Raw genomic sequence first — 57,056 nt, 5'->3', positions numbered from 1 at the left:
TTGCCATACCATCACCATTTGTTTTGGCTTGTATCGAAACGATCTTTTCACTTTCCATTGCTGTTGTATAAATTTCATTCTCTTCCTGTTGAATCGAAGTACCTGCAGGAAGTGACTGAATCGAATTTTGTCCTTCAAAAATCGTTACAGATTCAGGCAGTTTCACATAATCACGCACAGGAGACAAAAAACCGATTCCCACTAAACTTCCAAGGAGAATAACGCCGATCATTCGCCGAAGTAAATCCTTAAACATCTTTCACTCTCCTCGCTCCAAGCTCACACCCTCACCATGGCTGTACCTTTAATTTAGCCTATGGACCTTAAGATTATAACCAGCAAAAAAGAAAAAGCTATTCCTTAAATGGATAGCTTTTTCATGCATAATTGTTTTAAGATGATTTTTTTATTGTCTCTGCAAGCTGAAGCAGTTCTTGTGCATGTTGTTTGGTCAAATCAGTAATTTCAACACCAGAAATCATCCTGCCGATTTCATGAACTTTTTCATCAGTTTTTAAAGAAAGCACTTTTGTCACAGTTCTGCCTTGGAGAGTTGATTTTGAAATATGCAGATGTGTATCAGCCATAGCAGCAACTTGAGGAAGATGGCTGATGCATAGCACTTGTGAACCGACTGATACGCGGTATATTTTTTCAGCAATAGCCTGAGCAACTCGTCCTGATACTCCTGTATCCACTTCATCAAATATAATAGCTGTAATACCTTGATTTTCAGAAAAAATGGTTTTTAATGCCAGGATTACCCTAGATAATTCTCCTCCAGAAGCAACTTTTGATAAAGGCTTCAAAGGCTCCCCTTGATTGGGAGAGATAAAAAACTCTACTGAATCCATACCTGTCTTTAAGAACTGATTTTCTTCAGTTCTCTCCATTACAACCTCAAATTCTGTTTTTTCCATATAAAGCTCTTTAAGCTGCTGCTGAATTGCTTTCTTTAAGGTTTTCGCTGTTTCTGAGCGCTTTTTTGTTAGCTTATTGCCAGAGGTCTCCAATTTTGTGATAACCTTCGACTGCTTCGCTTTTAGCTCTTCTATATGGTTATCTTTGTTCTGGATGAGTTCAAGTTCCTTTTTAATCTTTTCTCCATAATTTAAGATTTCTTTTACAGAAGAACCGTACTTGCGTTTCAGTTTACTGATTTCATCAAGACGAAGTTCAATACTGTTTAATCTTTCCGGATTATATTCCAGTGAATCAAACATATCTCGAATTTTGTATGTTAGTTCTTCGAGCACGTAGAAACTGCTGCCAAACTGCTCTTCGTCAGCCTTAAGTGATTCATCCAGTGCTGCTACCTGTGAAAAATCAGCCATGGCACTTGAAATAAGTTCAAGACCTTTACCTTCTCCATACAAACTGTGATATGCGTCCTGAAGGTGTCCATGAATTTTTTCAAAGTTGCCGAGCATTCTCTTTTCTTCTTCGAGCTTGATATCCTCATCCTCTAGCAGATTAGCCCCAGAAATCTCTTCGTATTGATACTCTAATAGATCTATTCGCTGAGCGATCTCTTGCTCATTTCTTGAGAGTTCGGAAAGCTGTTTGCTAATATCTTTATATTCTTTATAGGCTTCTTCATACGTAATAAGCTCTTTTTTAAAACTTTTGTCGCCAAAGCTGTCTAGTAAAAATAAGTGTTTATCTGGCTGCATTAAATATTGTGTTTCATGCTGTCCGTGAATATCGACTAGAGCTTGACCGATTTCTTTTAATACAGAAAGTGTGACGAGCTTTCCGTTTACACGGCATATGCTTTTACCGCTATCCGTGATGTCACGTTTAAGTACAACCATTTCATCCGTTATGGATATCCCGACTTCTTCACATTTCTCATAAACACGATGCCCTTCATGAATATGGAACAAACCTTCAATTTCTGCTTTCTGTGTTCCATAACGAACAAACTCGGTTGAACCGCGTCCTCCGATTAAAAGACCTATAGCATCAATGATAATCGATTTCCCTGCACCGGTTTCTCCAGTTAAAACGGTTAGCCCTTTTTTAAAAGAAACACTTAAAGAATCGATAATAGCAAAATTACGAATACTTAATTCTGCTAACAAGTACATCACACCTTATTAAAAGATTTACAGCATATCTAAAAAACGCTGCGAAATATCAGAACTTACATCTTTTGAACGGCAAATGATTAAGATTGTGTCATCACCGCATATCGTACCCATTAAATCTTCCCAATCCAGCTTATCGATCAATGCGCCAATGGCATTTGCATTACCTGGCAGAGTCTTCATAATAATTAAATGATCTGCATGATCTATGCTTATAAAGCTGTCGGTCAGGGTTCTTCGAAGCTTTTGAAGAGGATTAAACCTCTGGTCAGCCGGAAGACTGTATTTATAACGTCCGTCATTCATTGGAACTTTTACAAGGTGAAGCTCTTTAATATCACGCGAAACCGTTGCTTGTGTAACATTAAAGTTTGCTTTCTTTAAAAGTTCAACAAGATCATCTTGGGTTTCAATATCATGATTGCTGATCATTTCTCGGATTTTAATATGTCGCTGTCCTTTATTCACTAGTAAATACACCTCAATTTTTACACTGTCACATTCTGCCTTTATCTTATACTATTGTGCATAGGATGTAAATTTTTCATTAATGGAATAAAAAGAAAAGGCTTTTTACGTATTCTTTTTGCTTTAAAAGATGTTGATTTCCGCTCCACTAATTAACGATGAAGAGAATACAACTAAATGAACAACTAAAAAAGAGCAGGACTTTAGCTATTCCCGCTCTTTTTTAAAAGTATTATGTGCTTCAATAACCACTTCTTTAATTCTTACGTCAGAGATCGCTGATCTTTCCTCTTTATTTACTTCACCATGAAGAAGAAATTCAATATTGCCGTCTCCACCTGTTATTGGAGAATAAGATAAATCTATAGGATTGATGCCTGTTTTTTTCGCGAATTCAACGATTTCAAAAATAACTCTTTCGTGAACTTTCGGATCTCTGACAATTCCTTTTTTACCTACTTCTTCTCTGCCAGCTTCAAATTGAGGTTTAATCAGAGCTATTACTTCTCCTTCTTTCATTAGCTGAGCGAGAACTGGAAGTATGATTCTCAGTGAGATAAAGGAAACATCAATTGTAGCGAACTCCGGAATGCCATCTTCAAGCTGATCAGGAGTTACATAACGGAAATTAGTTCTTTCCATTACTGCAACACGAGGATCATTACGCAGTTTCCAGGCTAACTGGTTGTAGCCCACATCGATGGCATAGATAAATTTAGCTCCATTCTGCAAGGCACAATCCGTAAAGCCGCCAGTGGAAGCACCGATATCCATACCTGTTTTATCGTTAACATCAAAAGAAAAGACTTTTAATGCTTTCTCTAACTTTAAACCGCCTCTTCCCACATAAGGAATTAAATCGCCTTTAACATTTAAAGGGGCATCTGTTTCAATTTTTTCTCCAGGCTTGTCCATCCGTGTAGTGCCAGAATAAACAAGGCCTGCCATTACAGACCTTTTAGCTTTTTCTCTTGTTTCGCACAAACCGCGGCTGACAAGCAATATATCTACACGTTCTTTCTTCATGTAAAAAGACCCTTTTCCGCTTTTCTCTTAACCAGCTTTTTAACACGTTCAACCAGATCCGGAGTTGTTAAACCAATCTCTTCAAGAAGTTTCGTTACACTTCCGTGTTCGATAAAGCAGTCAGGGATGCCCATGCGGTCTATTAATACATTCGCTTGATTGTCAGCAGCATGCTCAAGTACAGCACTTCCAAACCCGCCTTGCAAAATTGCTTCTTCCACAGTAAGAATCGGCAAGTTTTGAGCATACAATTCGTTCAGCATTTTAAAATCAAGCGGCTTAATGAACCGTGCGTTAATAACCCGGGCAGATACTCCAGATTTCGCGAGAATTTCCCAAGCCTCAAGCGCCATTGGTATCGTTGTTCCAAAAGTAAGAATGGCAACATCATCGCCTTCTTTTAAGACTTCCCATGATCCAATTGGAATATTTTCAAACTCTTCGTCCATTTGAACACCAGTTCCATTGCCTCTCGGGAAACGGATAGCGATTGGACCATCTTCATATTTTAGCGCTGAATATACCATATGCTGAAGTTCGTTTTCATCTTTACCCATCATTAGCACCATGTTTGGTATATGGCGCAAAAATGCAATATCAAAAACACCCTGGTGTGTTTCACCATCAGCACCAACTAAACCTGAACGGTCAATAGTAAATAGTACATTCAAGTTTTGCCGCGCAACATCATGAACAACCTGGTCGTATCCCCGCTGCAAGAAAGTTGAGTAGATAGAAAGCACCGGTTTCATGTTTTGGGTGGCAAGTCCTGCGGCCATAGTAGTTGCATGCTGTTCAGCAATCCCTACATCAAACAGGCGGTCTGGAAAAACTTTTCCATAGTCCACAAGTTTAGAACCGATTGTCATCGCCGGTGTAATAACTGCTATTCTCTGATCTTTATGTGAGAGCGTTTCTAATGTTTTACTTACAACACCACTGTAAGAAGGACCTGTCTGTTGTGGTTTTATTTGTTCACCGGACTCGATCTTATATGGTCCAACACCATGCCAGCTGTCCTTTTTATCACTTTCAGCAGGCTCATATCCTTTACCTTTCTTTGTAAGGACATGAATGATAACTGGACCTTTTGTTTTCTTTGCATATGAAAGGTTTTCAATCAAGTCGTCCAAGTCGTGCCCGTCTACAGGACCTAAGTACGTATATCCAAGCTCTTCAAAGAACATGCCTGACACTAATAGATATTTTAAGCTGTCTTTAACACGTTCCGCAGTAGCGGCAAGCTTGCCTCCAAACGCAGGGATCTTACGGATTAATGCTTCAAGTTCATCCTTGGCTTTATTGTACTTTCTCGCTGTCCGCATGCGTCCAAGAACGTTGTGCAGAGCACCGACATTTGGTGCAATGGACATTTCGTTATCGTTTAAGATGACAATCAGGTCTTTCTTTTCATGGCCAATATGATTCAATGCTTCCAGAGCCATCCCGCCTGTTAACGCACCGTCTCCGATTACTGCAATCACTTTGTCATCCGTCTTTTTAAGATCACGTGCAATTGCCATTCCCATTGCAGCAGAAAGAGATGTTGAACTATGTCCTGTTTCCCATACGTCATGTTCACTTTCAATTCTCTTAGGAAATCCGCACAAGCCTTTATACTGGCGCAGCGTATCGAACTGAGATGCTCTTCCTGTCAGAATTTTATGAACATACGCCTGATGCCCGACATCCCAAATGAATTTATCTTTCGGGCTCTCGAATACCTTATGCATAGCAAGTGTCAATTCAACAACTCCGAGGTTAGGACCTAAGTGACCACCTCTTACAGAAAGTTTCTCGATTAGAAAAGAACGGATATCACCGGCTAATTTATTTAATTGTTCAGTCTCATATGATTTTAAAAAATGAGGATTCTGAATGTCTTCCAGGTTCATGGAATATGCCTCTCTTTCCATTAACGCCTTTTTTTCTCTTTCTTAGCAGGCGATAGCAGTTTAATTCTTAATTTTTCCTCTATAAAATATAATAAACGCCCAACCTGAAAAATAATAAAGGTTGAGTGATTGATCGCATAAGATTTACCCAGTGCTTTACCGCCGACTGTCAGTGCAGCAACAACACTTGTGAAGATAATTGTAATCAAGTATTCGAGCTTTGAACCATTATTCTGCCCCATTGAAAGCGTTAGCTCTACCACCACGGCAGCAGATGCTGTACCACTAACTATACCAGATATATCCCCAATTACGTCATTACAAAAGTTCGCTACACGGTCAGCGTTCCTTGTTATTAGAATAGCATGCCTAGCACCTGGCACTTTTTCTGAAGCCATGGCGTGAAATGGAACTTCTTGAGCTGCTGTGGATGCTACTCCGATAATATCAAAGATTACACCTGTTAACACGATTAGAAAGACGATTCCCATCCCGATGCCCCACGAAACACCGTTAAGGAGGGCAGAAGAGACAACTGTAAAAATAGCCGCTAACACAAGAGTGATAACGGCAATGCTTGTACTCCATTTAAGTGTTTTAGAAAAGGAATGCTTCATGCATAACTCCTTCTTTTTTGGTAACTTTATGTAATAAGGAGTGGTCACCTTATTAAGTAAAGACTGCGGCTTAGGTCCAGTAGGTTTTCCCAGAAGAGTACGAAATGTCGCCATATTCGCGGTTTCCCTTTACTCTCTTCTTAACGCTGTCACCAAACGTTAGACTAGATTACCACTTAGTCCGCACTATAATCCCTAACAGGTGTCTAGATAGCAGAACAGTCTAGGAGTTTTCCTCAACAGCCCTTCGCACATTCCCTAGCCTCTTTTGCAGAGTAGATTTCATATGGTATAAAGCTCAAAATCAGCGGCCAACCGATACAGGCTTTTCACACCATAATCCCCTCTAGCACCACTCAAGGCAGGCTACGCTGCTCGCCTTTTCTTTTCCTGAAGATCAAGAAAAGCGGCAAAGCAGGTTCAAACCCCATTTCGCAGTAAGGTCTTTTGAACACAAACCGCAAATATGGGGGCCTCCGCGGAAGAAGGGTCATCGCCCACATGCCATTGTGGATCGCCCTTCAACCTTAACTCCCAGCGTTAACCCAAGGCTGGGCGCCTCAAGCCAACACAAGGAACTTCATCGATGTGCCCTTTGGCGGATTTTTAGGCCCGCCTTCAGGAACGGGGGGCTGACTAGAATACTGCACCACTCCAAAGCAAATAATATCATATCATACTTCCAATTGCTCAACAATCTCTTAGTGATTTCTTTTTATAATGTAGTCCGCAATCGAAGCTAATATGCCTGTATTTCTATTGATTTTACCTAAATGTTCCAAAGAAACCCGAATATGATTTTTCATTTCTTTTTGTGCGCCATCAAGACCCAGTAATTTCGGATATGTCGTCTTCAAGTTTGCTTCATCACTGCCGACCGGCTTGCCAAGTTCATCCTGATTACCTGTAATATCCAATATATCATCTTGAATCTGAAATGCGATTCCTATATGCCGAGCATATAACTGTAAAGCTAAAAGCTCCCCTTCAGTCGCATCAGCCGCAATTCCTCCAGTTAATACAGAGCACTCCAGCATTTTACCTGTTTTCTTTTCATGAATGCTCTCAAGTTCTTTGAGGGTAAGTTCTTTATTTTCCCCTTCAAGATCTTCTACCTGTCCGCCAACCATGCCTTCTGCACCAGCTGCACGAGAAAGAACGGAAAGCAATTTCACCTTTTGGTCTGCATTAAGGAATACATTGTCCGTAACCATTGAGAAACTCTCTGTTAATAGGGCATCTCCTGCTAAAATGGCCTGCGCTTCACCAAACACTTTATGGGAAGTAAGCTTTCCCCTTCTAAAATCATCATTATCCATAGATGGCAGGTCATCATGTATAAGAGAATACGTATGTACAAACTCAATGGCGCAAGCTGCATCTAAAACAAATTCCGGGTCTTTTTGAAAGGATTCCATGACTGCAAGAGCTAATATCGGGCGCAATCTTTTTCCTCCTGCAGAAATGGAATAAAGCATAGAATCTTTTAAAGTAGCCGGAGCATTAAGTCCATTAAGATAACCAAGCATCCGATCTTCTACTAACTGTTTCTTATCCTGCAGATATTGTTCAAAATCAATCAATGATCTTCCTCCTGGATGACGAATGGTTCTTCCTTCCCATCTTCATGCATGATCGTATCCATTTTCTTTTCAACATTTTTAAGCTTTGTATGACATAGCTTTGAAAGCTTCATTCCCTGCTGATAAAGATCAATACTTTCTTCTAGTGGAACATCACCTTGTTCAAGTTTCTCAACAATTTCTTCAAGCTGTACCATTGCATCTTCAAATGTTAACTTTTTTTCCGTTTTTTCAGCCATTGGTTAAAGAACCTCCGTTCCAGTGATGTGACAATCAATCTGCCCGTCTTTAAGTTTTATCGTTAACGACTCACCAGAGTTAACTTGTTTTACTGATTTGACGAGTTCGTTTTTTCCTTTTTTATAAGTAAGACTGTATCCTCTATCCATTACAGCTAACGGATTTAATGCAGACAGTCTTGAAATTTTATTGGAAAAGTTCGTTTGGTGCTGTCTTATATGCCTGTTTGTTTCTTTCATTAAGTTCTTATGAAGCACATTTACTTTTTCATTTGCTTTTTGCAGCTGGCCAGCTGGCGAGAACAGTGCTAGCTGACGCTGTATTTGAGTTAATCCCCTCTGATGCTCTCCAAGGAAGGTTTCTGCCGTTCTTTTGAGCTTATCGATATGCCTGTCCAGTTCCTGTTCCTTTTGCTTTACAAGCTGAGTCGGATATTTAAAAGCATATGATTTCTGAAGACGGCTTAAGTGGTGCTGATGGCCAGCTAAAAAATCTCCCACAACTCTTTTCAGTCTTACACTTCTTTGGTGCAACCGGTCTCTGAGTTCATCCAAATGTGGAACAGCTAACTCAGCTGCTGCGGTTGGAGTCGGCGCTCTAAGATCAGCTACAAAATCAGCAATCGTAAAATCTGTTTCATGCCCAACTGCAGAAATAACAGGTAATCGTGAAAAAGAAATTGCACGTGCAACGATTTCTTCGTTGAATGCCCACAACTCTTCGATCGAACCTCCGCCACGGCCAACGATCAATACATCTGCTTCACTTGTTTCGTTCGCTTGTTCAATAGCGCGAACAATGGATGGAGCAGCACCCGGTCCTTGTACGAGAACTGGAAACAGCGTAACGATCGCTAAAGGAAAACGGCGTTTTATCGTAGTGATGATATCCCTGACCGCAGCTCCTGTTGGGGAGGTGATAACTCCGATTCTTTTTGGAAACTTTGGCAGCATCTTTTTGCGGGAAGCATCAAAAAGCCCTTCATGCTCAAGCTTGTTCTTCAATGCTTCATATGCTAAAAACAGATTGCCAACACCATCCTGCTGCATCGTTCTTGCATAAAGCTGATATTGTCCTTGGGGTTCATATACGGAAAAAGAACCTTGAATCAAAACATTCATGCCTTCTTCAGGCTTAAAGTTTAAATATTTGTTATTCCCAGCAAACATAACTGCGCTTACTCTGCTATTTGCATCTTTTAAAGTGAAATACAGATGACCTCTGCTATGCAGCTTTACATTTGATAACTCGCCTTTAACCCATACATCCTGCAGGTTGCCGTCATTTTCAAATAACCGTTTAATATATCTGGTTACAGCAGATATTGGTACATACCGATCGTTTTGCATTAGTGAACTTCCTTTGTCTTCTTTCTCCATTTTGAAGCAAGCACAGTGTTATTCATCAGCATCGTGATTGTCATTGGACCTACTCCCCCTGGAACAGGAGTAATATGTTTTGCTTTTGGCTTAATAGCTTCAAAATCTACATCCCCGCATAATTTACCGTTCTCAAGACGGTTTACACCTACGTCAATAACAACTGCACCAGGCTTAACCATATCTTCGGTAATAATATTTGGTTTTCCTACCGCGGCAATTAAAATATCAGCTTGCTGTGTCTGTGCTGCCAGATTTTTTGTTCTTGAATGGCAAAACGTTACAGTTGCGTTCTCTTGCAAAAATAGCTGCCCTGCAGGTTTCCCTACTAAGTTGCTTCTACCAACCACAACTACATGCTTTCCAGAAATCTCTTCACCTGTCTGTTTAACCATCTCTAATATTCCAAGTGGTGTACATGGAATAAACGCATGCTCGTCACCAGCATGCATTCTTCCGATATTTATTGGATGAAAGCCATCAACATCTTTTTCAGGCAGGATTGTTTCAATAACTTTTGATTCACTTATATGTGAGGGTAAGGGGAGCTGAACAAGAATTCCGTCGATCTGTTCATCATTGTTAAAGGATTGAATGCAGTCTAACAAATCATTTTCAGAAATGGACTCTGGCAATTCAGTTAATACTGAATGCATCCCTAATTCTTTACATGTTCTTTCTTTTGCAAGAACATATGAACGTGATGCAGGGTGATCGCCTACTAGAATAACAGCCAGTCCAGGAACATTTCCTTCCAGCTTCAGTTCCTGTATCTCTCTAGCCAGCTGCTCTCTTATCTCTTTTGCAATTTGCTTTCCATCTAATACAGTCATTCTAGTTCCCCCTCAAAAATTATTATTTTTTTCGGATATCTGAGATTATCTTTCCTAATACACCATTGACGAAGCGTCCTGCTTCCTCACCGCCAAATATTTTAGCAGTTTCTATCGCCTCGTTCAGCGTTACATTTTTCGGAACTTCATCCATGTAGAGCCATTCATATGCTGCCATTTGAAGAACTACACGTTCTACATTGGCAAGTCTTGAAAAACTCCATTTTTCTAAATAAGGAGTTAAAAATTTCTCTATCTCTGTTTTATTTTCAACGGTTCCATTCACGATCTCATTTAGAAAATCATCTGATGGTTCTCCTTCTAATACGTGCTCCATTGCTTCTTCAACACTAATGTCACTCACTTCAATTTGAAAAAGCGATTGAAAGGCTTTTTCTCTAGCAAGTCTACGTTTCATGATTCGACTTCCTTTCTATATGCGAACAATTTCTAACTAGCATAATACCATATTCAGAGGAGAGGTTACAATCCGAACATTTAATACTAAAACCCTTCAAAACATTCAGTTTTTTATCTAGAAAAAAGCTGTTTCGGCATACAATGTTGCTTTTGAATGTAGTTGATCTCCGCTCCAGGCTAATCGCTTTCCACGGGGCGTGCGGTGAGCCTCCTGCCGCTTCGCGCCATTAGGAGTCTCCACCTGACCGCTCGTCCCGTAGGACAAGGAAGGCTACAGCAGCGACACATCGCACGAAGAAAATTTGAAGTTCAATTTTCGAGGAGTCTCGCATCCTCCGCTACAATCAACTTTCAAATGATGATCCAAGAGAAAACTGCCTTTAATAACAAAGCCTAGAAAAAGGCTAAGAAAGAAAAAAATCAAAGGAGGAATCCCCCTTTGATTTCTGTATCAATCTACTTCTGGTGCTTCATACTGTTTTTCTTTAGAGTCGAATTGAACGCCTACTACGAAAACATTAATGTCCGTTGCTTCAAGAGCTGTCATGTCCAATAATGCCTGTCTGACATAATCTTGGATTTTTTGAGCTACGTCCGGAATCGCAACGCCATATTTCATAGATACATAAATATCAATTGAAATACCTGACTCGGACAGCTCTACTTTAACGCCTTTACCATGGGTTTTCTTTCCAAGCCGCTCTACGACACCACTTGCAAAGCTCCCTCTCATGGATGCTACACCTTCAACATCTGAAGCTGCAATACTTGCAATAACTTCAATCACTTCAGGTGAGATTTCAACTTTACCTAACTCTGATGAATAGCTCTCCATCTCAAATGACAGTTCATTCATTTTATGCACCTCCACTGTTATTCACTTTTTGAAGTTAAATCATGATTTTCTAAAAATTTAGTATTAAAGTCGCCATTCACAAATGTTTCATGGTTTAGAAGACGCAGATGGAAAGGAATGGTCGTGTGGACTCCTTCAATCACAAATTCACTTAATGCGCGCTTCATACGATTGATCGCTTCTTGCCTAGTGTTTCCATAAGTGATTACCTTAGCAATCATAGAATCGTAGAATGGCGGTATTGTATATCCAGGATACACGGCTGAATCAACGCGGACGCCAAGTCCACCAGGAGGCAGATACATGTCAATCTTTCCAGCAGAAGGCATGAAATTCTTTTCTGGATTCTCTGCATTGATTCTGCATTCGATCGACCATCCATTAAACTCAATATCTTCCTGTTTATATCTTAATTTTTCACCTGATGCCACTTTGATCTGTTCTTTTATAAGATCGATTCCCGTAACCATTTCTGTTACAGGATGCTCAACTTGAATACGTGTGTTCATTTCCATGAAATAAAATTCACCCGTATTATGATCAAAAATAAACTCAACGGTACCTGCACCGGAATATTGAACGGCTTCAGCAGCCTTAACAGCTGCTTCTCCCATTTCTTGGCGTTTTTCCGGACTGATCGCAGGAGATGGCGTTTCTTCTAGGAGCTTCTGTAAGCGTCTTTGAATACTGCAGTCCCTTTCTCCGAGATGAATAACATGTCCGTAATTATCCGCAAGAACTTGTATTTCCACATGACGGAAATCTTCAATGTATTTTTCGATATATACACCTGGATTTCCGAAAGCAGTTGCAGCTTCCTGCTGAGTGATAGCGATACCCTTCAACAGCTCAGCTTCATTTTTAGCTACACGAATACCTTTTCCCCCGCCGCCGGCAGTTGCTTTAATAATGACGGGGTACCCAATTTTATTGCTGAGTTCAATGGCATCTTCCTTGTCCCTGATAATCCCCTCAGAACCGGGAACGATTGGTACACCTGCATCTGCCATTGTTGCTCTGGCAACATCTTTAATTCCCATCTTGTTGATGGCTTCCGCACTAGGTCCTACGAATGTTACATTGCATTCTCTGCAAAGTTCAGCAAAATCGGCATTTTCAGCTAAAAATCCATATCCAGGATGAATGGCATCTGAACCTGTCAATGTAGCGACACTCATAATATTTGTGAAATTCAAATAACTGTCTTTTGATGCAGTAGGTCCGATACAATAAGCCTCATCTGCCAAACGGACATGCAATGCATCCTTGTCAGCTTCTGAATAAACGGCTACTGTTTCAACACCTAGTTCTTTGCATGCTCGAATAATCCGTACTGCAATTTCACCACGGTTTGCTACTAATAGCTTATTAATCATCGACATCCCCTCCTATTCTGCTTTCACTAGGAACAGAGGTTGTCCATATTCTACTAATTGTCCGTTCTCCACCAATACCTTTACAATTTCACCGTTCACTTCGGATTCGATCTCATTAAACAATTTCATAGCTTCAATGATACAGACGACGCTGTCTTTAGATACTTGGTCTCCAGGCTTAACAAAAGGATCATCTTCTGGAGATGATGCCGCATAGAAAGTACCAACCATAGGTGAAACTACTTTATGTAATGATGAGTCTTCTTCTGAAGCCTTTGTCTCTTGCTGTACTTCCGGGCTAGCCTTAACCGGCTCTGCAGCAGGAGCTGACTCTCTTGCAGGTGGTGCTTGATTAACTACTGGCTGTACAGGCACTTCTTCTGTCTGGTATGAAACAGCAGTTCCAGCATTCTTTTTAAGAACGATTTTTGAACCGTCATTTTCATATTTGAATTCATTAATACTTGATTTGTCGATAAGTTTAATTAGTTCTCGGATTTCTTGTATTTTCAGCATAAAATCTCGACTCCTTTAAACATTCCTATCCAGGGTTATTTTGGTTTAGCACCTTCTATTGTGACTAGGTCTTAACAAAAGTAATATACCATATTTCTTTTTTCATGGATACATTAGTTTCATGTTCAAATCTAATAGTACACGATTCAGAAAGAGATTGTAAGCGATTACCGCTATGAATACTTTATTATTCTATTTTTACCTATAAAAAATAAATACAAACCGGAAATACATATCATTCTTCTAAAAATATAACACGAAATGACACAAAATAAAAAAAGCCGGAATCACTCCGGCTTTAATCTACTTTGCGGCATGGTATTCAACTGCTACAGTTTTGCTGCTACCCAGGTGTTCGTTTGCTAAATTCATAATCTCAACCACTTCTTTTTTGGATAGTTTATCTGCTTTTACAATAACTTTGATCTCATTATTCATCGTGCTGACAAGTGCATCTTTAAAGCCCATTGATTTGATCAGTGTTTCGAGAGTAGCTTCTTTCATTGTAAGTGACTGAAGTTCTGTCATTTTAGCCCACGCTTCCGCTTGCACTTCAGCTGACGCATCTTCTGAACCTGCTACAGCTACGTAATCAGCACTCATCTCGTCACGTACTTCATCACGCTCTAAACGAAGAGCTGTGAACATATCATCGTTGGCAACCCCTGAAACTGTGGCATCCTTACCAGATTTTTTACCTGCCTCCAAGTACGCAAGATCATCAGTTCCACCTGGCGCAGTAATGTAATACACTGACAATACAATAATCAGACTAAGCATTGTTAAAAGCCAAACTGTTTGTTTTTTAAGTAACATTCTTTTAATCCCCCTCGTATTTTTTTGGGACCACAGATACATTGTGGCTGCCGATATCAAATACTTTTGTTATCACATCGATGATCATTGCTTTTGTTTGCAGGTTTTCCGCTCCTTGAGCTACAACCGCTATACCCCTTATTTTCGGTTTTTCAGTTGTTATTACAATAGGTTCTTCTCTTCCATCGTTTTGAACGATCACAATCTTTTCTTCTGTCTTTTGATCTTCAATCGTCCGTTTCCCTCCACTTTTATCTGTCTCTGAAGTTGTTTGTCTTTGAATGTTTTCGTCTGTTGCAACTTCTTTTCTCTCCGTTGTTTCGAGTTCTACATAAACGGAAGCACTCTCCACTCCTTGGATCTGCTCTAACAGATCTTTTAGCTGATTCGCATATCTGTCTTCATAAGATCGAATGTTCTTGTTGGTGACTTCTTTTGTATCCTTGAATACGGCTTCTGATTCATTCGACTGTTTGTTGATAGAAAGTGTTTGCATGGAAACATTTTTAGCAGGGGAGTCAATCATTTTACTTATAAACATAAGAGCGATTCCCAAAAGAAGCAGTACAAGTAAGTATTTTTGTTTATTCCCTGCTTTATCACTCAGCTGCAGCCATTTTTTTATCTGTTCCCAAAATGAATGTTTCATTGGGATGACTCCTCTCCCCCTTCCATTTCCACCTCAAGCTGCTTTGCATCTAGCTGCCATTGGCTGGCCAAGAACTCTACGATTTCTTCAGGAATTTCACCTTTATCTGCTTGATCTCTTTTATCAGAGATACTCACTTCCACTTCTGATACTTCTGAGATACCAGCGGATTCATGATGTTTAGCTAGTACAACTTTTACACCTGTTATATCTTCAGGCTTTAAAGACTCCGTACCGCTATTCGTGTGGATTTGAAGATCGACTATTTCTAATTCATACGTCTTATTCAACTCCTCCTGAACTTTCTCTTTCATTGGGACAGCCATTTGCTCTAATATATATGCACGTTGTGCGCCTTGTATTTCACTTTTATTTTTTTCTATCGAATTTTTTATTTCATCTTCTTTCGCAGCAGCTGGCAGATCCATCGCTTGAAACACTTGATCCATGTCAGAATTTAATAGTTTAAATAGAGGAGACAGCATGGCTAGCAAAATGAGAAGACCGATCACCATCTTGATATAACTCTGAAATTGGTTACCCGGCAATAAGAGCTCGATTACTCCTGCGAGAAGAACGAGTACTATGATGTTTGTGATCCATTCTGTTAAGAATCCCATTATTAACGCCCCCCTACCGAACCATCAATGTGACATTGCCAGCAGCTATTATGATGGTAATCGCAAGGAAAAACATAATAGACACCGTCATTAGAGCTGCAAAGATAAACATGACACTCTTTCCGATAATTCCTAAACACTCTACGATCGGTCCTCCGCCAAGAGGCTGAAGCAAGGCTGACGCCATACTATAAATGAAAGCTAAGATTAATACTTTAATAGCTGGGAAAATAGCAATCATCAATAAGAGTGCCGCCCCAATAATTCCGATAGAATTCTTGAGAAGAATAGAGGCACTCATGACTGTGTCGGTTGCATCAGTAAACATTCTCCCGACTACCGGAATAAAATTGCCAGTAATAAATTTTGCAGTCTTTATTGTAATTCCATCAGCTACCGCTGCTGTTGCCCCCTGAACACTCATGACTCCTAAAAAAATGGTAAAGAAGAATGCCAGTGAGCCTATGCTGATGTTTCTCAGCAGCTTTGCTAACTGAGTAACTTTGTGATGTTCCGACATTGTTGAGACGATACTTAATAAAGCAGATAAAAAAAGCAGAGGTAGTACAAAGTTTTTAATCAGCAGACCACTGGTGTTAACTAAAAATAAGATGACTGGATGAAAAAAAGCGACTGAAGCTATACTTCCTACAGTCGCCATCAACGCAAGAAGGAGGGGGATAAGTGCAATCATAAAACTAAGCATCGTATCTATCGCGTCAACAGCATACGAGATGGCGACATGAAAACTATTTAGTGCCAATATGATCAGAACCATATAGATAATCGCATATGCTACCTTTGATATTGCTGATTTATCAAATGCATTTTGTATAGATTGCAAAAGCATACTGAACACCGTCAATAAGATCAGTGTACCGAGAAGTTTTCCGTGAACAGCCATTTCATGAAACATAAATTTCAATAGACCCATAAAGTACGCTTTTATAGAGAATTCTTTATCCCCTTTTACAAATTCAAAAAAAGTGCCTTTCTGGCTCTCTGGCAGGAAGCCTCCGTATTCATTAGAGACGCTGTCCCAAAAATCCTTAATTTCATCAAGCTGCATAGATGAGATCTGATGCTCTACTATTTCAGAAGTAATGGATTCTGCAGAAACAGATGCAGGACTGCCGAGAATTATCATTATCACAAATATGAGTACAAAAAAGCTTGTCCGCATCATACTTCTCCTCATCATTACGACCCGCTTTCTTATTTGGGAATAAGCGTCAGCACGGTTTCAATAATTACCGTTAAAATTGGAATGGCCATGACTAAAATGAGTATCTTTCCTCCAAGCTCGATCTTTGAAGCGATTGCACCTTGACCAGCGTCTCTCGTAATCTGAGCCCCAAATTCTGCAATATAAGCAATTCCAATAATTTTCAACAGTGTTTCAACATAAACCATATTTACATTGGCGTTAACTGCCAGCCTTTGAAGCATCGTAATAACCTGTCCGATTTTATCAATCAGGAATAAAAATATTCCCGCGCCTACCATTAGGGTGATCAAAAAAGCAAAATTTGCTTTCTGCTCTTTCAGGACTAAGGCTAAGAAAGCTGCGACCAGTCCAAAACCAACGATTTGGATAATTTCCAATTGGTCCCCCTCCTTAGTTCTGGAACAAAAAGACTCCTTTTACTTTCTGGAAAAGATCATCAAGCAAAGTGATCACCATGAATAAAGCCACCACAAACCCCAATAACGTTACCCAGTGTGCATAATCTTCTTTCCCAATCATTTTTAAGACGGTATGCAGCATAGCCACGATTATGCCTAGACCAGCGATTTGAAACACCGCGTTAACATCAAGTCCCATGTAAAGTTCCCCCTGTTACATTAAAAGGATTACGATTAAAAGTCCCATCAGTACGCCGAGACTCTTGCACATTTTTTCATAACGCTCCTGTATATCTCTTGCTTCTTTTTCTTCACGATTCAGATGGGCTAGAGTAAGTTGAATCTGCTTCTGCTGATGTTCTTTATCATGTCTGCCAAGCGTAGATCCAAACTGGCGAAGCACTTCGATTTCCCCGCTTTTGAATGATGTTTCTTTTGCCAAAATCTCCAATTGGCATTCCCAAGCTTCTTGAACAGTATGTTCTCCACCGTTTAACAAGTCAGAAATGGTAAGAAAAAAAGAAGCTAACGGCTCTTTTAAAGGTTTTCCTATATGCTGGAATGCTTCACTAAGCGGAGTTGAACCATACATGATCTCAGCTTCAAGTGCTTGCAGGGTAACCTTTAGTTCGCGCAGCCGTTTTGGTCTTTCTCTAACACGCTTAGCCCATTCAAAACCAAAAATCGTTGTAGCTGACAATATAGCTATAGCACCGAACCAGCTCAACATGCTGCACCGCCTGACGACCTGTAAATCTCATTAAATGAACCGTCATAAATACGCTGAATCGTACCTGGGCCTTTTTCGCGGCTTAAGATAACATATCTTTGGAATAATGAAAGACCAGATAAAGGTTTCATCGCCGGTCTTTTAAGAGCATCTTCCAAACTGCTGCCATGAGCGGTGAAAATCATCTGTACACCTGCATGCATAGCTTCCTGGATTGCTTCACCATCTTCTTTTCTTCCTATTTCATCCACAATTAAGACTTGGGGACTCATCGAGCGTATGAGCATCATCATTCCTTCTGCTTTTGGACAAGCATCGAGCACATCAACTCGTTTACCAAGTGAATGCTGAGGAATTCCTTTAATAGATCCTGCTATTTCAGAACGCTCGTCCACGATCCCTACTTTATATGATGGAATGTTTTTTTGTTTTATCCCGCTGCTGACGATTCTGGCGATATCTCTTAAAAGTGTTGTTTTTCCTGTTTGCGGAGGTCCGATTAACAACGTATTGTGCCATTTTTTTTGAAAAAGATAGGGAATAAGCGGCTCGGCAATACCTATTTTTTCTCTGGCAATCCTGATATTAAAAGAACTTATCTCTTTAATTGCTTTTACGAATCCCTGTTCCGTTATTACTTTTCCTGCAAGTCCAACACGATGACCACCAGAAATCGTAATATATCCGCGTTTCAATTCTTCTTCCAATGCATATAGAGAGTGCTGACTCAATCGATTTAATACAATTTGTGCTTCTTCTGGAGAAACTGGCTTATCTGATGGATAGATCGGATTGCTTGAACATACAATTTCTAGTGGCTGTTCGATCCTAATTCTTATTTCTTCCATAGATTGAGTAACCGCTGCAGGAAGATTACGCAGCAAACACTGAATTTCATCTGGAAACAATCTGAATATTTTTTCCATACCAGGGGTCTCCTTTTAAAGGCTCGTACTATAAACGTATGGCTTATCCTTAAGCTTTATGCCAATAAAGAGGGGGTTAAATTAAGTAGGGGAAAGAATTGCAGAGTATTTTAATTAGGTCTGATTTAAGATAATTAAGTCTAAGTGAAAAAGAATTAGGTCTGATAGCATGAACATTAAGTCTAAAAGTGAATAATTAGGTCTTTCGTCAAACTTCGACATCTATTTCAATAAAAAAAGCCTTATTCCGTAACGGAATAAGACTTTCAAATCTAATTTTTTATGCGCGTGAAACGTAAGCTCCATTTCTAGTATCGATCACAAGTTTGTCTCCTTGGTTAACGAAGAAAGGAACTTGTACAATCAAACCAGTTTCAAGAGTAGCTGGCTTTGTACCGCCTGAAGCCGTATCACCTTTAATTCCAGGCTCTGTTTCAGCTACTACTAATTCAACCGTGTTCGGAAGCTCAACACCGATTGTTTCACCTTGGTAAGTCATGATATGAACAGTCATGTTCTCTAGCAAGTATTTTAGTTCGTATTCAATCTGGGATGAAAGAAGTTCGATCTGTTCGTAAGATTCATTGTCCATGAATGTGTGAGTGTCACCTGAAGCATACAGGTATTGCATTTTACGATTTTCAATGTGTGCTTTAGATACTTTCTCTCCGCCACGGAACGTTTTTTCCTGTATTCCGCCAGTACGCAAGTTGCGCAATTTTGAACGTACGAAAGCTGCACCTTTTCCTGGTTTTACGTGCTGGAATTCTAGTACCTGCCAAATTCCTCCGTCAACTTCAATGGTTAAGCCTGTTTTAAAATCGTTTACTGAAATCATGTTTTTTCCTCCTGAATAATTAACTTATCGTTATAAGAGACTTTGGAGAGTGGGTAAGTGATTCATTACCATCTTTTGTTATGAGGGCATCGTCTTCAATTCGCACTCCACCAAGACCTGAAATGTAGATGCCAGGTTCCACTGTTACAAGCATGCCTGGTTCTAAGAGTGTATCAGATTTAACTGACAGAGCAGGGCCTTCGTGAACATCTAACCCGATTCCATGGCCTGTCGAATGTCCAAAATAATCTCCATAACCTTTAGAAGCTATATAATCTCTTGTTAACGCGTCTGCTTCTTTACCAGTCATTCCTGGTTTAATACCTTTCATGCCTAGCATTTGTGCATCATATACAACTTGATAAATTTCTTTTAGTTCATCTGAGACATTGCCGATGGCCACTGTACGTGTAATATCAGAACAATAACCTTTGTAGTATGCACCAAAATCCAAAGTTACTAATTCACCAGTCTCGATCGTTTTATCTGATGCTACACCATGAGGCAGAGCTGAACGATAACCCGAAGCGACTATAATATCAAATGATGAAGAGATCGCTCCGTTTTTTCTCATGAAAAACTCGAGTTCATTTGAAACTTCCCTTTCAGTCAAACCAGGGCGTATAAACTCGATAATATGTGAAAAAGCGGCATCTGCAATAGACGCGGCATCCTTTACTATCTTAATCTCTGATTCATCCTTTATCAAGCGCAACTTTTCCACTAGACCTGTAACAGGCACGAGCTTTGTTTCCGCTTCATTTAACTGGCTATCATATGTACGATATGTAGAGAAAGTAACATCATCTTGTTCAAATCCTAGTTTTTTAATAGATAAATCTTTTGCTAATTTAGCAACCTCTTCAGGAATAGGTGCAGTGTGCATAACTACGCGGTAACCTTTTGCTTGTTCTGCGGCCTGTGTCTTATATCTAAAGTCCGTTACCAAAACAGCGGCGTTTTTTGTAATAAGAAGAACTCCTGAACTTCCTTTAAATCCGCTTAAATAGAATCGATTTGAAGAAGAAGTCACGAGTAATGCATCAATATCGAAGTTCTCAAATAATTGTCTTGCTCTTTCTACACGATCCATTTTCATTCCCCCAATTTAACATGATTGCTAAAAGCCTGAAGCGCAAGTTTATAACTATCGAATCCAAAGCCTGAGATTTGTCCTATCGTAACAGGAGCAATTACAGATTCACGGCGAAATTCCTCCCTGGCATGAACGTTTGATAAATGAACTTCAATTACAGGGACATCCACACTGGCAATTGCATCTCTAATCGCATAACTATAATGAGTATAAGCCCCTGCGTTTAAAACGATTCCCTCATGCTTACCGGATGATTCATGAATGCAGTCAATAATTTCTCCCTCTGAATTACTTTGATAAAATGAGACATGAAAGGAAAGCTCTGATGCTGTTCTTTCCAGTTCTGATTGAAGGTCTTCTAATGTTTTCGCACCATAGATTCCTGGTTCCCGTTTTCCTAAGCGATTTAAGTTAGGACCGTTAATAACAAGAATAGACTTTTTATAGTCCACAAACGCCACCTCGCCTTTACACCAAAAAAAATAGAATGTTCTTACAACATTCTATCATAGCGTTTGATCTTTTGGATAGTTAGGAACTTTGTGCAGGCTGTTTCTTTTCCTGGGCCTCACCATATCGTTCTCTATATTCAAATGAAATAGAATACCCTATAAAAACACCATATAATATATATATACAGAGTGTTGTTGTGATTGTATTCTTACCGATTGTATTCATTGGCTCCAATCCGGGAAAGATCGGATGGAGCAAATAAAACACGATGCCCCATAATGCAGCTCCAAAGACAATTCCACCCCACATGGATTTAATTTTCGCAAATGCGTAACGATACCCGATCGCCACTAAAATAGAGAGCAACGCAATAATTACTATACTGATCAGCTGTCCGATCCATTGAGATTTCCATTTTCCTAATGCCCATGGTGCTAATACTAGAGCAGGACCTACCTTAGAAAAATTTAAATAATATGCAATGAATCCAAAAATAGCCCAAATCAATCCTCCAAAAAAACCTACTCCCACAACTCGGCTCATAAAAGAAGATTGAGATTCTTGTTTGTTCTGCTCTAATTGTTTTTCGTCCATAAACGAACACCTCCAACACACTATAGTATGTCCATAAAATAACACGTCAAACTCTATTGAGCTTATTCATTCATAAACCGTGTAAAATATGTATAAAATGGGAAAAATACAAATAAATCATACCTTCTGGAGGAATATCCAGCTTTACTGTAGAATAGAAAGTACCTACAAAATTTTAGGCTGGGGGTCCAACATGACAAAAGAGAAAAAGCCCGTGTACGGCGGTCAAGCTGTACTAGAAGGGGTTATGTTTGCCGGAAGACACACATATGTCACGGCAATTAGAAGAAACGATGATTCTATTGAGTATTTTGAACTTAAAAAGAAACCCGCACCTGTATTAGCAATGCTTAAAAAGATTCCTTTTGTAAGAGGCTTTATCGCTATTATAGAAGCAAGTATGAACGGCACTCAGCATCTGAATTTTTCCGCTGAACGATTCGGGGTTAATCCTGGTGAAGAACAGGCAGATGAAGAAGAGGAAAAACCTTCGAAGTTAACTTTTTTCTTTAGTCTGGCGATAATTGGTGTCCTATCATTTCTGTTCGGAAAATTTGTATTTACACTTGTTCCTGTGTTCCTGGCAGAAGCATTTCGGTTCATTGTGCCAGGACATCTTGGGCAAAATCTTTTAGAAGGTTTGTTTAAATTTATCTTCTTATTAAGCTACATTTATTTTGTTTCATTGACCCCCGCTATTAAGAGGGTGTTTATGTATCACGGGGCCGAGCACAAAGTAATTAATGCATTTGAAGCTGGAGATGAACTGACTGTTGAAAATGTTAAACGGCATTCACGGCTTCATTACCGCTGCGGCAGCAGTTTTATCCTATTTACAGTACTTGTTGGAATGGTGATCTATTATTTTGTACCTTCTAACGTACTTTGGCAAAGAATTTTATCCAGACTTGCGCTTATTCCTGTCGTTTTAGGGGTATCTTTTGAAGTATTACAGCTGACCAACAAATTAAGAGACGTTCCTGTACTTCGTTATTTAGGATATCCGGGACTTTGGCTGCAATTACTGACAACAAAAGAACCTGACGAAAAACAATTAGAAGTTTCTATACTATCTTTTAATGAAATGCTTAAACGTGACGCATCCTATGAGAGTGAGAAACAACAAAATCAAATCGTTTAATTTTAAGGAGGTGAACCTGTTGCAACAGAATAGCAGAAGATTGCATCCTATCATTTGGTTTGTCATTTCACTGGCTGTTGTAGGAATCCTATATCAACTGATCACTTCACCTCGCCAACTATTTACAACCCTTCTGATCGGAGCAGCAGTGGTCGCCGTTTTTTACTTTATATTTCGCAGAACTTCATCAGGAGTAAACGGCAAATATAGAAAAGCAGTAAAACAATCAAAAAAACGGTATGGTTCCAACCAGAAGCCTTCAAAAGCCTCACCGTTATTTTCAAACAAGAAAGTTAAGAGTACAGCTCAGAAAAAACGGTCAAGAGAGCATCACTTAACTGTTATTGAAGGGAAAAAGAACAAGAAAAAAAATCGAGCCTCCTTTTAAGGATCAGGCTCGATTTTTGTATGCTGGATGCGGATATGATTTACCTGCGATCCAGCTCTGCAGAAAGTGCTCTGCCCTATCATATCCAAACTGATAAAGTTCATTTTTCGCTTCAGCAGACAACTGAAAATCGATAACAGATACATGCTTAACTGGCATAAATATAATATCTCTTGCATCGTGGGTATCAATATAACGATTATCATGTGCTTGCATCATCGTTTCAAACAATGCTTTAAAAAGCTGTACTGCATTTTTTACCTGGTGTGTCGGAATATGATCATTGATATAGGAACTAAGCTGAAATCCTAAAACCGGACGTATCGGTACCCGGTCTTTCCTTTGAAAAAGCCACATCGGAAAATTACTCAATACACCGCCATCCACAATATAACTTTTTTGTCCTACTCGATTAAACAGCTTAATCGGATAAAAAAAGTAGGGAAGGCTGCAACTCATCCGAACAGCCCTGGCTATCGGGAATCGCTCTGGAAGCAAACCGTATTCCTCAAGATCATCCGGAAGGACAATAAGTCTTCCCCGGGTTATATCTGAAGCGATAATCTTTAAACTTCCATATGGAATATCAGCAAACGTTACGATTCCCCGGTTTGCAAGAAGCGTTGCCACCCAATTCTCTAAATAATCTCCTTTAAACAGACCTAGCTTCCAATAGAGCTTTAACCAATTCATTAACGGTATGGGAACCTTACTCGTGTCTAAAAACTTTTTAAAATCAAGTCCATCAATTATACTTTTCATCTCATCAGCTTTATACCCTGCTTTTACTAAAGCGGCCATTAACGCACCGGCACTTGTACCCGCAACCCTTTCAAAAGAAAGCCCTCTATTCTCTGCCGCCTCAACCGCACCGATCAGCGAAAGAGCTTTAATTCCTCCACCTGAAAACACGCCGTCTATTCGCATTGACCATCTCCTCCACTACTATCCTAATCGCAAGAAGATGTCCTTTATAACCAATTTTTTCAAAATAAAAAGATAGTCTCTAAAAGATTGTTGCTTTTGACTCATTTTTACCTTCATTGTCAAGTTGATTGGAGTGCAAGGTGTGAGACTTCTAATGGCTCATAGTGCCGAGAAGGCTCACCGCACTCCCCGCGGAAAGCGAGCGCCTGGAACGGAAATCAACCACTTTCAAGATCATCAAACTTTGAAATGACAAACAAATAAAAAACAACCATAAAAATTTATGATTGTCCTTGTTCTTCGTTTTTCGCTTGTACTTCTCTTAATTCATTCAGGCGATCTTTGTCTTCCTCAAAGAATTGCACGAGATCTCCTATTCGATCAATAGCATTCCAGCTTAAGTGGTGCTCGATTCCTTCAACATCTTGAAAGATGTTTTCCTCATCTACCCCGATTACCTTCAAAAATTCTTCTAATAATTCATGTCTGTATACTAAACGCTTACCTAGTTTTTTTCCATTTGGCGTTAAAACAAAGCCTCTGTATTTTTCATAAACGACATACTTGCCTTTGTCGAGTTTTTGAATCATTTTGGTTACAGAAGAGGGATGCACCTCAAGGTTTTCTGCAAGGTCTGATACTCTTGCATATCCTTTCTCTTCTATTAGGGCATAGATGCGTTCAATATAATCTTCCATACTTGGGGTTGGCGGCAAAATGTTCCCTCCCTATACTAAAACCGATTGGTCTCTATAAAAAGGATACTATAGAAATGTTTGAGTGACAAGGGAATACCCTTTACCTGAATATTACGTAAAATACTCGATCCTCGCTTGTGGAAACATGGTATTAATATAATTTTCTACTGTTTCTCGGAGCTTTGTGGCTTGATCGTCCTGATACACATACTTGCCTATTCCATATTTGCCCCACTTGTATTTACGTTCTTCCTCGTTCATTTCGAGCTTGCTTTTCGGATAATTTTTTTCGATTACCCTTTTTGCCGGTTTTGTAAAGCGGTGCTGAATCAGTTCAAAAGTTAAATCGTTTGTTAAACGTTTTGGGAGCTTAGCCTCTAAAATATCAAAAAGCTCTTTATACCCCTCTTCCCAATCCTTATGAAGATAAAGCGGTGCCACAATAAAACCTAATGGGTATCCAGCTTCAGCTACTTTTATGGCAGCATTAATTCTTTCCTCTAACGGGCTTGTCCCTAATTCAAAGTTTTTGATCACATAATGTGAGTTAATACTAAATCGAAACCTGGTCCGTCCTTGATGATTAGCGTCCAGTAAATGATCAACATGATGATATTTTGTTGTGAAACGAAGTCTGCCTAAGTCCGTTTGACCAAAAAATTCAATCGCTTTTTTCAGAGAGTGGGTAAGATGATCAATTCCAACGATGTCTGATGTACATGACGCCTCAAACCGCGTAACTTCTGGTGCTCTCTCCCGCATATACTTTTCAGCCTGTGCAAAAATTTCGTCTGTATTTACATACGTTCTTAAATAAGGCTTGCTGCCAAGTGTGGTCTGCAGATAACAATAATGACAATGTCCCATACATCCAGTTGCAAGCGGGATTGCGTATTCTGCCGACGGTTTTGACGTATCAAATTTTAAAGTTTTTCGAATACCGACAACAAGCGTTGATTTTGCTGTTCTATATTTTTGAAAATCGTTATCTCCAGGCAAATCACGTATTTGGTTATGAGACGTTGTTTCTCTTATTTCTACTTCAAGCTTACTGAACTTATCGAAAAGCTCTTTCCCCAACGGATATTCAAGTGCACGCGGTTCAAAATAAATGAGCTGCGGCATAAACGGTTTATTAGCACCGGCCATATTATATACCCCCAAAAATTCACAAATGATGAGGTTAGTATGTCCGAATATGAAAATATAAAAAGAAGGAACCATTTCCAGTTCCTTCTCCCATTTCTTTATAGGCCGCACTTTAATTGTGCGTTGCAGTTTGTACACGTATTGCAGCCGCCGATCTCTTTTACTTTTCCTTTTCGGCATACAGGACATGTGTTGCCTACTTCGTTGCCGATTGTAACATCGGTTGAACGAAGGTCAGTAATCGTATCAAGAATAACGACTTTTTTCTTTTCTTCTTCCATTCCAAGATCGATCTCTGTTTGTTCAAAAGTCTCTTCAGCTTTAAGTGTCAGAACTTGCGCATCACGGCTTCCATCAACATAAACAGTTCCGCCTTTTGCGCCGCCTTTATACAAACGCTCATAAACTTTCTGGACTTGATCGACAGTATATCCTTTAGGTGCATTTACCGTTTTGGAGATTGAGCTGTCCACCCAGCGCTGGATGACACATTGTGTATCCGCATGTGCTTCTGGGGCAAGCTCCATCGCTGCAACAAACCATTCAGGTAGTTCGTTTTCATTCGCTTCCGGATTATTATCGAGATATTCTTTTACAATATCAGCTTTTACTTCAATAAACTTCCCGAGACGTCCGCTGCGGAAGTAAGAGAATGAGAAGTAAGGTTCAAGGCCAGTTGAGACTCCAACCATGGTCCCGGTGCTTCCTGTAGGAGCCACCGTTAACAAATGGGAGTTGCGAATTCCATATTGTAAAATATCTTTTCGTACATCTTCAGGAAGTTTCTTCATATATCCTGTTTCCACAAATCGATTTCGAAGGTCATTAGTATCTTTTTCTGATTCACCTTCTAAGAATGGGAAACTTCCCTTTTCTTTAGCAAGCTCGATTGAAGTTTTATAAGCAGTAACCGCAATTGTCTCAAAAATTTTATCAACAAGTTTATTGCCTTCTTCAGAACCGTAAACTGTCTCACAGTAGATGAGTAGATCGTGAAGACCCATTACTCCAAGTCCAACACGTCGCTCGCCTAATGCCTGAACACGGTTTGGTTCTAAGAAATATGGTGTGGCGTCAATAACGTTATCTTGCATACGTACGCCGACTTCAACCGTTTGTTTCAACTTTTCAAAGTCGACTTTTTTGTTTTCTTTGTCTGCCATATTTCCAAGGTTCACAGCAGCTAAATTACAAACAGAAAATGGTGCAAGTGGTTGTTCTCCACATGGATTAGTAGCTACAACTTTTTGTCCATAGGCTGTAGCGTTCGTCATGTCATTGGCATTATCGATAAAGAAGATTCCAGGTTCTGCAGAGTATGTTGCACAAATGTTGATCAAGTTCCAAAGTTCACGTGCTTTAATGCGCTTATAAACGCGAATTCCGTAACCTTTTTCCTCCCAAACACGAACATCTCCAATTTCATGCCACTCATTGTTGTAAGCTTCCATCTCTTCAGGAGAATATGCTTCAACACTTGGGAAACGGAGCATATATTCTCCATCGTTCTCAACAGCTTCCATGAATTCTTTCGTTATCGTAACTGAGATATTAGCTCCTGTAAGGAACTCAGAATTATGAACACTGTAAGTACCTCCGTCGCGAAGCATCGTTTCTGCATCGCGTAAAACATCAGAGTCAAAACCGCCTGTTCCCGGAATATCTTTGTAACGCAGAATTCCTTCGTACATTGCTTTTTGAGCTGGTGTTAACGGTGTGAATTTCAGCTTATCTTGTGCGACTTGCTTAATCTTCTCGTCGTTCGTATTTTCAATCAAGTATCGCAAAATACGAGGGTTTTGCATTTTAGAAATAATGAAGTCAATAATGTCAGGATGCCAGTCCGCAAGCATGATCATCTGGGCCCCACGCTTTTTGTTACTCTCATAATGAGGGGATGGACATTTCTGCCACCCTCTTACACTTTCATGTAAGATCAGACTATATCATCAAAGAAGTATATCTTCCTTGTCTCGTGCCCCGTAACCTCGTTGCCGATGATTATGGTTTACTCGTTCCATCGTTTACCTCCGCTATTAGGATTTAAACCTTAGGAACTTTTAATAGTCGTTGAACGTTCATCTCTGTTTCCAAAGACGCTTCGCTGCTGATTGCCCATTGTACTATCTTTAGAATTTTTAAGCATTCACGCTCGCCGTTGCCAGCCACGTTGTAGCTCCTAAAGCTTTAGGGTGTTCCAGCAGTTCACGAGATTAAGTCGCCATGGTGTTAACGACTTCCGCCCTGCTCAACCAAATGCGTCAGTTTCGCAATATCATCCAGCCAGGATACTGATCCTGATGATTTACCGTTTACGCCTCGTGCCAGTGCATTTTTTGGTCTTAGTGTTGAACCATTTGTTCCAACACCGCCGCCTCGGCTCATGATCTCCATTACTTGCTTGCGGTGATCTGAGATTCCTTCACGCGAATCTTTTACATATGGCATCACGTAGCAGTTAAAATACGTTACATCCGTTTCTGCCCCTGCACCGTAAAGAACTCGACCAGCCGGTACGAAGTTCATTTCCGAAAGTTCTTTATAGAACCTCTCGAACGACTCCTGGCGTTTTTCCTCTGTTGTTTCAACTGATGCTAACCCTGTCGCATTCCTTAATGCAATCTGCTCGTAGAATACTTCCAGCGGCTTGTCCATCACATCGAGTGAACGTGTAATAAGTCCTGTTTCTGCTTCTTCCGGTTTTTCAAGGACTGCTTTGAATTCATCCTCAACCAAGACTACTGCGTTTTTATCGTCCCAGTTGACTGATTGAATGTAACCAAGCCCTCTCGCCGGAAATTTCGGATCTTCTTTAACCGTTAAAACAACAAAATCACCCGGTTTGAGTGTTTTCTTTTCTGTGTCTTTAAAACTGTATCGATCAAGCATCACCAGTCGTGAAACACCTTTATGCGTCGTTTTCATTGTGGATGATACGGGATGTACTTGTGGAAACTGTGCTATATCTTGATTAAGAGCTTCGTAGTCGATACCCTTTTTAACAGTGGCAACTGCGTCCATATTTCTCCTCCTTTTTCATATTCTCACACACGATGAATATCTATATCTTGTATGTATTTCTTCTACCCCTATACTATATATACGTAAACGTCATGTCAAAGAAAAAATCTTGTCAAACTTGAAATCAAGAGTAATTACTAGAATATTAAAGAGAAAAGAATAATTAATATGATTTTAGTTACTATTTGGCCAAATACTAGATTTGTATTATCTGGAATTTTTATAACCCTATATAAGACAAAGGTTTTCTCAAAATCCTTCTTTTTCTCAAAAAAAATTAATATCTTGACTTCCCTTTTGTTTACTTCTTTTCCCAAAAGAAAAAATCGAGACCTCATTTGAGGTTTCGATTTTCTGTTTTTATCTTCTAAAAGTCCATTCGTCATTCCGATATCTTGTATCTGCAATACGTTCTACTTCAGCCCATTGATCTTCAGTTAACGTATAGGGTATGAGATTAATATTCAAACCATCTTCAAATCCTTTTTTGAAGGCTGTTTTTGCATCATTAATCGTTACAGGTGAATCTAGCAGCTCATTAATGGCTACTGCCTTTTTCTTAAAGGCATCCTGCATTCTTACTCGCAGACGGTCGCTGGAGTACTTAAATAAATCAAAGAGTTTATCCTCATCTAGATCTAATAAAATAGAACCATGCTGAAGAATGACGCCTTTCTGTCTGGTTTGAGCGCTTCCGGCCACTTTTCTTCCTTCAACAACTAGTTCATACCAGGAAGGTGCATCAAAACAAACGGCTGAACGGGGATTTTTTAAGCCCTCACGTTCTTCATCTGTTTTTGGAACCGCAAAGTATGCATCTAGTCCTAGTCCTTGGAAACCTTCTTTAATGCCTTCAGAGATTACTCTATAAGCCTCTGTAACAGATTGAGGCATCGCCTTATGATCTTCAGAAACGATCACACTGTATGTCAGCTCCTGATCATGAAGAACCCCTCGACCGCCTGTTGGCCGTCTAACAAAACCTAAATTGTATTTTTTTACAGCTTCAAGATTAATCTCTTTTTCTACTTTTTGAAAATATCCAATGGACAATGTTGCTGGATCCCAGCCGTAAAAACGGATTACAGGCGGGATTTTCGCTTCGCTATGCCACGTTAATAAAGCTTCATCCATTGCCATATTAATGGCTGGTTCACAGTTACCTGAGTCAATGTAATACCAATTTTCTTTTTCCATGTTTTCGTCTCCCTGCAATTCTATCGTAACTAGTGTACCAAATTCGGTGATCGTGTCAAAAACAATCGCTTAAATCCTATTATTTTCTTTGCCTATCGTGTCCAGCACCGCTATAATTGGGGTAGATTGTTTAAAGGAGTGCAAGCATTATGGGATGGATTGTTTTAATCGTTATTGTTGTAGCAATACTTGCTTACGTTGTTACGATGGGCCTTTACCAAAAAAAATTTTTAAAAACTCTCAACGAAGAAGAGTTTAAAGCTGGTTATCGTAAAGCTCAGCTAATTGATGTAAGGGAACCAGAAGAATTTAAAAAAGGCCACATTCTTGGAGCTAGAAATATTCCGTTGTCTCAAATGAGACAGCGATTAAAGGAAGTTAGAAACGATCAGCCAGTATACCTATACTGCGAGAGTGGATTTAGAAGCGCTCGTGCCGCGAACTTCTTAAAGAAGAAGAAATACGGCAACCTGCATCATCTGCAAGGCGGCTTTCGTAAATGGACTGGCCGTGTAAAATCAAATTAAAAAAAACAAAGCAGCCCATTAAAGGCTGCTTCTTTATTTGGTCGCTTATACTTGTTTGCTGTATTTTAGAATCGGCTTTCTCGCTGCAGTTGCTTCATCCAGTCGTTTAACAACTGTTGTATGAGGTGCTTCTTGCACCAATTCTGGAGTTTCTTCAGCTTCTTTTGCGATTTGAATCATTTTTTCAATGAATTCATCAAGGGTTTCTTTAGATTCCGTTTCGGTCGGCTCGATCATAATTGCCTCTTCTACGCTAAGAGGGAAATAGATCGTTGGCGGGTGGTAGCCAAAGTCAAGCAAGCGTTTTGCAATATCAAGTGTTCTTACACCAAGTTTTTTCTGACGGCGACCCGACAATACAAACTCATGCTTACAGTGCTGTGTAAAAGGGAGATCAAAATGCGGCTCTAATCGGCGCATCATATAGTTAGCGTTCAGAACAGCATTCTCGGAAACTTGATGCAGACCATCTGGACCCATTGTCATGATGTACGTAAATGCACGAACATTGATTCCGAAGTTTCCGTAAAACGGCTTCACACGCCCAATCGATTGCGGTCTGTTGTATTCAAACTTATATACATCGTTTTCTTTTACCAGAACTGGTTTCGGCAAGAACGGTATAAGATCGGCTTTTACACCCACAGGACCAGAACCAGGGCCTCCGCCTCCATGCGGTCCAGTAAATGTTTTATGCAAGTTAAGATGAACTACATCAAAGCCCATATCTCCAGGTCTAGCAAAACCTAAGATAGCGTTTGCGTTTGCTCCGTCATAATAAAGCTTTCCGCCAGCTTCGTGAATGATTTTCGCCATTTCTAAAATATGCTCTTCAAAAAGGCCAAGAGTGTTTGGATTCGTTAACATCAATGCTGCTACGTCTTGATCCACAACACGTTTCAAATCTTCTAAATCAACAAGACCGCGCTCGTCTGATTTTACTGTGATCGATTCAAATCCAGCAACTGTTGCAGATGCAGGGTTTGTACCGTGGGCAGAGTCAGGTACGATTACCTTTGTACGGTTAAAGTCACCATTTGCTTCGTGATATGCACGAATCATCATAAGCCCAGTCCACTCACCATGAGCTCCAGCAGCAGGCTGTAATGTTACTTCATCCATGCCCGTAATTTCAGCTAAAGAAGTTTGCAGACGGTACATCATTTCCATTGCACCTTGTACTGTTTCCTCTTCTTGAAGCGGGTGAATATGAGCAAATCCAGGGAAGCGGGCAACATCCTCGTTGATTTTAGGGTTGTATTTCATCGTACAAGATCCTAATGGATAAAAACCAGAATCCACGCCATGGTTACGATTTGATAATGCCGTGTAGTGACGGACGATCTGCAGTTCAGAAACCTCAGGAAGTTCCGGTTCTTCTGAACGCAAATAATCGGAAGGAATCATCGATTCTACATTTACTTCTGGTACATCAAGTTCCGGAATACTATAGCCAACTCGGCCCGGCTTTGATAATTCAAAAATTAGTGACTGATGTTCTGTACGCATGACAACCCCTCCAATACATTTGCAAGCTGATCGATTTCTTCTTTTGTTCTCATCTCAGTTACCGCGATAAGCATATGATTTTTTAATTCAGTGTAAGAAAGACCAAGATCGTATCCTCCGATAATACCGGATTCTAATAACTTTTGGTTTACTTCCTTGGCAGTACATTTAAGTTCGATAACGAATTCATTGAAAAATGGTCCTGTAAATGCGGTTTTCAAACCTTTGTCTTCAAGTACTTTCTTCGCATAGTGAGCTTTTTGAATATTTTGGTGCGCAACTTCCTTAACGCCTTTTTTCCCGAGAGCAGTCATTGCAATGGATGCAGCCAGTGCATTTAGAGCCTGGTTTGAACATATGTTACTTGTTGCTTTATCACGTCTGATGTGCTGTTCTCTCGCTTGAAGAGTCAATACAAATCCACGCTTGCCGTCTTCGTCAACAGTCTGACCCACCAATCTTCCTGGCACTTTACGCATAAGCTTATTTGTTACAGCAAAGTATCCACAGTGAGGTCCACCGAAACCTTGAGCAATGCCAAAAGGCTGAGCATCTCCAACAACGATGTCCGCGCCAAATTTACCAGGAGGAGTTAAAGCTCCTAATGCAAGTGGATTAGATGAAACGACGAACATCCCTTTATTTTCATGAATGATTTCTTCAATCTCTTTTAATGGCTCGATCTGACCAAAGAAGTTAGGATATTGAACAATAACACAAGCTGTTTCTTCATCAACCGCAGAACGCAAGCCGTTTAATGAAGTCATCCCGTTTTCAGCATCTACTTCCACTACTTCAAGGTGCTGCCCTTTTGCATAGGTTTTCAGAACGTCTCTTGATTCCGGATGCACGGATTTTGAAACGACGATTTTCTTTCTTCGTGTTTGTGCTGCTGATAATAAACCAGCTTCAGCTAATGAAGTTCCACCATCATACATAGATGAGTTGGCTACATCCATCCCAGTTAATTCACAGATCATTGTCTGGAATTCAAAGATTGCCTGCAGTTCCCCTTGGGAGATCTCCGGCTGATAAGGAGTGTATGCCGTATAGAACTCTGAACGTAAAAGCATATGGTTAACGATGGATGGTGTGTAATGGTCATAAACACCTGCACCCAAAAAGGAAGCATAATCCTTCGTGTTCTTGTTCATTGCTGCAAGTCTTCCCATTTCTTTTACAAGCTGTGGTTCTGGTAATGCTTCTTCGATGTCGAGGCGGCCTTTAAAACGTACCTCTTCAGGGATATCTTTAAAAAGTTCTTCTGTAGTTTCGATTCCAATCGTCTCAAGCATTTCCTTTTTATCTTGATCTGTCATCGGCAAGTAACGGAACGTCATTGTTTCTCCTCCTTATTAGAACGATTTATTTTCCACGTTTGTAAAATGGTGATGCTACCACTTTTGCTTTTAAGCGTTTTTGGCGTATTTGCACTTCAACTTCTGTTCCAAGTTCGCTGTATTCCTTGTCAATCAGGACAAGTCCCAGGTTCTTCTTAAGGGAAGGTGATTGCGTGCCAGTAGTTACTTCACCGATTTTTTTATCACCTGCAAACACTTCATAATGGGAACGAGGAATACCTTTATCGATCATCTCAATTCCAACAAGCTTCCGAGGTGCTCCGTTCTTCTTTTGATCAGTGAGCACTTCTTTCCCGATAAAGTCTGCTTCTTTATCTGTCTTCACTGCAAATCCAATACCAGCTTCAATCGGCGTGATATCTTTTGTCAACTCCTGCCCGTAAAGTGCAAGTTTCGCCTCAAAACGAAGCGTGTCACGTGCTCCTAGACCAGCTGGGAGCAATCCATCTTCGCTTCCTGCTTCTAGTACAGATTTCCATAGTTTTTCAGCATCAGCTGTTTTTAAGTAGATCTCGAATCCATCTTCACCTGTATAGCCTGTTCTTGATACTAAAGAAGGGATTCCAGCCAGCGATACGTCTTCTTTGAAACGGAAGAAACCGATTTCAGAAAGGTCAGTATCTGTTAGCTTTTGAAGAATCATTTCAGCCTTTGGCCCTTGAATAGCAAGCTGAGCATACTCAGGTGACACGTTAACAAGCTCTACACCTTCTGTTTTGTGGCTGTTCAGCCATTCGAAGTCTTTTTCTATATTTGAGGCATTCACAACTAGCAAATAGTCATTTTCATCTCTTTTATAGATCAAGAGATCATCTACAGTTCCGCCGTTTTCATAGCACATCGCCGTATATTGAGCTTGTCCGTTTTGAAGTTTAGAAACATCATTCGTCATTGTATATTGCAAGAATGATAGTGCATTTGGTCCTTTCACTTCGAACTCACCCATGTGAGAAACATCAAATAAACCTGCTTGAGTACGTACAGCCTCATGTTCCTCTTTAATACTTGAAAACTGAACTGGCAATTCCCAGCCGCCGAAATCAATAACTTTTCCACCGTGTTCTTTATATGTGTTAAATAACGGTGTGCGCAACAATGTAGCCATGTGAATTCCTCCTTTTTCATACTTTAAAATTTTCAATTAATTTTGGACAAAAAAAGGACAGAGAGACCCCTTAAAAATAGGAATCCTCTGTCCTGCAACCGGTAAGTTTCTCATAATATTCCATGAGTTTCTTCGTTGGTGGCTTTCATCTATTTAAAAGCTCTCTCCAGAGATGCGTCTAGCAAGAGTCTTTTTGCCTGAGAGTTTCACAATTGTTTGCTCCTTCGGCGCCGCTTACGCAGTCTCTCCTCTTACTTTCATTCGCGAGTATGTTATTGTCCAAGGTCGCACATACTATTACTATGTTTACTACATTATTATCCTATCATTTTTATAAATGGAATGGCAATGAACTTTTTTATGGAAAGGAAATCCGGTATGAAAATCGACGTTCAGTTTCAGCGAGAATGGCATGAAGACTTTTTAAAGCGCGTGGAAGAAGATGGACCATGGGCCAACTGGGAGTTGTACAACTTGGCACTTGAGGCCGAACACCATCTTGCAATACCTGAGTTTTTGGGGCTGCAAGCTCCAGCTCATCTCCCACAGATGACATTTCTGCCTCATCAGCTGGACGTTGCAACAACCGTTATTGAACAAATGAACGGCAAAGCGATCCTAGCAGATGAAGTCGGTTTAGGAAAAACGATTGAAGCTGGATTAATTTTAAAAGAATACATGATTCGTCGCCTAGCGAAGAAAATTTTGATCCTAGTACCAGCTTCTTTAGTTATTCAGTGGACGAATGAGCTTAATCAAAAATTCTTTATACCTGCGATTGCTCAAAAGAAAGCATATGTTTGGGAGCAATGTGATGTTGTCGTTTCATCGATCGATACTGCAAAACGCGCACCGCACCGCGATATTGTTTTGAATCAGGAATACGATCTCATCATTATCGATGAAGCTCATAAATTGAAGAATAAGAAAACGAAAAACTATGAATTTGTACAGCTTCTGAAGAAGAAGTTTTGCTTATTGTTAACCGCTACTCCAGTACAGAATAGAGTTGAGGAAATCTTCAATCTTGTTTCTCTGCTAAAGCCGGGGCATCTTGGCAATAGAGAAAATTTTGATAAAGACTTTAAAGAAGATAAGTATTCCTTGAAAAACGAAGAAAAATTAAAGCAACTGGTCAATAAAGTAATGGTTAGAAACAGAAGAGAAGAAACTGGCTTAAAATGGCCAAAACGGTTAGTAAAAACGATCCCTATAACATTATCAAAAACAGAGCGGGACCTTTATGATGAAATATCAAAACTTAAAAGAGAATCCTACTTTGACAGAAGCAAGTTCTCTGTTGTTACTTTGCAGCGTGAAGCCTGCAGTTCCAGAGAAGCTGTATTTTTAACACTTAAAAATATGCTTCAAAAAGATGTTCCATCAACGTTGATGGAAAACCGCATCGTTGAACTGATGAAGAAAATTGAATTGGTGGATCAAAACTCAAAAGCATTAAAAGCGCTTGAGCTTATTCAGTCCATCAACTCAAAAGTTATTATCTTTACTGAATATCGTGCAACCCAATTATATCTACAATGGTTTCTCCAGCAGCACGGCATCTCTTCAGTTCCTTTTAGAGGCGGCTTTAAACGAAGCAAGAAAGACTGGATGACTCATCTATTTAAGACACGTGCTCAAGTTTTAATCGCTACTGAAGCTGGAGGCGAAGGAATAAACCTTCAATTTTGCCAGCACATTATAAACTATGATCTGCCCTGGAACCCGATGAGGATTGAACAGCGTATCGGCCGGATCCATAGAATTGGCCAGCAGGGAGATGTTCACATCTATAATTTTGCAACGCAGAACACAATTGAAGAACATATCTTAAACCTGCTTTACAACAAGATTAATTTGTTTGAGAGTGTCATTGGGGAACTGGATGAGATCTTGACGAAATTTGAAATTAAAAATATTGAGCGCCATATTTCTGATATCTTGAACACTTCAGACAGTGAAGGCGAAATCAGGATAAAGATGGATAACCTTGCTTCCCTTATCAATCTAGATGGAGGAATAAAGCAGAAAGGATGGGAAGAGCATGCAGCAGCACGAGATACATCGATTTCTTGAAAGGTATTTTGATGCTAACGAATGCCGGATTCTAGAGAAAAATTTCAGTTATATGAAAGTTCAATTAACGACTGAGCTGGACAAAGTACTAATGAATCGTCCATTCTATTGGCACTACCTTGAAAAAACCGGCGGGACACCTAATCCCATGACATTAACACTGGTCACAGGCCAGCAGCAGTCACCAGATGGTAAAGGAGAGTTTATTCATTTTGGCTCTCCCCGTCTTCATCAAATATTTGCATCTACAAAGAAACTGGCTTCCTTTATCCGGTTATACGAATCTGTTCCGCATCAAGGTGCACAAGTTCCTCTTCAACCCTGGCTATGTTTAAATGTGAAAGTTACCTATCAATGTGATCAGAAGAAGGATCAAGTGCTATCGTATGGCATCCAGCTCATAAACGGCACGATAGAAGACCAGTTTCACAATCGTCTTCAGAAGCTTTTATTAACGAAAAGGATTCCTGATTTTTGTTACACACTCACTCCTTTTATTAAGCCAGAAAGTGCGATTAAGAGACTTGAAACGAAAATACAAGAAGTGATCGACCGAGATGATCATACTTGGGCAGATGATGCAAAAAATCGCTGGAAAGAAGATCAAGATCTTTTAGAGAGCTTTTATGAAGATCTTTTAACGAAACCAGAATCTTACCATGTAGAAAAAGAAGCACTTCGAACGCAATACGAACCGAAGATCATAGTAGAAATTATAAATGGAGGGCTTTTTTATCTTTCATAAAGCAACAATCATTTAATATAAACCATGTAACCACAATAAAAAGCCGGGTTAGGCACCCGGCTTTTTTCCTTTTTCCAGCCATAACTTATCTTTTTCTTCTCTTCCGGAACATAAGACCTAAACTCATTGGCAAAACGCCAAATAGGTATGTTAATAACGGTTCTTTTTCGCTTTTTCGTGTACGTTTTCTTTCTTTTCGGACCGATTTCGGCTCGTCAAAATATTTCACTATCTTCTGAGTAAGATATTTTACAACATCATTTCCCGCAGCCATCAACAAAACTCCTTTAATTCACCATTCACTGTCTAGTCTTGTCTATTTGCTCAGGAATTAAACCACTGTAACTCAACAAGTATTCGCTCACATACTTCATGTGCAGTCAGTTCGTCTGTTAAAATTGTGATATCACTTTTTTCGTAATGCTTTCGCCGCTCGTTATAAAGCTGAAAAATATCTTCTTTCGTATTTGTCAGCAACAATGGTCTTTTCTTTCGTTCCTCTTCTTTCATTAACCGATTCCACAATACAGGAAAGCTCGTTTTTAAATAAATAACTGTTCCTTTACTCTTCATATAAGTAAGGTTTTCTTCACGAACAACAGCTCCGCCTCCTGTCATGACAACGGCATGTTCGAGAGGAAGCTGACGAATAGCAAGAGATTCATAGTTTCTAAAGGCTTCTTCTCCTTCATGATGAAAAATTTCTTTTATCGTTTGTCCTCTTTGCTTCTCTATTGCAGAATCTACATCATATGGCGGAACTTCAAGCTGTTTGGAAAGGTGTTTTCCAACAGATGTTTTACCGCACCCCATAAAGCCTACTAAATATATGGTGTTCAACTTTAACCCTCCACCCATTTTGTAACGCTATTCTGGGTTACATTATAATATACTTTTACCTTTTTTGTATGTCGCTTATCTGTAAATGCTTCAATCAGGATCAATCTTTCGTCTTCTGGCGTTTGTTCAATCACCAAGTTAATCATTCCTTCATTCAAGATAAAACTCTTCTCCACCGGCAAGAACACAGAAGCATCCTTTGCATAATGGATTGCTCGCTCTACCCCTTGCTGCAGAAGCCGAGTTTGTTTTAATTGTTCTTCCTGCATAAAAACAAACTGTCTTTCAGATGAAACCTTCCCTGTGAAGTACCAAAAAAAGATAAGGATTATTAAACACATTGTAATTACGAGGGGATAGATGATCCCCTTTTCATTGTTCATTACTCGATCCTCCGAAAATAACGCTCATATTCTTTTCCTTGTGTATCAATAAGCTTTACGGCAAACAATGCATCCGAATGCTTTTTTAATACCATCTCACTAATATTCTGTACCCACACTTCATGTCCAAACCCATTTACTTGCTTGCGAATAAGAGAATGATATCTTGAGAAATTCAGTACATTGCCGTTCGAAAGTGTTACGGACAAAGAGTTGTTATTCACTTCAATAGACTTTCCTTCTCTTATTTCTTTTCCTAACATAGAAAAAAATAGGGAGGTTTCTTCCAGTTGCGTTATCGGAGGCGGCTTTTGGATAGGAATAAACAATAACGGTATGAGCGAGGAGAGCATAAGAAGTACTGTCAAAGCAATGAAAGCTTCCATCAAGCTATAACCCTTTTGAGAATCAGCATACTTAATAATAGCTTGAACATGCTTTGTACTCTTTTTTGTTAGATCCCTCAAAACTAATACAGATTTCATACTCATCTGTAACTCCCTTTTTAGTTATTAATGAATATGATGTGCCCTTTTGCGTCCACTGCATATCATATTGGACCTTCAACAAAGAAAGCCGATCAGCCTCTTCTATAGCAAACATTAGTTGCCTTGTAGTCTTTTGCTCTTGATTCAATATATAAACATAGGGAAGACAAATAGAAGCTACTGCAGAAAACAGCAATAAACCTAGCATGGATTCAAGCAGCAAATATCCATTATTGTTTCGCAACATAAAATTTCCCCTTGCCAAGCTGAAATACCACTTTATAGACAGCATCTTCTGAATAAATATAAAGTGTTCCTGCACGGCTTATGTTTCCGTTTTGATTGTATTGGATCGTCATTTCCATTGCTTGTCCTTCTATAGTAATATGCTTTGGAATAGGCCGGTTCAATACCTTATTTGAACTATAGGTTCCTACCTGGTACATATCTTTATCATTATTGAACGTTAAGCGGTACACACTGCTTTCATTAATTGCTTTTTGCTGCATAAGCATAATGTCCTTTTCAAGAGAGTTTAAAAAGTACACGGTCTTTCTGTTTTTTATAAACGAATTGAACTTCGGATAAGCAACAGAGCCTATCAGTCCAATGATTAAGAGAACGATCATCATTTCAATCAATAAATGACCAGACTGTTTATATTTACTCAGGTTGTTCATCCTCTTCATCCTTATTCACATACACTTTTCCTTCACTATCGATGAGCAAAGGTTCTTTATCGGGGCAGACTTTTGTATCGATATATTTATCATCAAAAAGTTGTTCAATTGTAGGCAGTTCATTCTTTTCCGCTTCATAAGCGCCTACCTGCCCTTGCACGAGATCAATCGTAGCTTCACAGCCAAGGGATTTAACGATAGCATTATTCTTAGTCATACTTGGCAATGCGATCAGCATCAAAACTGAAATAATGAGTAAGACAATCATCATTTCAATCAGGGTAAAACCTTTTTCATTTCTCATAAAAGCTTTTTCCTCCCTATAAAGCATCCATTAGTTGAAACATCGGCAAAAGCATTGAAGCAAACATAAGCAGGACAAAACCACCAATAATAGCAAAAAGGACAGGCTGTATTTTTTGCAGATCAGAAAGAATCTTCTCCTCCAATTCTATAAATATCCACTCTCCATATTGAATGAGTTCAAAACCTAGTGCCCCGTTTGCTTGTCCGAAACGAATGATATCGGTCATTTCTTTTGCATAAAAAGGTTTATGAAGCAAAAGTTCAGGCAATGTTTTTCCATCCATTAAACCTTTTTGCAGCCTGATACTCTCTTCTTGAAAAAAACCTTTTTTCATATGTCTTTCCATGACCATTAATGCATCTGTTACAGGTAAACCGCTCTTTAACATGGAACCAAAGTTAATGCTGAAATAATGTGAGTTCATCAGGAAAAGAAATTTTTTTAAAAAGGGGATCGTTGTTAATAACCTCATCTGATTAGAATAGCTTGTGTTTCTTCTTACATAGTAAACAGCAATCCAGCCAAGTAGAAAAGTTAATAAAGCCGCAATCAAGAGGTAAGGGAACAAAGATAGAAAAGACAGCATTATTGAGGTGAATGCTGGTGTCTTGACTTCCAACGAAGAAAACAGAAGAGAAAATTGAGGAAACAAAAAATAGTAAAAAAGGATACCGATCCAAACTGTAAGAAATAACAAGAACAAAGGATATCGAATCGATTTATTTAATCGCTCTTGCCATTCTGCCTTTTTTTTCATGAAATTCCCGTTTTCCATTAAACTATCTGTTAAATTTCCATTAACGATGTTTATTGACAATGAACTTATGACTTCATCCGGCAAATTAAGTTTTGAGAAAACCTCCAGAACAGGGCTACCTGCAGACAACGTTTCTAATAATTTCTCAATTAACTCCTGTTCTTTATTAGGTAAATGCGATCTTAAGAGCTCTATGCTTTTATTAATCGAGTAGCCTTGACTTAATAAAAGCCCGAGTTTATAAAGGAAAATGCCTTGAGAAGCTCTTTTCCACTTCTTCTTAAACATTTCCTTGCCACCCCATCCATCTTTCATAACTTTCTTTCGTTACAAATCCAGCTGCATATGCGTGATTAAAATAATATGCGAGACTTTTATAAAATGGCGGCACAGAAATGTCTTGTTTAAAAGCGGTTTCCAAGTCTTGATTGCTTAATATTTCATAAATTCCAGCTCTTCTAAAAGACCTTGATTTAAAACAGAAGTCACTGCATTGATCACCACAAAAACGGCATGGGATGGAAATCAGCCTTTGCGAAACAACCCCCATTAATGTTTGTTTCAATTCTGCCTCACTGATTCCAAATTCCCGAAGACGTTCTAAACAGCCTATACAATCCGAAGCATGCATGGTTGAGAGAACTAAATGTCCTGTTAAAGACGCACGGATAACAAGCCGAGCTGCAGTTTCATCACGTATTTCTCCTATCATGATTACATCAGGATCGTGGCGCAATAACGATTTAAATCCTTCACCATAAGTTACACCAGCTTTTTCGTTAATTTCCATTTGAAGAAATGTATCAACTTTTCGTTCTACAGGATCTTCTAAAGTGACTACCTGACGCTTGTAATGTTGTTGGAGATATTGAAGCAAAGAATAGAGCATTGTCGTTTTTCCTGAACCAGTAGGGCCAGTAAATAACAACAAACCGCTTGAACGTTTAAGAAGAAAAATGAGTTTCTGTAGTCTATGCGGGAAGAGAGATAGTTCATTAATCGAAAAGGATTCCTGCTGAGGAAGTATGCGGATGACAAGAGATTCATTAATTGCAGAAGGAATGGAAGATAGTCGAAGATGTACGTTACTATTATCTATAAATGCATCCATAGCACCGCTTTGAGGTTTACGGTGTTCACCAATATCCATTCTTGCTGAATATTTAAAATGAGAAATGACACGGACGTACTCTTCGAAACTAAGTGATCTGTATTCGAGCAATCTTTCATCGATGCGAAATTGTACTACTCCTCCTTTCTTTAGTGGTATGAAATGGATGTCTGATGCGTTTTGTTTTACCGCATCATTCAAAATAGAACTGCCTAAAATTTTGATTGGCAAGCATTATCGGCCTCCTTTTTGTTTCGTGTTATAACAATACTTCACACAAGTAAAAATCCCTTCAATTTTTTTAGAAATGACCGCATATAAATTTCGACACGGCTCATACTATTATTGTTGCATTGGGCTATAGCCAAGCGGTAAGGCAACGGACTTTGACTCCGTCATGCGTTGGTTCGAATCCAGCTAGCCCAGCCAAAAAAAATAAACACTCTTAAGGTTTTAAGAGTGCAAGATATCAGGACACATGACTTGAGATGTGTTCTTTTTCTTTTTTATGGCTTAATTTTTTCATATCGCCAGGACTGTATCCGGCAATCAGCAGTTCTCCATCTGTTACGAGCGGACGTTTAAGCAGCTTAGGATTCTTCGTTAAAAGTTCAAGCAATTCGTTTGTAGAAAGATCATAAATATCCACATCAAGCGATTTAAAAGATTGACTCCTTTTAGCCAGAATATCTTCAGTACCCGCTTTCGTCAGCTTTAGCAACTCTCTGAGCTCTTCGACTGAAGGTGTTTCTTTAAATAAATGTCTTTCTTCAAATGATACTTTATTTTGTTTAAGCCACATTTTCGCTTTCCGACATGAAGTGCAGCTGGGATATGTGTAAAACGTAATTGAATTCATATGACTTCACTCCTTTTGGTTTACATTACCTTTAAAAGAGGCATAATAAACCAAAATTAACCTACTCTGAGTAAATATATTTGAACTGTCTTTTTATCCGCTTACAATTGTCATTTACAAGAGAGTGGAAACTCATATATAATACTAAAGGATACAAGTATTGGCGAAAAAAGGAGGGATACATATGTCAAGAATGTATAAGGTACTGGGCTTTTGGACAGGGATCATTGGTGTCATGGCTTATCTTGGCGATATGCAGGACATGGCGTTATTGTTCCTAGGACAAACGATTATGTTCGTTTCATTAGGTTATTTGAACTTATCTGAACGTATGTATATTTATATCTTTGGTGCTTATTTAACAGTTTTCTTTGTCGGATTTACATACTGGTCAACATTTATGATGACTCCTGGAGCTGGCGGAGGCCATTAAGTTGATACTAGCAAATAAAAAACAGACCGTTATAGAACGGTCTGTTTTTTTTGTTGCACCATAACTTGAAAGCCATTGGCTAGTGTACTATCTAAAAGGAATGACCGGATCGCCCTGTTCCTTTTGTGTTCAGCAGAGAATGGGTCTGTTCCCTCGACATCATTCAAAAGTGCTAACATACCCTCTTTCAAGAGGAATTCTCCTTGCATGCTAAAATAGATAGTTTCGATTCCTTGTTCTTTTGCAGCATTTTCAACTTGATCCCAATCTACATGATAAGTTATATCCATGTCACCTGGATAAACAAGGGGGTTATTTTCAATTTTATGTTTATGATATCCGCGTATGCTGCCTCCTTTTAATGCATCTCTATTCCATTCTTCTCCTCTATAGCCATAATCAACAAAGAAATAGACACTGTTCCCGGCTGTCCATTCATAAAGATCTTTTAGCCAGTTCATCATCTGAAACGACATTTCAAGATCAAAATCACTTCTCCTTGTTGCGAATAGCTTATCTAATAAAGAATTGTCAGATGTTTTTATATAGTTATATCGAATCTCATCTTTATCTGCATCAAATCGAACAACTTTCTCAAACCAGTTGTTTTTTTGTTTTTGAAATATCCGTAATGGAAAGGCATCTAGTACTTCATTTGCAAAAATAATACCTTTAAAATCCGGATAAGAATCCTTCATTTCTTCAAATGAACTAAAAATGGTCACAGAAGAGAAACCTGTTAATTCATTTTGGAGAAGCTGACGGTGGTAAGGACTTTTCTCAACGATGATATAGGACAGTTGCTGCCCAAAACCTTTTTCTTTCCAGCTCAATAAAACTTGTTTTGCGAACCGTCCAGTTCCTGCTCCAAATTCTACTACGATAGGATCTAGTTCTTGTTCATGAATGGTCTTTGCAAAAACATCAGTCCAAACTTTTCCGAAAACATCTGAAATTGAACTGGATGTATAAAAATCACCGTTTTTCCCAATTTTCTTCTGTTCACTCATATAATATCCGTAATCAGGATGATAAAGAGCCCATTCCATAAATTGCTCCATCGTCATCCAGTCGTTCCGTCCCAAATAACTTTTCACAACATCTTGCAGGCTCAATTTTAAAACCCGCCTAAGAAAGGATTTGAGTCCATTTCCATTCCAATCGTCGTCTCCGGTCCATGACCAGATAGTACAACAGTCTCTTCAGGAAGATTCAATAATTTCTCATGAATACTCTTTAGCAATATATCCTGACTTCCTCCGTAAAGATCGGTTCTCCCAATGCTTCCTGCAAACAATGCATCCCCGGAAAAAACAGCTCCAGCGCTCTTCAAATAATAGGAAACACTCCCTGGTGAGTGCCCAGGAGTAGTCAGTATATCAAAAGAAAACGAGCCAATCTTTACGCTTCTATCATTATCCGTTAATAGGTTACTCGCAGGCTTAGCTGTGATATTTTGTCCAAAATACTTAGACCCGTTCTTTTTTGTATCAGTGAGCCAATCTTGCTCTTTTTTATGGATATATAGGGGCAGCTGGTATTTTCCCCTGACTTGATCTACTGCACCAATGTGATCAAAATGTGCATGTGTAAGCAAAACAGCCAGTGGTTTTAACTTTAGCGATTCTATATTTTGAATAATTTTAGAACCTTCACTGCCTGGATCTATAATGACCGCCTCATTCTTTGAATCATAAAGAATATATGTATTTTCCTGAACAGGTCCTACAGTTAGCTTTTTCCATCTCATGATTGTACCTCCAGTTTCAATTGCAAGCTCTTTCTTTCTATCTTACACTAAAATAGTCAAACATACGGAGGATATGCATGGATGTCTATTATGGTTATGAAAACATTTCATCAGAAGGTTTTTCGGTTCTCGACCGCGATGACGATCTCATCATTACGGATCATTGCACAGCTGGTTCAAACGAAGCGATTCCTTTACTGTTAATAAAGCCGTGTAAAACTTCTCTCCTTTTTGAGGATTATGGATTCTTTTCTGAAAGTGGGAAATGTTATTTATATCTTGATATGATTTGTGCTTTCACTATGAAGGGTGGGGAACAGAAGCAAAGAAATATGTTTCTTCTGCAAGCTGAAGAAGAATTAATAGCCATTGAAAATGAAACAGAGTCAATTTATTTTTTCAGCGAGCATAATAAACCGCTTATACTGAAATGGGCATCATCCTATGAGGTTAAGCTCGAATTCATATTGTTGTAAATGTTCACTCGACAAATAAGGATAAAACAAGTAAAATAATACAAGGTTATACCTGTGTGAAAGCGTTATACATAGGATTGGTATTACTCCAAAGCAAGGGGGCACAGAATAATGGGATTAGCCATTATATTCGGCTTAGTAGCTATTCTAGCTGCATTGGGACTATTACGTTCGTTAAAAATTAAAAACTTAATGGCAGCAGGATTTGCGTTCTTAACGTTTGCTGTATTTGGCTGGTTTACAGTCATGACTGTACTTGACGTATTAGTTGGCAGCGGCGGTTCAACAGGCCATTAAAATCCGAAAAACCATCAGAATCTTTATTCTGATGGTTTTTCTATACAAACAAACTTACATATACAAGCTGGCAATCAGTATACCTCGTGTTTCTTCATAAATTTTATCAAACTGGCCTAATGGCAATGGGTTAACTCCTAATCCAAGTTCGATAGTAAAACCTGGTCTTCTAAACTCCTGTATAAACCAGTCTTTATATCCTGCATAGCTGTCAACATACCTGATGGCTTTATAACCGCTGACACGTTCAAACTCCTCTGCAATATGCTGGGATTCAGGCATAGGTTCTTCCCCCTCAAAACCCCAGTAAAGCTCCTTTCCTTGCGTATGAAGAGCAACTACCCTGTCAAAATCATACTTTTGTGCAGCCTGAGCCATAACGATCGCTTCTGGTTCAGATAAAGGTGCTTTTCCAGGATAATCTCTAGGTGCTGGCTGCTTAGGTTTCCTTGGCTGTTCTAGTTCCCACCTTGCAGGGAACTGATTGTTTAAATCCACGCCTCTAATATTGGCTTTCCATGATGAAAAGTCTTTTTTCCCTTTGTTTAATTTCAATACAAAGTCTTTTATTTCTGCGTCCTTTGGAGGACCATGTAAAACAAGGTCAACTCCATCAGGATCGACCATTGGTACGGCAAATAACGTAGTATTTTTGTAAAGATCGAGTGAAGAGACATCACTCAAGGACTCTTCCACCGTTAAGGCACGAGCATACTCGTTAATAAACTTCATCAGGATTGCTGATGTGATCCATTCATTTCCATGAAAAGAACCGTTGATGTGCACTTTTTTCTTTCCCTTACCAATGATAAGCATATCAATGGGTTTCCCTTGAACAGAATGCCCAATAGTTTGTTTTTTAATAAACGGATAAGTTTCCATTAAATGATCTATGTCTTTCTCCAGCACTCGGCTGTCATATTTTCGTTTTCCTTGAATACAAGGAAACGGGAGGACATAAGGAATGTTTATTTCATCTTTTACAAATATCTCTTTAGGATCGACTTTTGGATTGAATAAGTAAAGTGCATCGATCGGTATATCCTTTTCCTCCGCAATTTTAAAGAAGGTGTCACCATTTTTTATCTTATAGCGCTGAACAGCAACCCCAGGCAAATGAACTATTTTTCCGGCTTCTATATTTCCAGAATGCACATTTGGATTTGAATCTTTAATTAAAGTGTAAGGGATAGACAAAAGTCTGGAATAGTACCAAAGTGAGTCCCCGTTCCTAACTAGAATTTCCAATCAAAGCCCTCCCAAAAAACGTTCTCTTAAAGATGTATGATAGCTGTGCACATATATGCAAAAAAAAGCACTCAGCCGAAGCTAAGTGCTTTGTATGGTTATTTGTTTTGTTTTGCCTTGTCTTTATCATAAAAGCGCAGCAAATCACCATAGATGATTCGATCTGACATATCCAGCTCCGTTTTTGCACGTTCAGCATAAGGCTCGCATGCATTATCTTCGCCTTCAACCGGTTTTCCAGTTGCCTTGTCGTAGCACTTTCCATCAGTAAAGACATTATCTTTCGTAATATAAGAGTTATCACGAAGTACTGCGAAATCTTCGCGGTCTTTAGAGAATAAGTCTGATCCTAATTGAATGTCACCTTTAGTATCAATTCCCAGCAAGTGAAGAATAGTCGGCTTTAAGTCGATTTGACCGCCTACTGTATTCATAACTTTACCTTTTTCACCTGGCATGTGGATAATCAATGGTACTTTTTGCAGTTGAGTTGATTCAAACGGTGTAATTTCTTTACCTAAGAATTGACCCATTGCATCGTTATGATTCTCAGAAATACCATAATGATCTCCATACATGATGAAGATTGAGTCTTCATATAATCCAGCTGCTTTTACATCAGCAAAGAATTCTTTTAAGGCTTCATCCGTGTAACGTACAGTTGTAAAATATCGGTTTACTGTTCCGTCATTTGAAGTCCATTCAGGAATCATTTCATCTTCTTCTTCCAAAGTGAAAGGGAAGTGATTCGTTAAAGTAATATATTTTGTATAGAATGGCTTATTCATAGCCTGCATTTCTTTCAAGTGAGGAATAGATTGTTTAAAGAAATCTTTATCCTTTAATCCCCAGCCGATTGAATTTTCAGGTGTAACATCAAAATCTTTTAATGAGTAATAGCGGTCATAACCGAAATTATCATACATGATATCACGATTCCAGAAACTCTTGTTGTTCGCATGCTGTACTGAAGAGTAATAGCCTTGCTCCTTCAAGATCTCTGGTGTCGCATTGTATTGATTTTGTGAATGTGTAAAGAATACTGCTCCACTTGGAAGCGGATATAGTGAGTTATCTAATAAGAACTCAGAATCAGATGTTTTCCCTTGCCCTGTTTGGTGATAGAAGTTCGGGAAGTAATAGCTGTCTTTAATCAAGTCATTCATAAACGGCGTAATTTCTTTTCCGTTTACAGACTCATTAATAACAAAGTTTTGTGTGGATTCTACAGAGATAATGAAAACGTTTTTGCCTTTAGCTTTACCAAACATTTCAGGGTTTGGTTCTTTATAATTGGCACGTGTATAGTTCTCAATATCTGTGATCTCGCTGCCATCCGCGAATGCACGCTGAGCTTTCGCTTTAGATTGAATGATTGAATCGTAAATATGATAGTTGTATGATCCAATATTCTTAATAAGCATCTCACGGTCAAATGTACGTGTTAATAACTGTGGACGCTCCGTTTCAGCAATACCAACGTTAACAATAAATAATACGATCGCCGCTGCATAAGTCAGTGTGATCTGTTTGCGTGATGCACGAGCAGGACGGTAATCAGCACGTCTCATAAAATAAGCTAAAATTACGATGTCAACAAACACTAAAACGTCTGTAGGCTGGATCAATTCAAAAACACTATTACCTAGATCACCCATGTTGCTTGTTTGAAACAAAACAGGAATGGTAATAAAGTCGTTAAAGAATCTGTAAAATACCATGTTTGCATACATAATAAAACTCATGATCGCACTAATGGCAATAATCATTCTTCTATGAGCTTTACCTTTAAAATAAAGCGTAATACCTAAGAATAAGATGACCGAACTGATTGGATTTATAAATAGGATCAGTTCCTGAATTTTATTGTCCATCGGCAGTTCAAATGCAGTTTTATAAACGATATATGTTTTAACCCATAATAAAGCAATTGCTATAAAGAAAAACTTATAATCAGCAAAAGCTTGTTTCATTTTTTCCTTCATAATGTTCTCTGACCTCCTCAATCAAAAAGAACTTGTGCAGTGAAATTTAAATGTTATTTTTTATACGTTCCTTATCCGCTGTATCCATCGGGAATGTAAATCACCATTTACAAAACCTTAACTAAAGGATTACATAAAGAGTATAATAAATGGTTTTGCACAAGAATTCAATACCCTAACGTACTATTTCAAGATTCTGACAAATAGGACAACAAAACTATATTAGTTTTACCCTTTTTTTTCATCCATAAACAATTAGACGAACCTTTGCCGAAAAAGTTTCAAAAAAATAAAGAACCACTTTCTGTGGCTCTCTATTTTTATATAGTATTTATAGGTTATGTTTTGCCAGCCAAGCTCCACCTATTACACCAGCGTCGTTGCCCAAAGTTGCAACAGTAAGCGTTGCTCCCTCTGCTACTCGCGGAAGTGCAAAACGTTTAAATTCATTTTTAAGTCTGGACATGAGTACGTGACCAGCTTTTGAAACGCCCCCACCTATAACAATTTTCCCAGGATTAATACTGTTGGAAAGGTTTGCGATGACAAGTCCTAAATGAAATGCTACTTCGTCTAAGGTATCAATTGCTGCCTGATCACCATTCTCAGCTGCTTCAGCAACATCTTTTGCTTTAAGTTCCCCATGATTCTTTAAAATTTCATTAAGAGATGAAGATACATCACCTGCTGCTTTTTCTTTCGCGATCCTAGCTATTCCTGTAGCAGATGCAATGGTCTCAATACATCCGGATTTTCCGCAATTACAATGAGCTCCACCTTCTGGAATAGATGTAATATGTCCAATCTCGCCTGCCATCCCATTCGTGCCATGCATGATATGGCCATTCACAATAATTCCGCCTCCGACACCAGTTCCTAGCGTAACCATAAGTAGATTTCCTTCGCCATCTCCTGCACCGCGCCACATTTCACCTATCGCTGCAATATTTGCATCATTGTCTATCGTAACCGAAAGACCTGTAGCTTTTTCAAGCTCGTCTTTCAAGGCATAATTTCGCCATCCAATATTAACGGCATGATAGATGAACCCCGTTTTCATGTCAATAAATCCTGGTGCACCCATACCGATCGCAGCGAGTTTTTCGCTTTTTTCAGAAAGTTGATCTAATTTGGCACTGATTGAATCGGCAATGTCACTGACAATATGTTTGCCGTCTTCAGAAATATTAGTTGGAATTTCCCACTTCTCGACAATATGACCATCAAGTGTTATAAAAGCTATTTTTATTGTTGTTCCGCCTAAGTCTACGCCAACTAGCCATTTTTCCATTTTGCTTCATCCTCTATTGTAATTTATTGTTTGCTGAACGAATAATAAGAATTGCTGTTTTGTATTCGTTTACATCGATAAGCTTCTGATTATAGAGTTCACGAATTTCTTCTTGTATTAGTTCTAAATCTGCAGCTGGGTTTCCTGTATAAATAATGGTTCCAAATCTTTTCAATAACTGCTGCACATCATACATTGTTTTCATTTTCTATCACCTACGTCATTATAACAAAAGTTACGGGACCGAATGCAAGCCTTTGCACATTATTCTCACAAAAAACAGGCCATTATTTCTGAGGATGCCGAAAAACCTGTTGAACAAAAAAGAATCAAACCACCTCGATCAGAGTTGGTTTGATCCATTTTTTTGCATACAAACATGTAAGGATTGTAGCGGGAGGGTACTGACTCCTCGAAAATGAAATTCACATTTTCTTCGTGCAAGGCAAAGCTGCCGAAGCCTTCCTTGTCCTGCGGGACGAGTGGGACAGGTGAGCCCCGCGGAAAGCATGTACCCTGGAGCGGAGATCCCCGAATTCAATATTTTATTTAGGAACTTTTTCAGTGCCCTCTTTTTTATCTACCTGTTTTACGTTTTAACGATCTGGATCCTTAGGATGAAGAACAACAGGTCTTCTGTTTTTTAATGGCATTGGAATTCTAAATATCACGTCTCTGATGGCTTTATAGTTAAAAGGTATGAACGGCCATAAGTATGGAATATGAAATGATTTAAAAGAAACAAAAAATAAAATGGCTAACGTAAACCCTGCCATATAGCCAGGTACTCCAAAAAGAGCTGTAAGTCCTAATAATGAAAGCCTTAATAATCGATTAGCAAGGCTAAGTTCGTAAGTTGGTGTAGCAAAAGTTCCGATCGCGGCTACTGCTATATATAACACGACTTCATTCACGAACAACCCGACCTCGATAGCAACTTGTCCGATTACGATAGCCGAAACAAGTCCTAATCCTGTCGATACAGATGTAGGGGTATGAATGGTTGCCATCCTGAGCATGTCCATACCAAGTTCAATGATGATAAACTGTAAAAAAAGCGGAACAACCCCAATCTCCTCGGGACCAATAAAACTGAGACCAATGGGCAGCAGGTCTTTTTGAACAGAAAACAAATACCAAAGCGGCAGCAGAAAAATGGAAATCCATACAGCTAAAAAACGAACAAACCTTAAATACGCACCTACGATTGGTTTTTGTCTATATTCTTCTGCATGTTGAAGATGATGCCAAAATGTAGTTGGCGTTATAAGAACAGAAGGTGATCCGTCTACAAAAACAAGAACATGTCCTTCAAATAGATGCACAGCTGCAGTATCAGGACGTTCTGTATACCTCACTAACGGATAAGGATTCAAGTGCCTTCCGCAAATAAATTCCTCAACCGTTTTCTCTCCCATCGGAAGTCCATCCGTATCAATCTTTTTCAGGGAATCCTTAATTCGTCCCACGATATGCGGGTCAGCTATGTCTTCTATATAGGAGATGCATATATCTGTTTTGGAGCGCCTTCCGATACTCATATATTCCATTCGTAATGACCGATCACGTACTCTTCTTCTCGTCAATGCTGTATTGAATATAATCGTCTCTACAAAGCCATCTCTCGCTCCCCTTACAACACGCTCAACATCAGGCTCTTCTGGTCCGCGGACGGGGTATGTTCTGGCATCAATCTGTATGATCTCTGGAACGCCTTCAACGATAAGAACAGTTGGTCCGCTCAAAACCCAATCGATCCCCTGGTTAAGATCATCAGATTTAGAAATCTCAACATAAGGGATATACGTTTTCATTAATCTCAAAAGCGGATCCGGATCTAGCTGTTCGGGTTCAAGGTCTGCTAAGAGCTTCATTAGATAGTGAAGAATATCATCTTTCACAAATCCATCCACCATGAACAGTGCCATTCTTCTGCCTGCATATTCTAAGTCCAAATGGATGCAGTCAAAACTAATATCTACACCTAGTTGTTTCTTCATATATTGAACGTTTTCGTCAAAATCCTGTGAAAGAGGCTGTTTTTTTGGCAGATAAGACATTTTTCATCACTCCTCTGCCTATCATCCTTTACTTTCTCTAATCTTTTCATACCTCCAAACAACAAAATCCCAGCGCGTTTGGCTGGGATTTCAGATCTTCTATACGAGGTTTGAATGTAGGTATATCTTTATTAGATTAGCTGTATGTTCCAATGATTTAAGATGTGTCCGCTCATATGCATGTGATGCATCGATCCCAGGTCCGATTAAACCATGTACCACATCAGCACCTGCTCTAATAGCCGCAGTAGCGTCTGACCCATAGAAAGGATAGATGTCTACTTTATAGGCAATTCCGTTCTTCTCAGCTAATTCAACCAGATGTTTTCGTAATCCAAAGTGATAAGGTCCACCAGAATCCTTCGCACAAATACTGACAGTAAACTCATCTGTTGTTTGTCCATCACCGATCGCGCCCATGTCTACTGCTAAATATTCGACAGTCTGTTCTGGGATATTGGAGTTGCCCCCAAACCCAATCTCTTCATTATTACTGATCAAGAAATGTGTCGTGTAAGGTAATTTAGTTGATGTTTTCTGAATTTCGTTAACAAGGTGCATTAAAATGGCCACACTTGCTTTGTCATCAAGATGCCTGGACTTTATAAAACCACTTTCCGTTTCATCAAAACGCGGACTAAAAGAAACGAAATCACCAACGGAAACCCCTGCTTCCTCAGCATCCTTTTTTGAATGAAACTCTTGGTCTACCCTTACCTCTATGTTCTTTTCATCCCTCTTCAAATCCCCCATACCTTTATACACATGTGCTGATGTCTGATGCATCAAGACTGTCCCCGAGAAACGATCGCCCTTTGAAGTATGAATCGTACAATATTCCCCTTCGACCGTGTTCCAATAATAACCGCCGATTTTATCTAATTTTAAGCGTCCGTCACTTTTTATTTCTTTTACCATCGCACCAAGTGTATCCACGTGAGCTGTTAACAAACGGTGTTTAGTATCATCTTCTCCTTTAATTGTTGCAAGCAAAGCTCCTTTGTTCGTGACTTTAAAAGGTACTTCGTTTTTTTCAAAGAACTGCTTCATGTGATGAATAGCAGCTTCTGTATTCCCAGAAGGACTTGGTATATGTACTAATTCTTTAATAAATCTTACAATCTCATCTGTTTGTATTTCCATTTTCTTCTCCTCCTTATGTGTAAACATTACATTGTGATATTTTCGTTTTCCACCTTCTAATTTACTCGAAAGCGCATACAATTTAGGAACTAGTTTGTCCTAGAGGAGGCACAGGTAATGAAGAGGAAAATTTCGATATTCACGCTGATAATTATACTTGTAATAGGTATCATCTACCAGCCGTTTATCAAAAAAGAGGCTCGTGAAAGTATTACATTTTTTCCGATAGACAACTCTTTCTCTTTTACTGAAGCAGTCACATCTCTAAAATTTATAGAAGGAACTGCTTCAAACTATAAATTTAAATGGGACGTAGAATCGGAGTCTTCCGAAAATGTCTATTTAAGACAAGATATCGCCATGATCTTTGAAAACGGAAAACTTACAAACAAGATGACTGAGTGGAAAACAACTGCAAAATCGATAGACCTGGAGAAAAATATAGAGGGAAAAACTCCTGGGTTATGGGAGGCCATCTCCTATCATCAGGGTGAAATTCATCTTAATGAAGAAAAATACCGTTCCGTTCAAAAAATGAGCAGTGATTTTCTATACACCGTTAAACCAAATAACACATTTACCGGATTTAAAAAAACTGCTTCTCCATCAGAAAGGCGTCTGAAAAACACTTTAGATCAAGAGACAAATAAATACCTTCAAGATACTTTAAAAGAGATTCTGGATTATTATCAAATAAATAGAAACAATTATTATGTGATTTCACTTCAGTCATTAACAAGCTATAACGAAAAAGCACTGCCCGGATTTAACCAGGTTAAAAGCCAGGAGATTATAGGGAAACTATGGGAGGGACTTTATAAAAATTATTTTATAAACATCACAACAAAAACTGGCAAGAAGATCAGCCCCATAAGAAGCAGCATGCCTTATATATTGTTGAGCAAAGATAAAACACACTTATTTGTTTTGTTTCAAACCCCAGCTGGGGAAAACATTCAGCTCATTCAATACATTTCCTGATTACACTTCTTAAATCATCTGCAGAATTGCAGTTGAATATGTGTGTATTTGTTTGTGCTTGGGTTAGTTTTAAAGGATTCCACCATATTCCTGTCCACCCAGCTTTTACAGCTGGGTGGATATCAAAACTGTATGAGTCGCCCACATAATAAAAATGAGCCGCTTGTATTCTGCTTTTTACATATTCAAATATTTCAATGCTAGGTTTGGCGCAAGAAAGTTCTGAGGAAATAAAAATATTGTCTGAGAAACTTAGACCCAGCATACTTAGCTTTTTTCTTTGCAGTTCGGACGCTCCATTTGAAATGATCCCTGCTACACACCCTTGCCTTTGTGTTAAATCAATAATTTCTTTGATCCAAGGATAAGGTATAACAAATGAAGGTATCTTCTCTTCACAAAGTTTTCGAAAATAATCGATCCGTTTTATATCAACCGATTGGATATTTAAAGATAACAATGAAGAAACAAGCCTGTTTCTTTGATATTCCTCACGTGTTAAACTTTTATCCTCATAAGCTGGCCAATACAAATCACAATAGATTTTATATGCTGCAAACCATTCTTCGGCTTTTACCGGCTTCTTCAGAACAGGATGAAAAATTGATTTAAAGGCAAATAAAGAAGCCTGCTTAAAGGAGGCTTCATAGTCAAATAACGTATTATCCAGATCAAAAAAGAAAGCTTTGCTATTTGAAGCGTTCATATTAGATCAATTCATCCATCATTTTTGAACGCAATCCCGGAAAAGACATAGCACTCCCTACAACAAAACGTCTAATAAAAGGTTGTCCCAGCGCCATGTTGATCAGACGATAACGCATTCTATAACCGAGCATTACAGCAAGGAATAACAAAAAGCCTTTAATCATAAATCCTTTCATAAAAAAACCTCCTTGCTTATACTTTCTGTGTTTGATGGTATTTTTATTCGTAAACAAGTCTTGCGAAATATTCTTCATACATTTCTTGGGCAATTTTTGTGTCCTCTGTCCCTTTTACATGGATTCGACCATCTTTAAATATTGCAACATCTAATCCGTTTATTGTGACTCTAAGCAAAAAGGGAGTTAAGATAGGGTGGTGCAGTGCAAGTTCTGATTCTAGCTGGTTAAGATCAAATAATCTATTCGTTGATAGTTGCACAGTCTTTCTCCCGCATAGAACGATTGCTTCCAAAAAATCTTTTTGAAGAGCCGGGTATATATTCTTGATGCAAACTGGACAATCCGCTTTAGAAAGAGGAAGTTTTGTTTCCATATTCATTCTCGTCCAGACATCAAATGTTAACATCTTTGGTGTGATTAAGGCTGATTGGCCTGTAAGAATTTTAAGCGCTTCCACCGTTTGATAGGATGCCGTAATTTCAACTGCTGGCATAATCACACCATTTGCATCGCACGTTTCCCCTAACATCCGTCCTCCTAATAAACAGCGAAGACAACAAGTCTGATCTCGTAGAAATACCGCCACAGTCCCTGTAGAACCAGCGACCCCTCCATAAACGTATGGGATGTTATTTTTCATACATACATCATTCAGTATGTACCGCGTTTCAAAATTGTCAGTTCCGTCCAAGACCACATCCGCATCTTCCACAAGCTTTTCTGCGTTATGCCCTGTAAGTTGCTTAAAATGTACTTCAATATCTACTGAAGAATTAATAGCGTTTAGACGTTCTTTCGCTGCAATAACTTTCGGAACCATATCTTCTGAGTCTTTTTCAATAAAAAGAGTCTGTCGCTGTAAATTTGATTCTTCTACTACATCGCGGTCTATTAATATTAATCGTCCTATGCCTGCACGCGCCAGCTGATGTGCTAAAGCTGAACCAAGAGCTCCAACTCCTGCAATCACAGCAGTTTTTGTTTGCAGGATAGCCTGTCCCTCTTTACCGATTGGACGGAAGAGCTCTTGTTTTTCATACCGATTCATTGGCTGCCTCCTCAATGATCCCGATTAGCTCGTTTGTTGTGTTCACATTTTTAAAAAAATGTTCTTCCTCTTCTTCTACTTCTATATACTTGGTGTTTTTTTTCTGAAGGAGCTTTAATACTTTAAAGATATTTTCTTGCAAACAGGAAGTAATATCAGGTAAACATGTTTTTTTATATACTCCGTTTAATGGATATATTTTTTCGTTTAATACAGGGATAACACAATCATATTCTCCCTCTTGTGCAGCTGTAAGCCATTTTCGATACATACTGCTGCTCATTAAAGGCATGTCACACGGGGCGATAAGATAGTAATCAGCTTTTTGGCTGATCATTCCGGTATAAATACCTGCTAACGGACCTTTTCCTTTGTAGCGTGGTACATCTTCAAGAATACGTATGGACTTTGAGCTATTTTTCGTTAGAGTGTACCGTAGCTCCTCACGTGAAATAACTAAGATCACATCCGTATGAGGCGTCAGTGATTCCACTGAATACTCTACAAACGTTTTATTATTCCACTCTGCTAATGCTTTCGG

At 39.1% G+C, this 57,056-nt stretch carries 64 protein-coding genes, 1 tRNA gene, 2 pseudogenes and 1 riboswitch (2 of these 68 only partly in view); of the genes and pseudogenes, 10 read left to right on the top strand and 57 right to left on the bottom strand.

The features are described from left to right. From spoIVB to EV282_RS07305, 26 genes are all read right to left on the bottom strand, one after another. Positions 1-256, bottom strand: partial view of a SpoIVB peptidase gene (gene spoIVB / locus EV282_RS07430; protein WP_130295046.1) — the 5' end (the start) only. Its footprint begins 1,031 nt before the window's first position; the window shows 256 of its 1,287 coding nt (coding positions 1-256); the start codon lies at positions 254-256; its stop codon lies beyond the left edge, outside the window. A gap of 136 nt (positions 257-392) precedes the next feature. Next, entirely contained in the window at positions 393-2,084 is a 1,692-nt protein-coding gene (gene recN / locus EV282_RS07425) for a DNA repair protein RecN (protein ID WP_130295044.1), read from the bottom strand. Positions 2,085-2,108: 24 nt separating this feature from the next. Beyond that, positions 2,109-2,558 (bottom strand): transcriptional regulator AhrC/ArgR, encoded by a 450-nt coding sequence (gene ahrC / locus EV282_RS07420; RefSeq protein ID WP_066290784.1) that lies wholly within the window; start codon positions 2,556-2,558, stop codon positions 2,109-2,111. Between the two features lie 207 nt (positions 2,559-2,765). Beyond that, complete coding sequence (locus EV282_RS07415) at positions 2,766-3,584, bottom strand: TlyA family RNA methyltransferase (protein ID WP_130295042.1); 819 nt, start codon at positions 3,582-3,584, stop codon at positions 2,766-2,768. Next, positions 3,581-5,479, bottom strand: a complete 1,899-nt coding sequence (gene dxs, locus EV282_RS07410) for a 1-deoxy-D-xylulose-5-phosphate synthase (RefSeq protein WP_130295040.1) — start codon at positions 5,477-5,479, stop codon at positions 3,581-3,583. The genes EV282_RS07415 and dxs overlap by 4 nt, the downstream gene beginning before the upstream one ends. A gap of 20 nt (positions 5,480-5,499) precedes the next feature. After that, positions 5,500-6,096: a hypothetical protein gene (locus EV282_RS07405; protein ID WP_130295038.1), complete on the bottom strand. Its 597-nt coding sequence runs from the start codon at positions 6,094-6,096 to the stop codon at positions 5,500-5,502. Positions 6,097-6,797: 701 nt separating this feature from the next. Then, positions 6,798-7,679 carry a polyprenyl synthetase family protein gene (locus tag EV282_RS07400; RefSeq protein ID WP_347400183.1) on the bottom strand — a complete coding sequence of 294 codons (882 nt, stop codon included), beginning with the start codon at positions 7,677-7,679 and terminating at the stop codon, positions 6,798-6,800. Further along, complete coding sequence (locus EV282_RS07395; RefSeq protein ID WP_066290797.1) at positions 7,676-7,918, bottom strand: exodeoxyribonuclease VII small subunit; 243 nt, start codon at positions 7,916-7,918, stop codon at positions 7,676-7,678. Before EV282_RS07395 ends, EV282_RS07400 begins: the two co-directional genes overlap by 4 nt. 3 nt (positions 7,919-7,921) lie before the next feature. After that, positions 7,922-9,268: an exodeoxyribonuclease VII large subunit gene (gene xseA / locus EV282_RS07390; RefSeq protein WP_130295036.1), complete on the bottom strand. Its 1,347-nt coding sequence runs from the start codon at positions 9,266-9,268 to the stop codon at positions 7,922-7,924. Continuing rightward, positions 9,268-10,131, bottom strand: coding sequence for a bifunctional methylenetetrahydrofolate dehydrogenase/methenyltetrahydrofolate cyclohydrolase FolD (folD, locus tag EV282_RS07385; RefSeq protein ID WP_130295034.1), 864 nt, complete (start codon positions 10,129-10,131; stop codon positions 9,268-9,270). Before folD ends, xseA begins: the two co-directional genes overlap by 1 nt. 22 nt (positions 10,132-10,153) lie before the next feature. Continuing rightward, positions 10,154-10,549 (bottom strand): transcription antitermination factor NusB, encoded by a 396-nt coding sequence (gene nusB / locus EV282_RS07380; RefSeq protein WP_130295032.1) that lies wholly within the window; start codon positions 10,547-10,549, stop codon positions 10,154-10,156. A gap of 453 nt (positions 10,550-11,002) precedes the next feature. Beyond that, positions 11,003-11,407, bottom strand: a complete 405-nt coding sequence (locus EV282_RS07375; RefSeq protein ID WP_066290809.1) for an Asp23/Gls24 family envelope stress response protein — start codon at positions 11,405-11,407, stop codon at positions 11,003-11,005. Between the two features lie 17 nt (positions 11,408-11,424). Next, the gene (gene accC, locus EV282_RS07370; protein ID WP_130295030.1) at positions 11,425-12,783 is read right to left on the bottom strand and encodes an acetyl-CoA carboxylase biotin carboxylase subunit; all 1,359 of its coding nucleotides are present in this window, start codon (positions 12,781-12,783) and stop codon (positions 11,425-11,427) included. A 12-nt stretch (positions 12,784-12,795) separates the two neighbouring features. After that, positions 12,796-13,299 carry an acetyl-CoA carboxylase biotin carboxyl carrier protein gene (gene accB / locus EV282_RS07365; protein ID WP_130295028.1) on the bottom strand — a complete coding sequence of 168 codons (504 nt, stop codon included), beginning with the start codon at positions 13,297-13,299 and terminating at the stop codon, positions 12,796-12,798. A 303-nt stretch (positions 13,300-13,602) separates the two neighbouring features. Then, the gene (locus EV282_RS07360) at positions 13,603-14,115 is read right to left on the bottom strand and encodes a SpoIIIAH-like family protein (protein WP_066290819.1); all 513 of its coding nucleotides are present in this window, start codon (positions 14,113-14,115) and stop codon (positions 13,603-13,605) included. Positions 14,116-14,119: 4 nt separating this feature from the next. Then, the gene (gene spoIIIAG / locus EV282_RS07355; RefSeq protein WP_130295026.1) at positions 14,120-14,764 is read right to left on the bottom strand and encodes a stage III sporulation protein AG; all 645 of its coding nucleotides are present in this window, start codon (positions 14,762-14,764) and stop codon (positions 14,120-14,122) included. Further along, complete coding sequence (spoIIIAF, locus tag EV282_RS07350) at positions 14,761-15,384, bottom strand: stage III sporulation protein AF (protein WP_130295024.1); 624 nt, start codon at positions 15,382-15,384, stop codon at positions 14,761-14,763. Before spoIIIAF ends, spoIIIAG begins: the two co-directional genes overlap by 4 nt. Before the next feature lie 13 nt (positions 15,385-15,397). Continuing rightward, on the bottom strand, positions 15,398-16,567 hold the full coding sequence (spoIIIAE, locus tag EV282_RS07345; protein ID WP_278043766.1) for a stage III sporulation protein AE: 1,170 nt from the start codon (positions 16,565-16,567) through the stop codon (positions 15,398-15,400). A gap of 32 nt (positions 16,568-16,599) precedes the next feature. Beyond that, complete coding sequence (spoIIIAD, locus tag EV282_RS07340) at positions 16,600-16,989, bottom strand: stage III sporulation protein AD (RefSeq protein WP_066290828.1); 390 nt, start codon at positions 16,987-16,989, stop codon at positions 16,600-16,602. Between the two features lie 13 nt (positions 16,990-17,002). Then, a complete protein-coding gene (spoIIIAC, locus tag EV282_RS07335; protein ID WP_066290831.1) occupies positions 17,003-17,209 on the bottom strand; it encodes a stage III sporulation protein AC in 207 nt (68 codons plus the stop codon). 15 nt (positions 17,210-17,224) lie between these two features. Further along, a complete protein-coding gene (spoIIIAB, locus tag EV282_RS07330; protein ID WP_130295020.1) occupies positions 17,225-17,740 on the bottom strand; it encodes a stage III sporulation protein SpoIIIAB in 516 nt (171 codons plus the stop codon). Continuing rightward, positions 17,734-18,666, bottom strand: a complete 933-nt coding sequence (spoIIIAA, locus tag EV282_RS07325) for a stage III sporulation protein AA (protein WP_130295018.1) — start codon at positions 18,664-18,666, stop codon at positions 17,734-17,736. Before spoIIIAA ends, spoIIIAB begins: the two co-directional genes overlap by 7 nt. A gap of 280 nt (positions 18,667-18,946) precedes the next feature. Next, positions 18,947-19,504: an elongation factor P gene (gene efp / locus EV282_RS07320; protein WP_130295016.1), complete on the bottom strand. Its 558-nt coding sequence runs from the start codon at positions 19,502-19,504 to the stop codon at positions 18,947-18,949. Between the two features lie 19 nt (positions 19,505-19,523). Then, positions 19,524-20,597: a M24 family metallopeptidase gene (locus tag EV282_RS07315; protein WP_130295014.1), complete on the bottom strand. Its 1,074-nt coding sequence runs from the start codon at positions 20,595-20,597 to the stop codon at positions 19,524-19,526. 2 nt (positions 20,598-20,599) lie between these two features. Then, positions 20,600-21,052, bottom strand: coding sequence for a type II 3-dehydroquinate dehydratase (aroQ, locus tag EV282_RS07310; RefSeq protein WP_130295012.1), 453 nt, complete (start codon positions 21,050-21,052; stop codon positions 20,600-20,602). Positions 21,053-21,131: 79 nt separating this feature from the next. Then, positions 21,132-21,647, bottom strand: coding sequence for a YqhR family membrane protein (locus EV282_RS07305; RefSeq protein ID WP_130295010.1), 516 nt, complete (start codon positions 21,645-21,647; stop codon positions 21,132-21,134). 193 nt (positions 21,648-21,840) lie between these two features. On the opposite strand from EV282_RS07305, the gene EV282_RS07300 reads away from it, so the two are divergent. Beyond that, on the top strand, positions 21,841-22,788 hold the full coding sequence (locus tag EV282_RS07300) for a DUF1385 domain-containing protein (protein WP_130295008.1): 948 nt from the start codon (positions 21,841-21,843) through the stop codon (positions 22,786-22,788). Positions 22,789-22,807: 19 nt separating this feature from the next. Beyond that, positions 22,808-23,176, top strand: a complete 369-nt coding sequence (locus EV282_RS07295; RefSeq protein WP_130295006.1) for an SA1362 family protein — start codon at positions 22,808-22,810, stop codon at positions 23,174-23,176. A gap of 3 nt (positions 23,177-23,179) precedes the next feature. Here the strand turns inward: EV282_RS07295 and EV282_RS07290 are convergent, their stop codons facing one another. The 7 genes and pseudogenes from EV282_RS07290 to EV282_RS07265 all read right to left on the bottom strand — a co-directional run bounded on the left by EV282_RS07290 (position 23,180) and on the right by EV282_RS07265 (position 30,168). After that, on the bottom strand, positions 23,180-24,103 hold the full coding sequence (locus tag EV282_RS07290; protein ID WP_130295004.1) for a patatin-like phospholipase family protein: 924 nt from the start codon (positions 24,101-24,103) through the stop codon (positions 23,180-23,182). A 281-nt stretch (positions 24,104-24,384) separates the two neighbouring features. After that, positions 24,385-24,801 (bottom strand): transcriptional regulator MntR, encoded by a 417-nt coding sequence (mntR, locus tag EV282_RS07285; protein WP_066294827.1) that lies wholly within the window; start codon positions 24,799-24,801, stop codon positions 24,385-24,387. A gap of 111 nt (positions 24,802-24,912) precedes the next feature. Next, positions 24,913-25,950: a spore photoproduct lyase gene (splB, locus tag EV282_RS07280; protein WP_130295002.1), complete on the bottom strand. Its 1,038-nt coding sequence runs from the start codon at positions 25,948-25,950 to the stop codon at positions 24,913-24,915. 98 nt (positions 25,951-26,048) lie between these two features. Beyond that, positions 26,049-27,821: pseudogene (locus EV282_RS07275) on the bottom strand (vitamin B12-dependent ribonucleotide reductase); the annotation flags it as partial. A gap of 172 nt (positions 27,822-27,993) precedes the next feature. Then, entirely contained in the window at positions 27,994-28,119 is a 126-nt protein-coding gene (locus EV282_RS20560; RefSeq protein WP_278043765.1) for a hypothetical protein, read from the bottom strand. Between the two features lie 9 nt (positions 28,120-28,128). Beyond that, a pseudogene (locus tag EV282_RS07270) lies at positions 28,129-28,971 on the bottom strand (ribonucleotide reductase N-terminal alpha domain-containing protein); the annotation flags it as partial. A 360-nt stretch (positions 28,972-29,331) separates the two neighbouring features. After that, a complete protein-coding gene (locus EV282_RS07265) occupies positions 29,332-30,168 on the bottom strand; it encodes a lipoate--protein ligase family protein (RefSeq protein WP_130294996.1) in 837 nt (278 codons plus the stop codon). 149 nt (positions 30,169-30,317) lie between these two features. Here EV282_RS07265 and EV282_RS07260 point away from each other — a divergent pair, with 149 nt between their 5' ends. Continuing rightward, positions 30,318-30,695 carry a rhodanese-like domain-containing protein gene (locus EV282_RS07260; RefSeq protein ID WP_130294994.1) on the top strand — a complete coding sequence of 126 codons (378 nt, stop codon included), beginning with the start codon at positions 30,318-30,320 and terminating at the stop codon, positions 30,693-30,695. A gap of 45 nt (positions 30,696-30,740) precedes the next feature. Here EV282_RS07260 and gcvPB read toward each other — a convergent pair whose 3' ends face one another. The 3 genes from gcvPB to gcvT are packed head-to-tail and all read right to left on the bottom strand — an operon-like array spanning position 30,741 to position 34,670. Further along, positions 30,741-32,204 carry an aminomethyl-transferring glycine dehydrogenase subunit GcvPB gene (gene gcvPB, locus EV282_RS07255; protein ID WP_130294992.1) on the bottom strand — a complete coding sequence of 488 codons (1,464 nt, stop codon included), beginning with the start codon at positions 32,202-32,204 and terminating at the stop codon, positions 30,741-30,743. Next, the gene (gene gcvPA / locus EV282_RS07250; RefSeq protein ID WP_130294990.1) at positions 32,180-33,544 is read right to left on the bottom strand and encodes an aminomethyl-transferring glycine dehydrogenase subunit GcvPA; all 1,365 of its coding nucleotides are present in this window, start codon (positions 33,542-33,544) and stop codon (positions 32,180-32,182) included. The genes gcvPB and gcvPA overlap by 25 nt, the downstream gene beginning before the upstream one ends. Positions 33,545-33,569: 25 nt before the next feature. Beyond that, the gene (gene gcvT / locus EV282_RS07245) at positions 33,570-34,670 is read right to left on the bottom strand and encodes a glycine cleavage system aminomethyltransferase GcvT (protein ID WP_130294988.1); all 1,101 of its coding nucleotides are present in this window, start codon (positions 34,668-34,670) and stop codon (positions 33,570-33,572) included. 175 nt (positions 34,671-34,845) lie between these two features. Beyond that, a riboswitch (glycine riboswitch) is annotated at positions 34,846-34,931 on the bottom strand. 117 nt (positions 34,932-35,048) lie between these two features. Here gcvT and EV282_RS07240 point away from each other — a divergent pair. Together EV282_RS07240 and EV282_RS07235 are read left to right on the top strand one after the other, a co-directional pair. Beyond that, positions 35,049-36,746 carry a DEAD/DEAH box helicase gene (locus tag EV282_RS07240; protein WP_130294987.1) on the top strand — a complete coding sequence of 566 codons (1,698 nt, stop codon included), beginning with the start codon at positions 35,049-35,051 and terminating at the stop codon, positions 36,744-36,746. After that, positions 36,715-37,491 (top strand): YqhG family protein, encoded by a 777-nt coding sequence (locus tag EV282_RS07235; RefSeq protein WP_130294985.1) that lies wholly within the window; start codon positions 36,715-36,717, stop codon positions 37,489-37,491. Before EV282_RS07240 ends, EV282_RS07235 begins: the two co-directional genes overlap by 32 nt. Before the next feature lie 85 nt (positions 37,492-37,576). Here EV282_RS07235 and EV282_RS07230 read toward each other — a convergent pair whose 3' ends face one another. From EV282_RS07230 to comGA, 8 genes are all read right to left on the bottom strand, one after another. Further along, positions 37,577-37,765, bottom strand: a complete 189-nt coding sequence (locus EV282_RS07230) for a YqzE family protein (RefSeq protein WP_130294983.1) — start codon at positions 37,763-37,765, stop codon at positions 37,577-37,579. 50 nt (positions 37,766-37,815) lie between these two features. After that, a complete protein-coding gene (locus EV282_RS07225) occupies positions 37,816-38,331 on the bottom strand; it encodes a shikimate kinase (RefSeq protein WP_165389390.1) in 516 nt (171 codons plus the stop codon). A gap of 2 nt (positions 38,332-38,333) precedes the next feature. Next, positions 38,334-38,714 (bottom strand): competence type IV pilus minor pilin ComGG, encoded by a 381-nt coding sequence (gene comGG, locus EV282_RS07220; RefSeq protein WP_130294979.1) that lies wholly within the window; start codon positions 38,712-38,714, stop codon positions 38,334-38,336. Further along, positions 38,714-39,205, bottom strand: coding sequence for a competence type IV pilus minor pilin ComGF (locus EV282_RS07215; protein WP_130294970.1), 492 nt, complete (start codon positions 39,203-39,205; stop codon positions 38,714-38,716). The genes comGG and EV282_RS07215 overlap by 1 nt, the downstream gene beginning before the upstream one ends. 227 nt (positions 39,206-39,432) lie before the next feature. Then, on the bottom strand, positions 39,433-39,882 hold the full coding sequence (comGD, locus tag EV282_RS07210; RefSeq protein ID WP_165389389.1) for a competence type IV pilus minor pilin ComGD: 450 nt from the start codon (positions 39,880-39,882) through the stop codon (positions 39,433-39,435). Continuing rightward, positions 39,866-40,186, bottom strand: a complete 321-nt coding sequence (gene comGC, locus EV282_RS07205) for a competence type IV pilus major pilin ComGC (RefSeq protein ID WP_130294966.1) — start codon at positions 40,184-40,186, stop codon at positions 39,866-39,868. Before comGC ends, comGD begins: the two co-directional genes overlap by 17 nt. A gap of 16 nt (positions 40,187-40,202) precedes the next feature. Then, complete coding sequence (gene comGB / locus EV282_RS07200) at positions 40,203-41,234, bottom strand: competence type IV pilus assembly protein ComGB (RefSeq protein WP_165389388.1); 1,032 nt, start codon at positions 41,232-41,234, stop codon at positions 40,203-40,205. Then, entirely contained in the window at positions 41,227-42,288 is a 1,062-nt protein-coding gene (gene comGA, locus EV282_RS07195; RefSeq protein ID WP_130294962.1) for a competence type IV pilus ATPase ComGA, read from the bottom strand. Before comGA ends, comGB begins: the two co-directional genes overlap by 8 nt. Before the next feature lie 123 nt (positions 42,289-42,411). Here comGA and EV282_RS07190 point away from each other — a divergent pair. Then, a tRNA-Gln gene (locus tag EV282_RS07190) sits at positions 42,412-42,486 on the top strand. Positions 42,487-42,526: 40 nt separating this feature from the next. Here EV282_RS07190 and EV282_RS07185 read toward each other — a convergent pair. Beyond that, positions 42,527-42,916: a Spx/MgsR family RNA polymerase-binding regulatory protein gene (locus EV282_RS07185; RefSeq protein WP_130294960.1), complete on the bottom strand. Its 390-nt coding sequence runs from the start codon at positions 42,914-42,916 to the stop codon at positions 42,527-42,529. A 184-nt stretch (positions 42,917-43,100) separates the two neighbouring features. On the opposite strand from EV282_RS07185, the gene EV282_RS07180 reads away from it, so the two are divergent. Continuing rightward, positions 43,101-43,349 carry a DUF2626 domain-containing protein gene (locus EV282_RS07180; RefSeq protein WP_066242314.1) on the top strand — a complete coding sequence of 83 codons (249 nt, stop codon included), beginning with the start codon at positions 43,101-43,103 and terminating at the stop codon, positions 43,347-43,349. A gap of 29 nt (positions 43,350-43,378) precedes the next feature. Here the strand turns inward: EV282_RS07180 and EV282_RS07175 are convergent, their stop codons facing one another. Both EV282_RS07175 and EV282_RS07170 read right to left on the bottom strand, forming a co-directional pair. Then, on the bottom strand, positions 43,379-44,464 hold the full coding sequence (locus EV282_RS07175; RefSeq protein ID WP_130294958.1) for a class I SAM-dependent methyltransferase: 1,086 nt from the start codon (positions 44,462-44,464) through the stop codon (positions 43,379-43,381). A gap of 2 nt (positions 44,465-44,466) precedes the next feature. Beyond that, on the bottom strand, positions 44,467-45,099 hold the full coding sequence (locus tag EV282_RS07170) for an MBL fold metallo-hydrolase (protein ID WP_130294957.1): 633 nt from the start codon (positions 45,097-45,099) through the stop codon (positions 44,467-44,469). Positions 45,100-45,176: 77 nt separating this feature from the next. Here EV282_RS07170 and EV282_RS07165 point away from each other — a divergent pair, with 77 nt between their 5' ends. Continuing rightward, positions 45,177-45,575, top strand: coding sequence for a hypothetical protein (locus EV282_RS07165; protein WP_130294955.1), 399 nt, complete (start codon positions 45,177-45,179; stop codon positions 45,573-45,575). A gap of 111 nt (positions 45,576-45,686) precedes the next feature. After that, entirely contained in the window at positions 45,687-45,872 is a 186-nt protein-coding gene (locus EV282_RS07160; protein WP_066242324.1) for a DUF2759 domain-containing protein, read from the top strand. Positions 45,873-45,926: 54 nt separating this feature from the next. Here the strand turns inward: EV282_RS07160 and EV282_RS07155 are convergent, their stop codons facing one another. The 6 genes from EV282_RS07155 to EV282_RS07130 form a co-directional block, all read right to left on the bottom strand. Further along, complete coding sequence (locus EV282_RS07155) at positions 45,927-47,120, bottom strand: M14 family metallopeptidase (RefSeq protein ID WP_130294953.1); 1,194 nt, start codon at positions 47,118-47,120, stop codon at positions 45,927-45,929. Positions 47,121-47,218: 98 nt separating this feature from the next. Beyond that, positions 47,219-49,105, bottom strand: a complete 1,887-nt coding sequence (locus tag EV282_RS07150; RefSeq protein WP_226535162.1) for an LTA synthase family protein — start codon at positions 49,103-49,105, stop codon at positions 47,219-47,221. A 331-nt stretch (positions 49,106-49,436) separates the two neighbouring features. After that, the gene (locus EV282_RS07145) at positions 49,437-50,396 is read right to left on the bottom strand and encodes an ROK family glucokinase (RefSeq protein WP_130294951.1); all 960 of its coding nucleotides are present in this window, start codon (positions 50,394-50,396) and stop codon (positions 49,437-49,439) included. A 13-nt stretch (positions 50,397-50,409) separates the two neighbouring features. Beyond that, entirely contained in the window at positions 50,410-50,601 is a 192-nt protein-coding gene (locus EV282_RS07140) for a YqgQ family protein (protein ID WP_130294949.1), read from the bottom strand. A 391-nt stretch (positions 50,602-50,992) separates the two neighbouring features. Continuing rightward, entirely contained in the window at positions 50,993-52,456 is a 1,464-nt protein-coding gene (locus tag EV282_RS07135; RefSeq protein ID WP_130294947.1) for a spore germination protein, read from the bottom strand. Positions 52,457-52,555: 99 nt separating this feature from the next. Beyond that, complete coding sequence (locus EV282_RS07130; protein WP_130294945.1) at positions 52,556-53,599, bottom strand: M42 family metallopeptidase; 1,044 nt, start codon at positions 53,597-53,599, stop codon at positions 52,556-52,558. Between the two features lie 117 nt (positions 53,600-53,716). Between EV282_RS07130 and EV282_RS07125 the strand changes: the two genes are divergently transcribed. Beyond that, positions 53,717-54,580, top strand: coding sequence for a hypothetical protein (locus EV282_RS07125; RefSeq protein WP_130294943.1), 864 nt, complete (start codon positions 53,717-53,719; stop codon positions 54,578-54,580). Here EV282_RS07125 and EV282_RS07120 read toward each other — a convergent pair. The 4 genes in view from EV282_RS07120 to EV282_RS07110 are tightly spaced (at most 43 nt apart) and all read right to left on the bottom strand, a layout consistent with a single transcriptional unit that may run on beyond the window. Further along, complete coding sequence (locus EV282_RS07120) at positions 54,561-55,286, bottom strand: HAD family hydrolase (protein WP_130294941.1); 726 nt, start codon at positions 55,284-55,286, stop codon at positions 54,561-54,563. The genes EV282_RS07125 and EV282_RS07120 overlap by 20 nt on opposite strands. A gap of 1 nt (position 55,287) precedes the next feature. Beyond that, positions 55,288-55,464, bottom strand: coding sequence for a hypothetical protein (locus tag EV282_RS20175; protein ID WP_165389300.1), 177 nt, complete (start codon positions 55,462-55,464; stop codon positions 55,288-55,290). 43 nt (positions 55,465-55,507) lie between these two features. Continuing rightward, a complete protein-coding gene (locus EV282_RS07115; RefSeq protein WP_130294939.1) occupies positions 55,508-56,515 on the bottom strand; it encodes a ThiF family adenylyltransferase in 1,008 nt (335 codons plus the stop codon). Continuing rightward, on the bottom strand, positions 56,502-57,056 hold the 3' portion of the coding sequence (locus EV282_RS07110) for a molybdenum cofactor guanylyltransferase (RefSeq protein WP_130294937.1). 66 nt of this gene lie beyond the right edge of the window; the window shows 555 of its 621 coding nt (coding positions 67-621); its start codon lies off the right edge, out of view — the gene reads right to left on this strand; its stop codon occupies positions 56,502-56,504. The genes EV282_RS07115 and EV282_RS07110 overlap by 14 nt, the downstream gene beginning before the upstream one ends.

The organism is Fictibacillus sp. BK138 (genome assembly GCF_004216955.1).
Classification (GTDB): Bacteria; Bacillota; Bacilli; order Bacillales; family Fictibacillaceae; genus Fictibacillus.
The sequence above is the reverse complement of the archived record's forward strand: the minus strand, read 5'-3'. Positions and strand labels throughout refer to the sequence as shown.

Bases quoted from the DNA above. Each gene is read 5' to 3' on its own strand.
- spoIIIAC (WP_066290831.1), bottom strand. From the start codon at position 17,209: ATGGGACTTGATGTTAACGCGGTGTTTCAAATCGCTGGTCTAGGCATA.
- accB (WP_130295028.1), bottom strand. From the start codon at position 13,299: ATGCTGAAAATACAAGAAATCCGAGAACTAATTAAACTTATCGACAAA.
- EV282_RS07360 (WP_066290819.1), bottom strand. From the start codon at position 14,115: ATGTTACTTAAAAAACAAACAGTTTGGCTTTTAACAATGCTTAGTCTG.
- EV282_RS07145 (WP_130294951.1), bottom strand. From the start codon at position 50,396: ATGGAAAAATGGCTAGTTGGCGTAGACTTAGGCGGAACAACAATAAAA.
- xseA (WP_130295036.1), bottom strand. From the start codon at position 9,268: ATGCAAAACGATCGGTATGTACCAATATCTGCTGTAACCAGATATATT.
- spoIIIAB (WP_130295020.1), bottom strand. From the start codon at position 17,740: ATGTTGAGCTGGTTCGGTGCTATAGCTATATTGTCAGCTACAACGATT.
- EV282_RS07140 (WP_130294949.1), bottom strand. From the start codon at position 50,601: ATGAAAACAATGTATGATGTGCAGCAGTTATTGAAAAGATTTGGAACC.
- spoIIIAG (WP_130295026.1), bottom strand. From the start codon at position 14,764: ATGAAACATTCATTTTGGGAACAGATAAAAAAATGGCTGCAGCTGAGT.
- EV282_RS07150 (WP_226535162.1), bottom strand. From the start codon at position 49,105: ATGAAGGAAAAAATGAAACAAGCTTTTGCTGATTATAAGTTTTTCTTT.
- EV282_RS07160 (WP_066242324.1), top strand. From the start codon at position 45,687: ATGGGATTAGCCATTATATTCGGCTTAGTAGCTATTCTAGCTGCATTG.
- EV282_RS07260 (WP_130294994.1), top strand. From the start codon at position 30,318: ATGGGATGGATTGTTTTAATCGTTATTGTTGTAGCAATACTTGCTTAC.
- folD (WP_130295034.1), bottom strand. From the start codon at position 10,131: ATGACTGTATTAGATGGAAAGCAAATTGCAAAAGAGATAAGAGAGCAG.
- EV282_RS07290 (WP_130295004.1), bottom strand. From the start codon at position 24,103: ATGCGAATAGACGGCGTGTTTTCAGGTGGAGGAATTAAAGCTCTTTCG.
- EV282_RS07135 (WP_130294947.1), bottom strand. From the start codon at position 52,456: ATGTCTTATCTGCCAAAAAAACAGCCTCTTTCACAGGATTTTGACGAA.
- comGG (WP_130294979.1), bottom strand. From the start codon at position 38,714: ATGAACAATGAAAAGGGGATCATCTATCCCCTCGTAATTACAATGTGT.
- EV282_RS07165 (WP_130294955.1), top strand. From the start codon at position 45,177: ATGGATGTCTATTATGGTTATGAAAACATTTCATCAGAAGGTTTTTCG.
- gcvPB (WP_130294992.1), bottom strand. From the start codon at position 32,204: ATGCGTACAGAACATCAGTCACTAATTTTTGAATTATCAAAGCCGGGC.
- EV282_RS07300 (WP_130295008.1), top strand. From the start codon at position 21,841: ATGACAAAAGAGAAAAAGCCCGTGTACGGCGGTCAAGCTGTACTAGAA.
- EV282_RS07395 (WP_066290797.1), bottom strand. From the start codon at position 7,918: ATGGCTGAAAAAACGGAAAAAAAGTTAACATTTGAAGATGCAATGGTA.
- EV282_RS20175 (WP_165389300.1), bottom strand. From the start codon at position 55,464: ATGAAAGGATTTATGATTAAAGGCTTTTTGTTATTCCTTGCTGTAATG.
- gcvT (WP_130294988.1), bottom strand. From the start codon at position 34,670: ATGGCTACATTGTTGCGCACACCGTTATTTAACACATATAAAGAACAC.
- EV282_RS07125 (WP_130294943.1), top strand. From the start codon at position 53,717: ATGAAGAGGAAAATTTCGATATTCACGCTGATAATTATACTTGTAATA.
- EV282_RS07230 (WP_130294983.1), bottom strand. From the start codon at position 37,765: ATGGCTGCGGGAAATGATGTTGTAAAATATCTTACTCAGAAGATAGTG.
- spoIIIAA (WP_130295018.1), bottom strand. From the start codon at position 18,666: ATGGAAAAAATATTCAGATTGTTTCCAGATGAAATTCAGTGTTTGCTG.
- EV282_RS07120 (WP_130294941.1), bottom strand. From the start codon at position 55,286: ATGAACGCTTCAAATAGCAAAGCTTTCTTTTTTGATCTGGATAATACG.
- EV282_RS07130 (WP_130294945.1), bottom strand. From the start codon at position 53,599: ATGGAAATACAAACAGATGAGATTGTAAGATTTATTAAAGAATTAGTA.
- dxs (WP_130295040.1), bottom strand. From the start codon at position 5,479: ATGAACCTGGAAGACATTCAGAATCCTCATTTTTTAAAATCATATGAG.
- gcvPA (WP_130294990.1), bottom strand. From the start codon at position 33,544: ATGACGTTCCGTTACTTGCCGATGACAGATCAAGATAAAAAGGAAATG.
- EV282_RS07405 (WP_130295038.1), bottom strand. From the start codon at position 6,096: ATGAAGCATTCCTTTTCTAAAACACTTAAATGGAGTACAAGCATTGCC.
- EV282_RS07415 (WP_130295042.1), bottom strand. From the start codon at position 3,584: ATGAAGAAAGAACGTGTAGATATATTGCTTGTCAGCCGCGGTTTGTGC.
- EV282_RS07265 (WP_130294996.1), bottom strand. From the start codon at position 30,168: ATGGAAAAAGAAAATTGGTATTACATTGACTCAGGTAACTGTGAACCA.
- efp (WP_130295016.1), bottom strand. From the start codon at position 19,504: ATGATTTCAGTAAACGATTTTAAAACAGGCTTAACCATTGAAGTTGAC.
- EV282_RS07235 (WP_130294985.1), top strand. From the start codon at position 36,715: ATGCAGCAGCACGAGATACATCGATTTCTTGAAAGGTATTTTGATGCT.
- EV282_RS07215 (WP_130294970.1), bottom strand. From the start codon at position 39,205: ATGAGTATGAAATCTGTATTAGTTTTGAGGGATCTAACAAAAAAGAGT.
- spoIIIAF (WP_130295024.1), bottom strand. From the start codon at position 15,384: ATGGGATTCTTAACAGAATGGATCACAAACATCATAGTACTCGTTCTT.
- EV282_RS07305 (WP_130295010.1), bottom strand. From the start codon at position 21,647: ATGGACGAAAAACAATTAGAGCAGAACAAACAAGAATCTCAATCTTCT.
- EV282_RS07185 (WP_130294960.1), bottom strand. From the start codon at position 42,916: ATGAATTCAATTACGTTTTACACATATCCCAGCTGCACTTCATGTCGG.
- comGD (WP_165389389.1), bottom strand. From the start codon at position 39,882: ATGAACAACCTGAGTAAATATAAACAGTCTGGTCATTTATTGATTGAA.
- EV282_RS07375 (WP_066290809.1), bottom strand. From the start codon at position 11,407: ATGAATGAACTGTCATTTGAGATGGAGAGCTATTCATCAGAGTTAGGT.
- mntR (WP_066294827.1), bottom strand. From the start codon at position 24,801: ATGGAAGATTATATTGAACGCATCTATGCCCTAATAGAAGAGAAAGGA.
- EV282_RS07170 (WP_130294957.1), bottom strand. From the start codon at position 45,099: ATGAGATGGAAAAAGCTAACTGTAGGACCTGTTCAGGAAAATACATAT.
- comGC (WP_130294966.1), bottom strand. From the start codon at position 40,186: ATGAGAAATGAAAAAGGTTTTACCCTGATTGAAATGATGATTGTCTTA.
- splB (WP_130295002.1), bottom strand. From the start codon at position 25,950: ATGGCCGGTGCTAATAAACCGTTTATGCCGCAGCTCATTTATTTTGAA.
- EV282_RS07115 (WP_130294939.1), bottom strand. From the start codon at position 56,515: ATGAATCGGTATGAAAAACAAGAGCTCTTCCGTCCAATCGGTAAAGAG.
- EV282_RS07315 (WP_130295014.1), bottom strand. From the start codon at position 20,597: ATGGATCGTGTAGAAAGAGCAAGACAATTATTTGAGAACTTCGATATT.
- comGB (WP_165389388.1), bottom strand. From the start codon at position 41,234: ATGTTTAAGAAGAAGTGGAAAAGAGCTTCTCAAGGCATTTTCCTTTAT.
- spoIIIAE (WP_278043766.1), bottom strand. From the start codon at position 16,567: ATGCGGACAAGCTTTTTTGTACTCATATTTGTGATAATGATAATTCTC.
- nusB (WP_130295032.1), bottom strand. From the start codon at position 10,549: ATGAAACGTAGACTTGCTAGAGAAAAAGCCTTTCAATCGCTTTTTCAA.
- EV282_RS07180 (WP_066242314.1), top strand. From the start codon at position 43,101: ATGTCAAGAATGTATAAGGTACTGGGCTTTTGGACAGGGATCATTGGT.
- accC (WP_130295030.1), bottom strand. From the start codon at position 12,783: ATGATTAATAAGCTATTAGTAGCAAACCGTGGTGAAATTGCAGTACGG.
- EV282_RS07240 (WP_130294987.1), top strand. From the start codon at position 35,049: ATGAAAATCGACGTTCAGTTTCAGCGAGAATGGCATGAAGACTTTTTA.